General features: G+C 52.9%; 47 protein-coding genes (2 of these 47 only partly in view). 32 read left to right on the top strand and 15 right to left on the bottom strand.

The genetic code is table 11. The features are described 5' to 3' along the window. The 3 genes in view from ACN0YD_RS08245 to ACN0YD_RS08235 are tightly spaced (at most 16 nt apart) and all read right to left on the bottom strand, a layout consistent with a single transcriptional unit that may run on beyond the window. Positions 1 to 823: the 5' portion of a histone deacetylase family protein gene (locus ACN0YD_RS08245; protein ID WP_417318625.1), read on the bottom strand. It extends 209 nt beyond the left edge of the window; 823 of the gene's 1,032 nt are visible here — the first part of the coding sequence; it begins with the start codon at positions 821 to 823; its stop codon lies beyond the left edge, outside the window. 16 nt (positions 824 to 839) lie between these two features. Next, positions 840 to 2,168 carry an aspartate aminotransferase family protein gene (locus ACN0YD_RS08240; protein ID WP_417318623.1) on the bottom strand — a complete coding sequence of 443 codons (1,329 nt, stop codon included), beginning with the start codon at positions 2,166 to 2,168 and terminating at the stop codon, positions 840 to 842. 11 nt (positions 2,169 to 2,179) lie between these two features. Continuing rightward, a complete protein-coding gene (locus ACN0YD_RS08235; protein WP_417318621.1) occupies positions 2,180 to 3,202 on the bottom strand; it encodes a LysR family transcriptional regulator in 1,023 nt (340 codons plus the stop codon). 134 nt (positions 3,203 to 3,336) lie between these two features. Between ACN0YD_RS08235 and ACN0YD_RS08230 the strand changes: the two genes are divergently transcribed. The 7 genes from ACN0YD_RS08230 to ACN0YD_RS08200 are packed head-to-tail and all read left to right on the top strand — an operon-like array spanning position 3,337 to position 12,404. Next, the gene (locus tag ACN0YD_RS08230; protein ID WP_417318619.1) at positions 3,337 to 4,275 is read left to right on the top strand and encodes a 3-keto-5-aminohexanoate cleavage protein; all 939 of its coding nucleotides are present in this window, start codon (positions 3,337 to 3,339) and stop codon (positions 4,273 to 4,275) included. Then, positions 4,272 to 4,739, top strand: a complete 468-nt coding sequence (locus ACN0YD_RS08225; RefSeq protein ID WP_417318617.1) for a GNAT family N-acetyltransferase — start codon at positions 4,272 to 4,274, stop codon at positions 4,737 to 4,739. The genes ACN0YD_RS08230 and ACN0YD_RS08225 overlap by 4 nt, the downstream gene beginning before the upstream one ends. A 22-nt stretch (positions 4,740 to 4,761) precedes the next feature. Continuing rightward, complete coding sequence (locus ACN0YD_RS08220; protein ID WP_417318615.1) at positions 4,762 to 7,305, top strand: CehA/McbA family metallohydrolase; 2,544 nt, start codon at positions 4,762 to 4,764, stop codon at positions 7,303 to 7,305. Next, positions 7,292 to 9,286, top strand: a complete 1,995-nt coding sequence (locus ACN0YD_RS08215) for a S9 family peptidase (protein ID WP_417318613.1) — start codon at positions 7,292 to 7,294, stop codon at positions 9,284 to 9,286. The genes ACN0YD_RS08220 and ACN0YD_RS08215 overlap by 14 nt, the downstream gene beginning before the upstream one ends. 1 nt (position 9,287) lies before the next feature. Then, positions 9,288 to 10,583, top strand: coding sequence for an APC family permease (locus tag ACN0YD_RS08210; RefSeq protein WP_417318611.1), 1,296 nt, complete (start codon positions 9,288 to 9,290; stop codon positions 10,581 to 10,583). Continuing rightward, entirely contained in the window at positions 10,580 to 10,987 is a 408-nt protein-coding gene (locus ACN0YD_RS08205; protein ID WP_417318609.1) for an acyl-CoA thioesterase, read from the top strand. The genes ACN0YD_RS08210 and ACN0YD_RS08205 overlap by 4 nt, the downstream gene beginning before the upstream one ends. A gap of 10 nt (positions 10,988 to 10,997) precedes the next feature. After that, entirely contained in the window at positions 10,998 to 12,404 is a 1,407-nt protein-coding gene (locus ACN0YD_RS08200; protein ID WP_417318607.1) for a M20/M25/M40 family metallo-hydrolase, read from the top strand. Between the two features lie 44 nt (positions 12,405 to 12,448). Here ACN0YD_RS08200 and ACN0YD_RS08195 read toward each other — a convergent pair whose 3' ends face one another. Next, complete coding sequence (locus ACN0YD_RS08195; RefSeq protein WP_417318605.1) at positions 12,449 to 14,461, bottom strand: tetratricopeptide repeat-containing sulfotransferase family protein; 2,013 nt, start codon at positions 14,459 to 14,461, stop codon at positions 12,449 to 12,451. A 393-nt stretch (positions 14,462 to 14,854) separates the two neighbouring features. Between ACN0YD_RS08195 and ACN0YD_RS08190 the strand changes: the two genes are divergently transcribed. From ACN0YD_RS08190 to ACN0YD_RS08140, 11 genes are all read left to right on the top strand, one after another. Next, positions 14,855 to 17,218, top strand: a complete 2,364-nt coding sequence (locus ACN0YD_RS08190; RefSeq protein ID WP_417318603.1) for a TonB-dependent receptor — start codon at positions 14,855 to 14,857, stop codon at positions 17,216 to 17,218. Between the two features lie 572 nt (positions 17,219 to 17,790). Next, the gene (locus ACN0YD_RS08185; RefSeq protein ID WP_417318601.1) at positions 17,791 to 18,627 is read left to right on the top strand and encodes a formate/nitrite transporter family protein; all 837 of its coding nucleotides are present in this window, start codon (positions 17,791 to 17,793) and stop codon (positions 18,625 to 18,627) included. 61 nt (positions 18,628 to 18,688) lie between these two features. Beyond that, on the top strand, positions 18,689 to 20,419 hold the full coding sequence (locus ACN0YD_RS08180; protein ID WP_417318599.1) for a protein kinase domain-containing protein: 1,731 nt from the start codon (positions 18,689 to 18,691) through the stop codon (positions 20,417 to 20,419). A 186-nt stretch (positions 20,420 to 20,605) separates the two neighbouring features. After that, positions 20,606 to 21,187 (top strand): ANTAR domain-containing response regulator, encoded by a 582-nt coding sequence (locus tag ACN0YD_RS08175; protein WP_417318597.1) that lies wholly within the window; start codon positions 20,606 to 20,608, stop codon positions 21,185 to 21,187. Positions 21,188 to 21,358: 171 nt separating this feature from the next. Continuing rightward, the gene (locus ACN0YD_RS08170; RefSeq protein WP_417318595.1) at positions 21,359 to 22,783 is read left to right on the top strand and encodes a CmpA/NrtA family ABC transporter substrate-binding protein; all 1,425 of its coding nucleotides are present in this window, start codon (positions 21,359 to 21,361) and stop codon (positions 22,781 to 22,783) included. A gap of 70 nt (positions 22,784 to 22,853) precedes the next feature. After that, on the top strand, positions 22,854 to 23,768 hold the full coding sequence (gene ntrB, locus ACN0YD_RS08165; RefSeq protein ID WP_417318593.1) for a nitrate ABC transporter permease: 915 nt from the start codon (positions 22,854 to 22,856) through the stop codon (positions 23,766 to 23,768). A gap of 22 nt (positions 23,769 to 23,790) precedes the next feature. Continuing rightward, the gene (locus tag ACN0YD_RS08160) at positions 23,791 to 24,585 is read left to right on the top strand and encodes an ABC transporter ATP-binding protein (protein ID WP_417318591.1); all 795 of its coding nucleotides are present in this window, start codon (positions 23,791 to 23,793) and stop codon (positions 24,583 to 24,585) included. Between the two features lie 30 nt (positions 24,586 to 24,615). Beyond that, positions 24,616 to 25,842 (top strand): alginate export family protein, encoded by a 1,227-nt coding sequence (locus ACN0YD_RS08155; protein ID WP_417318589.1) that lies wholly within the window; start codon positions 24,616 to 24,618, stop codon positions 25,840 to 25,842. Positions 25,843 to 25,875: 33 nt separating this feature from the next. After that, complete coding sequence (nirB, locus tag ACN0YD_RS08150) at positions 25,876 to 28,311, top strand: nitrite reductase large subunit NirB (RefSeq protein WP_417318587.1); 2,436 nt, start codon at positions 25,876 to 25,878, stop codon at positions 28,309 to 28,311. A gap of 4 nt (positions 28,312 to 28,315) precedes the next feature. After that, positions 28,316 to 28,654, top strand: a complete 339-nt coding sequence (gene nirD, locus ACN0YD_RS08145; RefSeq protein ID WP_417318585.1) for a nitrite reductase small subunit NirD — start codon at positions 28,316 to 28,318, stop codon at positions 28,652 to 28,654. Next, the gene (locus tag ACN0YD_RS08140) at positions 28,654 to 31,290 is read left to right on the top strand and encodes a molybdopterin-dependent oxidoreductase (protein ID WP_417318583.1); all 2,637 of its coding nucleotides are present in this window, start codon (positions 28,654 to 28,656) and stop codon (positions 31,288 to 31,290) included. Before nirD ends, ACN0YD_RS08140 begins: the two co-directional genes overlap by 1 nt. A gap of 75 nt (positions 31,291 to 31,365) precedes the next feature. Here ACN0YD_RS08140 and ACN0YD_RS08135 read toward each other — a convergent pair whose 3' ends face one another. The 3 genes from ACN0YD_RS08135 to ACN0YD_RS08125 form a co-directional block, all read right to left on the bottom strand. Beyond that, entirely contained in the window at positions 31,366 to 32,187 is an 822-nt protein-coding gene (locus tag ACN0YD_RS08135) for an alpha/beta fold hydrolase (RefSeq protein WP_417318581.1), read from the bottom strand. Between the two features lie 30 nt (positions 32,188 to 32,217). Then, complete coding sequence (locus tag ACN0YD_RS08130) at positions 32,218 to 32,769, bottom strand: VOC family protein (protein ID WP_417318579.1); 552 nt, start codon at positions 32,767 to 32,769, stop codon at positions 32,218 to 32,220. Positions 32,770 to 32,996: 227 nt separating this feature from the next. Further along, positions 32,997 to 33,782 carry a citryl-CoA lyase gene (locus tag ACN0YD_RS08125; protein WP_417318577.1) on the bottom strand — a complete coding sequence of 262 codons (786 nt, stop codon included), beginning with the start codon at positions 33,780 to 33,782 and terminating at the stop codon, positions 32,997 to 32,999. A 322-nt stretch (positions 33,783 to 34,104) separates the two neighbouring features. Here ACN0YD_RS08125 and ACN0YD_RS08120 point away from each other — a divergent pair, with 322 nt between their 5' ends. The 14 genes from ACN0YD_RS08120 to ACN0YD_RS08055 all read left to right on the top strand — a co-directional run bounded on the left by ACN0YD_RS08120 (position 34,105) and on the right by ACN0YD_RS08055 (position 49,921). Then, positions 34,105 to 35,226 carry a CaiB/BaiF CoA transferase family protein gene (locus ACN0YD_RS08120; protein ID WP_417318575.1) on the top strand — a complete coding sequence of 374 codons (1,122 nt, stop codon included), beginning with the start codon at positions 34,105 to 34,107 and terminating at the stop codon, positions 35,224 to 35,226. 131 nt (positions 35,227 to 35,357) lie between these two features. Then, entirely contained in the window at positions 35,358 to 36,170 is an 813-nt protein-coding gene (locus tag ACN0YD_RS08115) for an IclR family transcriptional regulator domain-containing protein (protein WP_417318573.1), read from the top strand. Positions 36,171 to 36,584: 414 nt separating this feature from the next. Beyond that, on the top strand, positions 36,585 to 38,750 hold the full coding sequence (locus tag ACN0YD_RS08110; protein WP_417318571.1) for a TonB-dependent receptor: 2,166 nt from the start codon (positions 36,585 to 36,587) through the stop codon (positions 38,748 to 38,750). An 89-nt stretch (positions 38,751 to 38,839) separates the two neighbouring features. Next, positions 38,840 to 39,442, top strand: coding sequence for an NAD(P)H:quinone oxidoreductase (gene wrbA, locus ACN0YD_RS08105; protein WP_417318569.1), 603 nt, complete (start codon positions 38,840 to 38,842; stop codon positions 39,440 to 39,442). Between the two features lie 193 nt (positions 39,443 to 39,635). Beyond that, positions 39,636 to 41,444, top strand: coding sequence for a methanol/ethanol family PQQ-dependent dehydrogenase (locus ACN0YD_RS08100; RefSeq protein ID WP_417318567.1), 1,809 nt, complete (start codon positions 39,636 to 39,638; stop codon positions 41,442 to 41,444). A 164-nt stretch (positions 41,445 to 41,608) separates the two neighbouring features. Beyond that, a complete protein-coding gene (locus ACN0YD_RS08095) occupies positions 41,609 to 41,989 on the top strand; it encodes a hypothetical protein (RefSeq protein WP_417318565.1) in 381 nt (126 codons plus the stop codon). A 4-nt stretch (positions 41,990 to 41,993) separates the two neighbouring features. Continuing rightward, the gene (locus tag ACN0YD_RS08090) at positions 41,994 to 42,443 is read left to right on the top strand and encodes a c-type cytochrome (protein ID WP_417318563.1); all 450 of its coding nucleotides are present in this window, start codon (positions 41,994 to 41,996) and stop codon (positions 42,441 to 42,443) included. Between the two features lie 38 nt (positions 42,444 to 42,481). Further along, a complete protein-coding gene (locus ACN0YD_RS08085) occupies positions 42,482 to 43,345 on the top strand; it encodes a quinoprotein dehydrogenase-associated putative ABC transporter substrate-binding protein (protein ID WP_417318561.1) in 864 nt (287 codons plus the stop codon). Between the two features lie 55 nt (positions 43,346 to 43,400). Then, positions 43,401 to 43,970, top strand: coding sequence for a PQQ-dependent catabolism-associated CXXCW motif protein (locus tag ACN0YD_RS08080; RefSeq protein WP_417318559.1), 570 nt, complete (start codon positions 43,401 to 43,403; stop codon positions 43,968 to 43,970). Beyond that, positions 43,967 to 44,866 carry a quinoprotein relay system zinc metallohydrolase 2 gene (locus tag ACN0YD_RS08075; RefSeq protein ID WP_417318557.1) on the top strand — a complete coding sequence of 300 codons (900 nt, stop codon included), beginning with the start codon at positions 43,967 to 43,969 and terminating at the stop codon, positions 44,864 to 44,866. The genes ACN0YD_RS08080 and ACN0YD_RS08075 overlap by 4 nt, the downstream gene beginning before the upstream one ends. A gap of 70 nt (positions 44,867 to 44,936) precedes the next feature. Continuing rightward, positions 44,937 to 45,686, top strand: coding sequence for a quinoprotein dehydrogenase-associated SoxYZ-like carrier (locus ACN0YD_RS08070; protein WP_417318555.1), 750 nt, complete (start codon positions 44,937 to 44,939; stop codon positions 45,684 to 45,686). Positions 45,687 to 45,719: 33 nt separating this feature from the next. After that, positions 45,720 to 46,673 carry a cytochrome D1 domain-containing protein gene (locus tag ACN0YD_RS08065; RefSeq protein ID WP_417318553.1) on the top strand — a complete coding sequence of 318 codons (954 nt, stop codon included), beginning with the start codon at positions 45,720 to 45,722 and terminating at the stop codon, positions 46,671 to 46,673. 161 nt (positions 46,674 to 46,834) lie between these two features. Beyond that, a complete protein-coding gene (locus ACN0YD_RS08060; RefSeq protein ID WP_417318551.1) occupies positions 46,835 to 48,781 on the top strand; it encodes a TonB-dependent receptor in 1,947 nt (648 codons plus the stop codon). Positions 48,782 to 48,799: 18 nt separating this feature from the next. After that, positions 48,800 to 49,921: a hypothetical protein gene (locus tag ACN0YD_RS08055; protein ID WP_417318549.1), complete on the top strand. Its 1,122-nt coding sequence runs from the start codon at positions 48,800 to 48,802 to the stop codon at positions 49,919 to 49,921. Between the two features lie 80 nt (positions 49,922 to 50,001). On the opposite strand, the gene ACN0YD_RS08050 is transcribed toward ACN0YD_RS08055, so the two are convergent. From ACN0YD_RS08050 to ACN0YD_RS08015, 8 genes are all read right to left on the bottom strand, one after another. Next, complete coding sequence (locus ACN0YD_RS08050) at positions 50,002 to 51,555, bottom strand: DHA2 family efflux MFS transporter permease subunit (protein WP_417318547.1); 1,554 nt, start codon at positions 51,553 to 51,555, stop codon at positions 50,002 to 50,004. Next, positions 51,552 to 52,685 (bottom strand): HlyD family secretion protein, encoded by a 1,134-nt coding sequence (locus ACN0YD_RS08045; protein ID WP_417318545.1) that lies wholly within the window; start codon positions 52,683 to 52,685, stop codon positions 51,552 to 51,554. Before ACN0YD_RS08045 ends, ACN0YD_RS08050 begins: the two co-directional genes overlap by 4 nt. Beyond that, positions 52,678 to 53,157: a MarR family winged helix-turn-helix transcriptional regulator gene (locus ACN0YD_RS08040; protein WP_417318543.1), complete on the bottom strand. Its 480-nt coding sequence runs from the start codon at positions 53,155 to 53,157 to the stop codon at positions 52,678 to 52,680. Before ACN0YD_RS08040 ends, ACN0YD_RS08045 begins: the two co-directional genes overlap by 8 nt. A gap of 196 nt (positions 53,158 to 53,353) precedes the next feature. After that, on the bottom strand, positions 53,354 to 54,247 hold the full coding sequence (locus tag ACN0YD_RS08035; RefSeq protein ID WP_417318542.1) for a LysR family transcriptional regulator: 894 nt from the start codon (positions 54,245 to 54,247) through the stop codon (positions 53,354 to 53,356). Positions 54,248 to 54,276: 29 nt separating this feature from the next. Further along, the gene (locus ACN0YD_RS08030) at positions 54,277 to 55,380 is read right to left on the bottom strand and encodes a CaiB/BaiF CoA transferase family protein (protein WP_417318541.1); all 1,104 of its coding nucleotides are present in this window, start codon (positions 55,378 to 55,380) and stop codon (positions 54,277 to 54,279) included. Positions 55,381 to 55,394: 14 nt separating this feature from the next. Then, on the bottom strand, positions 55,395 to 56,543 hold the full coding sequence (locus tag ACN0YD_RS08025; protein WP_417318539.1) for an acyl-CoA dehydrogenase family protein: 1,149 nt from the start codon (positions 56,541 to 56,543) through the stop codon (positions 55,395 to 55,397). A gap of 37 nt (positions 56,544 to 56,580) precedes the next feature. Then, positions 56,581 to 57,405, bottom strand: coding sequence for an SDR family NAD(P)-dependent oxidoreductase (locus tag ACN0YD_RS08020; RefSeq protein WP_417318537.1), 825 nt, complete (start codon positions 57,403 to 57,405; stop codon positions 56,581 to 56,583). Between the two features lie 25 nt (positions 57,406 to 57,430). After that, positions 57,431 to 57,671, bottom strand: partial view of a MaoC/PaaZ C-terminal domain-containing protein gene (locus ACN0YD_RS08015; protein ID WP_417318535.1) — the 3' portion only. The gene runs 179 nt beyond the window's last position; the window shows 241 of its 420 coding nt (coding positions 180-420); its start codon lies beyond the right edge, outside the window — the gene reads right to left on this strand; it ends in the stop codon at positions 57,431 to 57,433.

The following is a 57,671-nucleotide window of genomic DNA, read 5'->3' as shown; positions in this document are numbered from 1 at the left end:
GGGCCTGCGGTGCAAAGGCGTAAATCCGGTTCAGGGCCTTGTCGAGGGCTACCAGGTAGTCGTCGTCCCTTGTACCGCGGGGCAGGGGGAAGTTGAGGTTATAGCCGAGGCCTGGCCCTTCGCCGCGTTCGGCGGCATGACCCCAGAAGAAAGGATAAAAACGAACCGGGTCCGCATGCAGGGATACGGTCAGGACATCGTCGCGGCGATAGAAAATATCCTGGGTGCCGTTGCCATGGTGCAGGTCCACATCAAGGATGGCTACAGAATCATATTTGCGGCGCAGGTTCTGGGCGGCGATGGCAGTATTGTTTAAATAGCAGAAACCACCCGCGAGATCGCTACCGGCATGATGTCCCGGCGGACGGCAGAGGGCATAAGCGGATTTTTCCCCGTCGAGCACCAGTTCGCTGGCATGGATTGCCGACCAGGCGCTGTTCAGCGCGCTTTCCCAGGTCTCTCCCGTGATTGGGGCGCCGGCATCCGCCATATGATATCCCGCCTGGGCAACAACAGATGCCGGATATACGCCGTCCCGGTTGGTGGGATGAATGTTGGGGGTTATCTCTGCGGCCGCCCCGGGAATGCGCTTCCAGCGTTTATAGGCATGTTGCAGGAATTCCAGATATTCCGGAGTGTGGACACGGGCGATAGGGCCAAGTCCATAATCCTTTGGGGTGACTATATCCAGGCCCAGGTCTCCGGCGCCTTCAAGCAGTTTGTCAATTCGGCCCGGCATTTCCGGGTTCTGTTCCCGAACCCCGTTAACCAGGAAACTCTCGGGGTAATGTTTGTGTTGCGGGGCGGAAAAGACGCATTTCATGGTGTAATCTCTTTTCTTATCGGGGCAGGTTCAGGGTTGTTGCAAGTTCGGTAAGACTTTCATCAAGGATACCCAGGATATCGCCGATTTGTTCCGGGGTGGTGATCATGGGCGGGCAGACCAGGAAATGATCGCCTTCCAGACCGCCGCGTGACCGGCGTGAATAGATGATCAAGCCGCGTCTGTAGGCGATTTCCACAAGCTCCCTGAAGGCATTGAGCGAGGTTGGCAGCGGGGCCATGGTGTCCCGGTCACCGACCAGTTCGAAGGCGGTCAGCAGACCCTTGCCACGTACGTCGCCGATGAAGGGAAATTTGTCCATCAGCCGACCGAGGCCGGTGAGAAGATCGTTGCCCACCCTGGTTGTGTTTTCCATCATGTTCTGACGATAGATTTCCTCGATCACTGCAAGGCCGGCGGCGCAGGCGATGGGGTTTCCGGCATAGGTATAGCCGTGCTGGAAGCCGCCAGCGTCAAGAATGACATCGACAATATGCTGCCGGGCCGTCATGGCGCCGAGCGGGATATAACCCGCGCCAAAGCCCTTTGCGGTGGCGATGATATCCGGATTGATGTCCCAGTGTTCACAGGCGAGGAATTTGCCGGTTCGGCCGACGCCGGTCATCACTTCGTCATAGATCAGGAGGACGCCGAATTCGTCACAGATTTCCCGGATTCGGCCGTAATAACTATCGGGGGCTACTAGTGCGCCGGTGGAGGCGCCGCCGATCGGTTCCATTATAAAGGCGAGCACACTTTCCGGACCTTCCTCAAGGATCTTGTCCCTGAGCATGTCAGCATATTTCAGGCCACGCTCCTCTTCGCTCAGATTATCCCGGTCGAGATAACAACGCGGCGCAGGCACTTTGGGCATGTCCGTGACGATCGGTTTGAACGGGGCGGTCAGCGGCTCGTAAGAGGTCAGCGCCAACGCCCCGAGGGTTGCCCCGTGATAGGAGGGGGAACGTGAAATGACTTTCCAGCGGCTGTCCTGGCCTTTGACGTAGGCATATTGCCGGGCCAGTTTGACGGCGCTTTCCACGGATTCGGAACCGCCTGACACAAAAAAGACCTTGTCGTGCCCTTTGGGGCTCAGTTCGGCCACTTTGGCGGCCAGGTTTTCCGCCGGGGCATTTTCGAAATGCAGGCGATAGCCGAAGGTGGATTTATCCATCTGGTCCCGCATGGCTTCCAGCACCCGGGGGTTGCTGTGGCCGATATTGGACACCATGGCGCCGCTGGATCCATCAATGTAGCGTTTGCCATTGACGTCCCAGATATAAATGCCTTCCGCATGCTCAAGCAGCGGACGGCGGTCACGGGTTTGATAGAACAGGTGTGACATTCTTGCGAACTCTAGAGAGGTTGAGGATAAGGGTTGTTGCCATAGGTCCGCCCGGTGAGCGGAACGTCCCTGATCTTCTGTTCAAGAAGTTTGAGGAATTCTTTTTCCGCCAGATTCAGGATCGCCTTTGGATTCTGCAGGGTATAGACATCGACAGCCGGGGCATCGTCCACCGGCAGGAGCGGCCAGAGCCGCCCCATCAGGATGTCGCGCTCCACCACATGGATGGGCAGGGGGCCGATGCCCAGACCAGCCATGATCATGCGGCGGACTTCTTCCAGGTTGTTGGAAACACCGGTGACATAATCGCTGAGCTGGGCCTGTCCCCTGAGCACGGCAATGGGATGCAACACATCACCCAGCCGGTCCGTATAAAAGGTTACGCGCTGTTCGCCGCGCAAGTCCTCGAGACTGATGTCCTGTTTACCGAACAGAGGATGGTCGCGGCCGCAGAAAAAACCGAAATGCTCCCGATAGAAAAGCTGGGTATTGAGCCCTTCCAGCTGTTCCCGGATCAGGCAGATGCCAAGTGTGCCTTCCTTGGCCTGTATAGCTTCGATGACTTCCTGGCTGCCCTTTACGGAAATGGAAAATGTCGCCTTCGGATTTTTTTCGTGGAAGACACGCAGGGTCTCGTCCAGCAGTGGCGTCATGACATGGCTGGTCAGCAGGATTTTGACATGCCCCTGCACATTGTCATGGACGTCCTGGATGATATTCGGCAGGCGGCCGACCGTGCCGAACAGTTCCTTGCATTCCTGAAACAGTGTTTCGCCATGGTGGGTAAGCCGGAAACTGCGCGGCCCGCGTTCCGCCAGCTGGCAGCCGAGGCTCTCTTCGAGGCGCCTCAGGGCATTGCTGATCGATGGCTGTTTCTGGTTCAGTTGCTGTGCTGCCCGGGTGATGTTCTGTTCCTGGGCGATCACCATGAAGGTGCGCAGCAGATTCCAGTCCAGATCCCAGGCAATATTGCTTATGCCGGGCTGGTCCGATACGGGGGCGTCTTCGGCCTCTATGTCATTTCCTTCAGACATATTATCATTCATTAAATCTATAATTGATTTTCTATGTATTGTTTATAAGAATGTAATAGTGAAAAAAATATTCGGCAAGATTAAAAATGGTGAAAGCCAAATATTGTTCGATCTGCTGCATGAAAGAGACCGATATGGGAAGAAAAGTTATCATTACCTGCGCCGTGACCGGGTCCATTTATACGCCGACCATGAGTCCTCATCTGCCGGTGACCGGATCAGAGATAGCTAAAGCGTCCATTGATGCGGCGGAAGCCGGTGCGGCGATCATCCATCTTCATGCCCGCAATCCCGAAAATGGCAAGCCGAGCGCAGAGCCGGCCCATTTTCACGGCTTTGTCCCGCAGATCCATCAGGCCTGTGATGCGGTCTTGAATATCTCCACCGGTGGCAGCTCGGTGATGTCGCTTGATGAACGGCTTGCGCCGGCGCGGACAATCAAGCCGGAAATGTGTTCTCTTAATATGGGGTCCATGAATTTCGGCATTTTCACACTGAAAAACCGCTACAAAGACTGGAAGCACGACTGGGAGCCGGCCCTGCTGGACGCGACCAAGCATACCACCTTCCGCAATACCTATGAGGATATCGAGACGATTCTTACGGAACTGGGGCAGGGGGGCGGGGCCCGTTTCGAATTTGAATGTTATGACCTCGGGCATATCGAGACCCTGGCCTATTACCTTCGGCAGGGATTGGTCAAGGCGCCACTGTATGTGCAGTTTGTCCTTGGCGTAATGGGGGGCGTTGGTGCTTCGCCGGAGAACCTGATGGCCATGAAGGCCGCGGCGGACCGGCTGCTGGGCGATCAGTATGAGTTTTCCGTCCTGGCAGCCGGCGCCCACCAGATACCTCTTGCAACCATGGGAGTCATCCTGGGGGGCAATGTCCGGGTAGGTCTTGAGGACAGCCTGACCATAGCGCCGGGTAGACTGGCCGAAAGTAACGCAGAGCAGGTGCGGGCGATTCGCACCGTGATTGAGGCTCTGGGGCACGAAGTGGCGACACCTGAAGATGTGCGCAATGGTCTTTGTCTCAAGGGGCGGGACCAGATAATGGCGCATGCCTCATGACGGCAATTATCCTCAAACGAGCGGAGAAAAAGGACGCGGGCGTCCTGATCGAAATGCTGAGCCAGCTCTCCCGGGACCTGAACAAGGAATATAAGTTCTCCGGATCTGTCGAGGCGCTGGAAAAATTCGGTTTTTCGGATGCTCCCGCTTTTGAGGCGATTATTGCCTGGCGTGACGGAGAGGCCCTCGGTTTCATCCTGTATTTTTACGAGTTTTCCACCTGGCGGGGTGCGCCGGGTATATATGTCCAGGACCTGTTTGTAAAAGCGGAAGCCCGGGGACTGGGCCTCGGTGAAAGCCTGACCACTGCCGCAATTAAGCGCGGTAAGGAAAAAGAAGCTGTTTACATGCGCCTGATGGTTCATGGAAGTAATGAAGCGGGTTTCGGCTTTTACAACGCCACGGGGTTCAAGGCGGTTGAAGGGGAAACCACCATGTTGATGGAATTTGAGGATATTGGCTAACAGGTATCAGAGGTGGCGTAATATGAAGTTTTTCAATGGGGTTGTTTGTGCGTTCCTGTTGTTTTCAAATCTTGCCGTAGCGGACGGGGCAACCGAACGGGTGCCGGTTCTGTCCCATGTTGCCCATCCTCATACCTATTACTGGCGCGAGCTTTATATGCCGCAACTGACCAGCGGTCCTTCATCCGCAGCCTGGTATCCCGAAGGTAATGCCGTAGTCTACAGTATGCAGGGGTCGCTGTGGCTGCAGCGGCTTGGTGAAGAGACGGCCTATCAGTTAACCGCAGGGCCCGGCTATGACTACCAGCCGGACTGGTCCCCGGATGGCCGCTATATTATTTTTACACGTCAGCATAACGATGCCCTGAATCTGCATCTGTTTGACGTTCAGGAGAACAAGGTCATTCAGCTGACCGATGAGAAGGCGGTTTATGCCGAGCCTCGATGGAGCCCGGACGGCAAACGCATCGTCTTCGCATCTACTCGTGACAGTGGGTATCTGGGACTTTATGTGGCCAAACTAGATGAGGGCAAGCTGGGGAAAGCCCGTGCCCTTGTTGCCGGCAATGTCAGCAAACGGGACAGGTATTATTATTCACAGGAAGATCACGCCGTTAACCCGTCCTGGTCTCCCGATGGTAAAGAAATCTATTATCTTTCCAATCCGGAGGTTGCCTGGGGCACCGGCGATATCTGGGCGGTGAATGTCGACAAGCCGAAGAAGAAACGTCGGGTTCTGGTTGAAGAGACAAGCTGGTCCGCCCATCCGGAGCTTGCCCATGACGGCAAGCGGCTTTTATACAGCAGTTATGATCGCAGGCAGTGGCACCAGTTGTGGCTGACCACACCGGAAGGGCTTTCCCCTCTGCCCCTGACATTCGGGGATTTTGATCTGCAGAATGCGCGCTGGTCGCCGGATGACAAGGAACTTCTTTTTGTAAGCAATGAAACCGGAAATTTGACTCTCTGGCGGTATCAGGTTGTTGGTGGTGCTAAAGAGCAGGTCAAGGCGAAGAAAAAAATCTACCGGAACCAGATGAGGGACATTTCCCTGTCCCTGCAGGATGAAAACGGAAAATCGCTTTATGGCCGGGTGATGGTCCTGGGCGCTGACGGTCGGCATTACGGGCCGAATGATGCCCGGATGCATGCGGATGATTATATCGACATCAAGCGGGCAGATCATGAAAGCCACTATTTTCATTGCTATGGAACATGTACGCTGACCGTTCCCGCAGGTGAACTATCCATCATGGCGGCCAACGGATTCGATCGCAAAATGGCAGACCTTAAAGTTGAGCCTTGCGAAAATAACATCGTTCTGACCCTGCCGTCATCATCGCTGCCGGAAAAATATGGAAAATTTGTCTCTGCCGACATGCATGTGCATATCAATTATGGTGGCAAATATAAACAGACCCTGGAAACCTTTGCCAGGGAAGCAAAGGCCGAGGATGTGGATGTGATCTATAATCTGCTGGTGAACAAGGAACAGAGAATTCCTGACATCAGCATGTTCAAGACCGGCTCTGATACTATTGAAGGAGTGACCATCTATCAGGCTCAGGAATATCACACCAGTTACTGGGGGCACCTGAGCTTCCTGCATCTGGACGATCATCTGGTGACACCGGATTTTTCCAGCTACCGCCATACCGCTTTGGCGTCGCCATATCCCAGTAATGCTGTGGTTGCCGGTCTGGCGCACGAGCAGGGGGCAGTGACCGGTTATGTGCATCCGTTTGACAACATACCGGATCCTTCGGCGGAGGGACGTCTCAGCCATAGCCTGCCGGTTGATGTGGTGAACGGCAAAACGGATTTCCTTGAAATTGTATCCTTTGCCAATCATCAGGAAACGGCTGCGGTCTGGTATAAGTTTCTTAATCTGGGCTATCGCCTGACAGCCGGGGCAGGAACAGATGCCATGACAAACTATGCCTCGCTTCGCGGCCCAGTTGGCCTGAACCGGGCTTACCTGCAGGCGGATGCCACTGACCCTGTATCCCTAAAAGAGTCCATCCGCAAGGGGCACGGTTTTGTCACCAACGGGCCGCTTGTAGGTCTTCTTGCCAAGGCTGACAGCAAAACCACCCCAGTCGGTCCAGGGCATGAGTTTAGCTTTTCTGAACAGGGAGGCAGCCTTGCTGTTGAGGTTTCCCTGCGGTCCCCTGTGCCAGTGGAAAGGCTCGAGCTTGTCCAGAACGGCAAGGTGATTCATCGTGTTGATCTTGGGGGCGACCCTTACAAAGCTGATATGACCCTGGATGTAGCGGTTACAGAAAGCGGATGGTTGCTGCTCAGGGCAGTGAATGAAAAATCCCATCCGATGATCCAGGACTTATATACTTATGCCACAACCAATCCGATTTGGTTGACGGTGGAGAATAAACCCCAGTCCGCGCCCGATGATGCCCGCTATCTTCTGGCCTGGATTGGAAAAATAAAAGAGCATCTTGCCACCCGGGGTGAAGACTTTAATGCCGACTGGGAGAAAGACGTCATTCTGAAAGATATCAAATCCGCCAAAAAGGCGCTTGAGGAGAAAATGAATGCTGCACCATAAAAGACTCTTTCTTGCCGTCGCCCTGCTCGCCGGGTCAATCCAGGCGGCAGTTGCAGGGGACAAGTTGTTCAAGATAGAGGATTTTCACAAATTACAGGATGTCAGTGCGCCGGCCCTGTCTCCCGACGGCAGCAAGGTTGTTTACTCGGTTAGCAGCAATAATTTGAAAATTGACGCGTCAACAAGCGACGTTTGGATGGTGCCTTATGCGGGGGGAAAGCCGAAAAACATCACCAAAACAAATGACAAGAGCGAATGGGATCCCCGGTTCAGCCCGGATGGCCGGTATATTGTTTTCCTGGGGGAAGACAAGGAAGACGGCAGCACCCAGCTGTTCCTGATGAAGGCAAAAGGGGGATCGCCCAAACAAATCAGCCATGTGGACGGCGGAATTGTTGAATATGACTGGGCACCGGACAGCAAGCGTATCATCTTTACCGCCTTTGTTGGCGGTGGCAAGGAAAACAAGGCGGGAACCCCGGCACCGGTCGTGGTTGACCGGTTCCAGTTCAAGGAGGACTGGGTCGGCTACCTCGCTGGTGCCCGCCGTCATCTCCATGTTCTTGATGTCCTTAGCAAAAAAGCTACCCAAATCACTTCCGGTGACCAGGACCACTGGCTTCCCGCATGGTCGCCAGACGGCAAATGGATTGCTTATGTGTCCAAGGACCGGGGGGATGCGGACCGGAATATGGATTCCGACGTCTTTATTATGAAACCTGAAAAGGGTGGGGGGCAAAAACGTATCAGTACCTTCAAGGGCACCGATGTGGACCCCTATTGGATGTCACCACCGGAATGGTCCCCGGACAGCAAAAAACTGGTCTGGCTGGCCAGCGGGGAGAGCAAATGGATCTATTACGCCCCGTGGCAGATGATGGTTGGTGACCTTGAGACCGGTGAAGTTCGTGCCCTTGCGCATATCGATCGCTGTTTTTATGTGCCCAAATGGTCCAATGACGGCAAATCCATCTATGCCCTTCTGGAACTGGACAGGAAAACCCTGGTGGCGAAGGTTGACGCGACAAGCGGCGAGATCAGTTATATGACCGAAGGCGCCAAGTTTGCCTTGGGCTATGATGTGGCCGGCGATGACCACATTGTGGTCCAGCAGGGCGACGACAATACACCTTTCGAGATATTTGCCGTGGACGGGGAAGACCGGGCACTGACAAGTCACAATGCCTGGCTGAGGGACTATACCCTTGCGAAAACCGAGGAGTTTAATTTCACCAGCGATGGTCATGACATTGGCGGACTGATCGTCTATCCGGCGGACTATGACAGCAGCAAGACGTATCCGGCCATCTTCCGCCTTCATGGCGGCCCGGTCTATCAATATTCTCACGAGTTCATGTATGACTGGCAGATTTATGCGGCTCAGGGATATATTGTGGTCGGCATCAATCCGCGCGGTTCATCCGGCAAGGGTTTCGACTTCTCCAGGGCCATTTACGCAGACTGGGGCAATGTGGATTCCCGGGACATCCTGGCCGGTGCCCGCTATCTGGCAGATAAAGGTATTGTGGATATTGACCGGCTCGGAACCGGCGGCTGGAGCTACGGCGGGATGCTGACCAACTATGTGATCGCCACCGATACCCTGTTCAAGGCCGCGGTCAGCGGGGCGGGGACAGCCAACATGCTGGGTACTTATGGCCACGATCAATATAGCCGGGAGTACGAACTGGAAATCGGTACGCCCTGGGAAAATTTCGAGGCCTATAAAAGGGTCAGCTTTCCGTTCCTGAATGCCAAACGCATCAAAACGGCAACCCTCTATCAGTGTGCAGAGCTGGACTATAATGTGCCGTGCCTCGGTTCGGAACAAATGTACCAGGCCTTGCGATCCACCGGAGTGGATACCCGCCTGGTTCTCTATCCGGGGCAGCATCACGGCATTGTCGTTCCCAGTTATCTTGAGGACAGAATGCGCCGGAACCTGGGTTGGTACAACCGTTACCTGATGGAAGGAAAATAGTGTGAAACGGGAGCTGGGGCTTACAGGAGTTGTCGTTACCGTTGTTGGCTATGTGATCGGGGCGTCCATATTCGTTCTCCCCGGCCAGCTTGCCGGCGCCACCGGTCCAGCTGTGGTCCTTGCATATGCTCTGGCGGCAGTGATTGCCGTTTTTTCCTGCATTGTTGCCGCACAGTTGGGCAGTGTTTTTCCGAAAACAGGCGCCGGCTATGTGGCCATTGCCAGACTGGTATCGCCAATGGGCGGCTTTGTTACCATCTGGCTCATGCTTGCCGTCTATATCCTGGCCATCGCCCTGATCGCCAGTGGTTTTGCTGATTATTTCACCCGGCTTTTTCCTGCCGTAAACCATACGGCCGCAGCCTATGGCGTGGTCCTGTTTTTCGGGATCATCAATCTGGGCGGCGCCCGCAGCCTGATCAACCTGCAGACCCTTCTGGTGCTGCTTTTCATGCTAGCGTTGGTGGCGGTGTGCGTTGGGGGAATGGCGGCGGTCAAATCTGAAAATATTACCCCCTTTATTCCGCTCGGCATGAAACCGGTGATGCAGGCAGTCGTCCCGGCCTTTTTCTCCTATGGCGGATTTATGGTGGTGATGGAGCTTGCCGGTGAAATCCGCAGGCCTGCCCGCACCATTCCGCTGGGCCTGGCGCTAAGTTTTGTGGTAGTGCTTGCCACCTATATCTGTCTGTCGCTGGCGCTGGTGGGGTCTATTCCCTGGCAGACCCTGGGCACACTCAAGGCGCCGGTCAGTCATTTGGCGGAAATCCTGTTCGGGGAATGGGGCGGAACCTTTGTGGCGGTTGCTGCCGTGGGGGCTGCTGCCACCTCCGTCAATGCCCTGATCCTGGTGGCCTCTCGCGATATTATCGCCCTGGCCGAGGCCGGTGTTTTCTCCGGGAAACTCCGGGATGGTGATGGCGGGGAAAGCCGGTCCCGAAACAGCGTGATCCTGGTTGTCTTCTTTTCCGTTGTTGCCCTTATGCTTGGCCAGACTGTCATGGAATATGCGGTCTGGGTGTCCGGTGTCACTCTGCTGTATCAGGTCATCATCGGGGTGGCGATGCTCAGGATTTTGTCCAAGGAGCCTGAGGCCTATGCCGCGGCCGGGTTCAAACTGGGCAGGTTCGGGCTTCTGGCCGGCGGGATCGGCATGATCCTCATCTCCAGCCTGTTCCTCTATTTCGTGCTTGAAGGCAGTGAGCTGAGAATTTTCGCTGCTCTGGGCTATCTGATGATCGGGATTTCCTATTACCTGGTGCGCAAACGAAAAGTGGGTGTTGAGGGATGGGTATGATCGAGACGCAAAAGGGCATTGTCCATCCCGTTTTATGTGACGTGATGGGACATATGACGACACGCCATTATGCCGCGGCCTTTGATGATGCGAGTTATCATCTTGCCCATGCCTGCAACTTGCCGATCGATGAGAAAACCGGGTTTGTGGATTTGGAACTGAATATGAAATTCCTGGCCGAATTACGCACCGGGGATCTGTTTATTATCCGCAGCGCCATAACAAGGATCGGCAAATCTTCCTTCGGGGCCCGGCATGAACTGGTAAACTGTGGGAATAATAATGTTGCCGCCATCCAGGAGGCGACATATGCTTTTTTTGACCTTGGGGAACGAAAGTCTGTTGTTCTACCCGACGAATTCCGGGAAAAGGCGAAGAAGTTGTTGATTTCAGACTCAGATTAGGAAGTAAGTAATGAAAAAAATTCTGACAGGCGTATTGGGGATGATCCTTGTCGCGGGACAGGTTGCTACACCTGCGAATGCAAGCAAAGAGGAGAAGCAACCCTTCCAGGACAAGGCCCTGGAAATGCTGAAGAAAACAGTGTCCATTCGTTCGGTGGAAGGCACAGGGAGCGTGCCGGAAGTGGCTCAATATCTGGCTGCTGAATTCAAAAAGGCCGGTTTCCCGGATGAGGATATTCATTTGCTGTCGATGGAAGGTACGGCTGCCCTTGTTGTGAGATTTAAAGGGGACGGCCGGTTGGGTAAAAAACCTATTCTGCTCTCAGCCCATATGGATGTGGTCGATGCCCTTCCGGAAGACTGGGAACGGGATCCTTTCACCCTGATAGAGGAGGGCGGTTATTATTTCGGACGTGGCTCAAGCGATAATAAGTTCGGTGTTTCCGTCCTGTCTGCCACTCTGATGCGTCTCAAGGCAGAAGGTTATGTGCCGGGCAGAGATATTGTCCTGGCCCTTTCCGGGGATGAAGAAAGCCTGATGGCCACCACACGAGCCCTTGCCACAACTTACCGTAACCTTACTGATGCAGAGTTTGCCCTGGTGGCTGACGGTGGCGGTGGGCAGCTGAACGAAGAGGGGGTGGCTGTGTCCTATACTGTGGACAGTGCGGAAAAAACCTACGCTACCTTTGAGATGAAGGCGACCAATCCGGGCGGGCATAGCTCCCTGCCGCGTAAGGATAATGCCATCAAGGATCTGTCCGAGGCCCTGAATAAAATTTTCTCGTACGAGTTTCCGGTCATGTCCAGTGAACTGACGCGCGCTTATTTTTCCAAGACGGCCCCATTGATTGGGGGTGAAATCGGAGAAGCCATGAGCCGCTTTGCCAAAAATCCCGACGACAAGAAGGCTGTCGTCCTGCTGCGTAGCCGCCCTGAATATACAGGGTCCACCGGCACCACCTGTATTCCAACCATGCTCCGTGGAGGTCATGCGGAAAATGCGCTTCCCCAGTCTGCAGTTGCAACTGTCAACTGTCGTATCTTTCCCGGTGTTGGTGTCCAAAAGACATTGGATACGCTGAAAAAGGTTGTCGGCAACGATGCCCTGGAGTGGACTGTGCTGGACGAGCCTCTGGAAAGTGATGCATCCCCGATCCGGGATGATGTCTTTACGGCGATTGCCAACGGGGTGCATGCCTCTTACCCCGGCCTGCCGATTATCCCGCATATGGCGTCCGGGGCTTCCGATGCCCTCCATTTCCGGGCCGTCGGTATTCCAAGCTATACTTTTTCGGGCATTTTCATGAAGGTGTCAGACGAATATGCCCATGGATTGAATGAACGGGTTCCGGTGGCGACACTGCCGGTGGCCCTGAAAATGTGGCATTCCATACTGACGGAACTCACAAAATAAGTTCAGCGAGACAGATATGAAAAAGGGGCCTTTTGGCCCCTTTTTTAGTCAATTGGATATCTGTCGAGAACGGGTCCCAGCGCTTCCTTTAGCGGATCGAGCCAGGGTTCGAAATTGCGCCACTGGTCAAGGCCGCCCTTATAGATGGGTTGGCGCACCTGCTCGGCACTCGGTGTGCGAATGGCCCTGTCGGTTTCATAGAATTTGAGGCAGGCCTCTTCGAACTCCAGCCCGCAATAATCCAGAAGCTTCCTGATCTGGTTTTCCGTATCGGTCACCATTTCCTCATACTGGACCCGGTGGACCCGGCCGGGCAGGACTTCATCCCAGTGGTCCATCAGTTTCACATAGTCCCGGTAATAATGGCCGATATCCTCCAGCCCATAGGTGAACGTCTGGCCGCGGGCAAAAAGCTGTTTGAAACCGGCAAAACAACCGCCCATGGGGTGACGTCGCGCGTCGATGATCTTGGCGTTGGGCAGGATCGAATGGATCAGTCCGATGTGTTGGAAATTATTGGGCATCTTGTCGATAAAGAAGGGCGCGTCAGTGTTGCGCTGGATCCGGGTTGTTTCCAGATAACCTTCACCCATTTCCCTGAATTTTTCTTCCGGAAGATCCCTAAGGACTTCCGGATAAAGCGTAGCGGCGTTATCTCTTTTTTTCCCGCCCAGCTTTCTTGAAAGGGCGATGATATCGATCAGCTCCGCCGTGCCCTCAACCTGTGAGTGACTGGCGAGGATCTGCTCAAGCAGCGTTGACCCGGCACGGGGCAGGCCGACAATAAAAATGGGATCCGGGGCAGGGCAACCCCATCCCTGCCGGGTGGTGAAATATTCCCGATCAAAGCATTTGATCTGGCGTACACTCTCATAGACATTGATTTTGGCATCATAGGGGTGGCCCAGGCGTCGAATGGCGTTTCCCCGCTTGTAATATTTGAAGGCATTTTCGTAATCTTTCCGGTCCTCGTAAGCCTTGCCTATAGCAAAGGCCAGATGGGATTGATCTTCCGGATCGCCGCCTTCAGTTGTGACCAGGGACAGCATATGTTCGATATCCTCGTTGCTGAACTTGTAGGTTTTCAGGTTAGCCAGCGACCAGTATGCCTCACCGGCCTCATCACTGAGTTCAATGGACTTGTGATAGGCGGTAATGGCTTCTTCCAGACGGCCGACAGTTTTTAGTGTGTGGCCGTAGTTCAGTTGCGATTTGGGTTGGTTGGGGTAATTTTTGAGGAGTTTTTCGTAGATCGCCAGCGCCTCGGCGTGATCCCCTTTGCGTACCAGAACCGTGCCTTTTAGGGTCAGGTAATTGGGATTGTTTGGCTCGATTGTTAGAAGCTTGTCAATTTCATCCAGCGCCTCGATCAGCTTCTGTCCCCGGTACAGGGCAATCACATAGCTATGCCGGGCGAGATGGAAATTGGGGGCGAGTTCAAGAGCTCTTTCAAGCAGGTTTCTCGCATCATCCAGCTGATTGAGCTTGATACCGATATCGGCCAGCAGCCGCATGGCGACCACGTCTGTCGGATGTTTTTTCAGGATATCGCGGGCGAGGTGTTCTGCTTCCGGGACTTTACCCTGGTGAAGGAATTCTGTCGCCTGATGAAGTTCGGGGTGCTGTGTCAGGCAGGAAATATATTTCTCTATGGCCTTTTCACCGGCAGTTTCATCTCCTGAAAGTGTTAATTGATCTCCCAATGCCCGCCAGGCCTCTGCCTGTTGCGGGTTTAGGGAGACCGCCTGCCTGAGGGCGCTGATGGCATCGTCGCCATTTCCCGCGGCAGCAAGGGCAAGCCCATATTCATGCCAGATGGGAGCGGAAAAGGGGAGCTTTTCTGTCAGGGGTTTTAAAATCTGCAGAGCCTCGGGAAGTCTGGCCTGAAACCTGAGTGACGCTCCCAGAATATGTTTGGCAGGGTCCAGGTCCGGTACGACTTTCAGTATCTCCAGCGCCTGCTGTTCAGCCAGAACAGGATTATGCTGCAAAAGGCTGGCGGCATGGTTCAGGGCTGTTTTCAGATCTCCCTGCGGGTCTTTATTTGTCGATGACATAATAGATAATTTTATCCGTTTTCTTGATCTTGCCGAACGAAAATCCAGCATCGCTTACTAACGTATTCTGTCAAATTAAAGGAGAAAAGAAAAGGGGAAGTCAAGGCGGTTTGGCGTTAATGATATCATTCGTCAAAACTATGACTGGAATGCATTAAATAAAAATCATAACCAACTGTATTAAAAAACGTATTTATATTGTTCATTTGTACAAAAATGTTGCTTTCCGGGGTTGTCAAGCTCTGCCAAAGATGTGAAAATGTTTGTCTGGAGGCCGCAATCGTCAGGGGGCGCATACAAAACATCAACCTGGTTCTCGAATACGTCAGATAACTACAAATAGAAATCGTATCCGAGGGCATTCAGCAATTTAAGTAAAAGGGAGTGAAATAAATGAAAGTTAAATACTCGGTCTCGAAGTCGGCTCTTATGGCTTCGACGGTATTGTTGTCAGGGGCCTTGTCGTTGCAACAGTCAGTCCATGCCGCAGAAGAAGGAGAGATTGTTCTAGAGGAGATCATTGTGACCTCCCAGAAACGAGAATCTAGTCTGCAGGATGTATCTTTGTCTGTGCAGGTTCTCGGTAACCAGCAGTTGGAAGACCTGAACGTCAACGCTTTTGATGACTATATCCAGTTCCTGCCGACGGTATCGTTCCAGACTGCGCGACCCGGCCAGTCCCAGATTTACATGCGCGGGATTTCCAGTGGCGGCGACGGCGTGCATTCAGGATCCATGCCCAGTGTTGGCGTTTATCTTGATGAACAGCCAATTACTACCATTAACCAGATTCTTGACATGCACGCCTATGACATCGCGAGGATCGAAACCCTGTCCGGCCCGCAGGGCACCTTGTTCGGTGCCAGCAGTCAGGCCGGTACTATGCGGATCATCACCAACAAACCTGTGATGGGTGAATTTGAAGCCGGTTATGATGTGGCGGCGAATGTAGTGAAAAGCGGCGAACCGGGATATACTCTGGAAGGTTTCGTCAATGTCCCGATATCAGATAGGGTAGCGATCCGTCTTGTCGGCTGGCATGAGGATGATGGTGGGTATATCGATAATGTTCCGGCTACACTTGAGTTCCCGCTCACCGGTATTACAAAAAATAACGCTGCTGTGGTTGAAAAGAACTTCAACGACAACACAGTCACCGGCGGTCGTGCATTGTTAAAAATTGACCTGGATGATACTTGGACCATTACACCTGGCCTGACTTATCAGCAGCAGAAATCAACGGGATCTTTCACCCATGATCCGGAAGATCTTGGTGATCTTCAGTCTCAGGACTTCTTCCCCACAGAATATGACGAGAACTGGTATCAGGCGACCCTGACGGTTGAAGGAAAAGTCGGGGATCTGGATGTGGTCTATGCCGGTGCCTATCTGAACCGCAATGTGGATAGTAGTTATGACTACATTGGATATGCTGAGTATCTGGACACCTTGTTCGCCTATCTGAATACCCTGCCTGATTATGATTACTCATGTGTGTATTACACTGCCGGCGGCGATTGTGCCGATCCGTCGCAATATGTGACTGGAGATGAGAAATTTACCCGTCAGAGCCACGAACTGCGTGTCCAGTCGCCTGAAGAAAATCGCCTGCGCTTTATTGCGGGCCTGTTCTATCAGCGTCAGGTGCATAATTTTGATCTGCAGTGGGTTGTGCCTGATATGAATCCCGCAGACTCCGTTGTCGAAGGCGGTCGTACAACCTGGCAGACAAACCAGGTGCGTATCGACAGAGAATATGCGGCCTTTGGTGAGGTGAGTTACGACCTTACAGACCGGCTTACCCTGCTTGCTGGTATGCGCTACTATAAATATAAAAACACTTTGCATGGCTTTAATGGCTTCATCGGGCATTGTACTGGATCCTATGTGGATGGCGTGTTCGTCCAAAATGATGCCGGCACACCTCAGTTTCCCTGTATCGATACCCGGATACTGGATGGCAAGGAGGACAATACCGGTCAGACCTACAAGGTCAATCTCAGCTATGATATCGATGATGACAAAATGGTTTACGCCACTTTCTCTCAAGGATATCGTCCTGGTGGGGTGAACCGTGCGAGGGTGCCGGGAATTCCAGGCTATAAGGAAGACTTTGTCGACAACTTCGAAATTGGCTGGAAATCAAGCTGGATGGATAACCGTTTGAGGTTTAACGGTGCTGTTTACTATGTGAAATGGGATGATGTGCAGTTCAGTTTCCTCGATTTCTCGGTGTCCAACCTGACCATCATCCAGAACGTTGGGGGATCACGGACCTATGGTGCAGAATTTGACCTGATGTTTGCCGCGTCTGAAAACCTGACCTTGTCACTCTCTGCATCCTATAATGATGCTAAATTGACGACAGATTACAGGAGAGCTACGGATGGACCGGTACTTGCTCCCAAGGGTACTGAAATGCCATTTGTGCCTAAGTTGCAGTTTACGGCAATCGCCCGTTATGAAGAGGAGATTGCAAATATGCCATCCTTCTTCCAGGCAGCATTCTCCTATACCGATGACAGTTGGAACAATCTGGAGCTAGATCTCAGGGAACAACAGCATGCCTATGGTCTTCTGAATCTTTCTGCAGGCGTCAGTGGCGATGACTGGACGTTCAGTCTCTTTGCCGACAACGTCACTGACACTAGGGCTGAGATTGCAAAATATTATCCGGGTTATGCCAGTGCGATTGACACCACAACGGCGACAAACCGTCCCCGCAGTTTCGGGGCGCGTTTCGGTCAGCACTTCTAGGCCGGAACTGATCTAACTTATCAACAGCAGCGGGCAGGAAACTGCCCGCTTTTTTTTGACTTCCGTTTTCTGTATTGGGTGAAGCTATAGGGAAAGCTCCTGTTCTAATTACCTTCGCAGTGCGTCGCAGGGGTATTATGGGCGCGCGTTACTCTATTGTCCCACGTGCGGCCGTTGCATTCTTTGCTTTTGGCGAAGCGCAGGAATTTTTAATGTTCCCACAATATGATTATATTATAGGCAGGATTAAATCTTGTGCAGATGCGAGATATAATGTAAAAAAGAAATCAGGGGTAACCCAGTGCTTTTCAATATGGCGGGGAATCTCTGACTGAAAATTCCGCAACGGTGCGGTAACCAAATAGCCCGCAAGGGCAGGCAGCAATGACGCTGTGTGATTCAATTATGCTTCCAATGCAGGGGCAAAATTGAGTGACACGGCGTTTTTTTTGTCCTGAGAAAAAAAGAAACACAGGAGGTTTGGTGTCTGGGAGCGGGAAAGTGGTTCACGGCCGGTGCGGAAGAGTTGGCCAAATGCGGTAATAAAAGTGATTTAAAAAGAGGAGAATACGATGGCATATCTTGCTCCATCAGAATTTGTAACCAAGATGATTGATGCCGGGGAATCAAAGATATTTATGTCCACCCGGGACACGGTTATCCGGGCCTATATGGCCGGCGCCATTCTGGCCCTGGCAGCGGCGTTTGCGGTAACAATCACGGTCCAGACCGGAGAGCCGCTGGCGGGTGCGGTTTTATTCCCGGTCGGATTCTGCCTTCTTTACCTGTTGGGTTTTGATCTTCTGACGGGTGTTTTTACCCTCTGTCCCCTTGCTGTAATCGACAAGCGCCCGGGGTGTACCTGGGGCGGTGTCCTCCGCAACTGGAGCCTGGTCTTTGTCGGCAACTTTGCCGGCGCCTTCACGGTGGCTGTGATGATGTCGGTAATCTTCACGTTCGGTTTCTCGACGGAGCCCAATATTGTGGGGCAGAAGATCGGCACCATCGGCGAAGGGCGTACTGTCGGTTACGCGGCCTACGGTGCCGCCGGTATGCTGACCCTGTTTATCCGCGGTGTGCTGTGTAACTGGATGGTCTCTACCGGTGTGGTGGGCGCCATGGTTTCCACTTCCGTGTCCGGCAAGGTCATTGCGATGTGGATGCCGATCATGCTCTTCTTCTACATGGGGTTCGAGCACTCCATCGTGAACATGTACCTGTTCCCTTCAGGCATCATGCTCGGCGGTAATTTTTCCATTATGGACTATCTGCTGTGGAACGAGATACCGACGGTTATCGGCAATCTGGTGGGCGGTCTCGCCTTTGTTGGTCTTACCCTTTACTCTACGCATGTTCGCACGGGAGCAAAGCGTAAGGCTCCGGCCGGTGACTTCAGCCCCGCTGAATAACGGGTGGTGGTTTTATGAGGTCCCGCCCTGAGGGCGGGGCTTTCGCCATGGAGGATATGTGATGCCGGATAGTCTATCCATCTCTCTTGGTCAATATTCGCACAAGGGTCGCAAGGAAGTTAACCAGGATTTTCACGGCGCCCTTGTGCCAGAAGCGGGTGCGCTGGCGCTCAAGGGGATCAGTATCGCCCTTGCGGATGGTATCTCTTCCAGTGAGGTTGGCGCCCTTGCGGCTGAGACGGCCGTCAAGACATTTTTGACAGATTACTATTGTACGTCCGATTCTTGGACGGTGAAAACCTCTGCCGGACGGGTAATTTCCGCTGCAAATTCCTGGCTCTACAGCCAGGGCAGGCGAAGCCAGTATGCATTTGACCAGGACAAGGGTTATGCCTGCACGCTGAGTGTGCTGGTTCTTAAATCCCGCACGGCCCATTTGTTCCATGTGGGGGATTCCAGAATTTACCGGCTTTCCGGTGGTGGGCTGGAGCAACTGACCACTGATCACAGGGTGGTTCTTTCTTCGGAGGAGGTTTATCTCGGCCGGGCGCTTGGCGTCGGTGCCGAGGTAGAAGTTGACTATCAGGCACTGCCGGTAATGGAGGGGGATGTTTTCCTGCTCGCCACAGATGGTGTCTATGAATTTGCTGACCCGGGCTTCGTCGTTGGCGCGATCAGGGAAAATGCGGAAGACCTGGGCGCCGCCGCCAGGCGGATTGGCGAGGAAGCCATGCGCCGGGGCAGCCAGGACAACCTGACCCTCCAGATTGTCTGTATAGATGGCCTGCCGAGCGGGGAGGTCGGTGAGGTTATGGGGGAATCTGCCGGTCTGCCGCTGCCGCCCCTGTTGGAAGCACGGACGGAATTTGACGGTTATCGTATCGTGCGACAATTGCATGCATCCAATCGCAGTCATATTTATCTGGCGGAGGATATGGAGGACGGTGCCCGAGTGGTGATCAAGATACCCTCGGTGGATCTGCGCGGTGATGCGGCCTACCTCAGGCGATTTCTGATGGAGGAATGGATCGGCCGGCGGCTGAACAGTGCTCATATATTGAAAAATCATATCACGAGGCGCCGGAAAAATTATCTTTATCTGGTTACGGAATATGTGGAAGGGCAAACCCTTGCCCAGTGGATGACCGACCATCCTCGTCCCGATTTGGAAGTGGTGCGCAGTATTGTGGAGCAGGTTGCAAGGGGGCTTCGGGCCTTTCATCGCCTGGAGATGGTGCATCAGGACCTTCGGCCTGAAAATATCATGATCGACGGGGATGGTACGGTGAAGATCATTGATTTCGGCTCCACCAGGGTTGCCGGGGTGATCGAGGCGCAGCCGGATGTACATGATCGGGATATTTTAGGCACCATACAATATGCTGCACCGGAATATTTCCTGGGGGAAACGGGAACGCCAGGGTCGGACATATTTTCTCTCGGGGTGATTGCCTACCAGATGTTGACGGGCAGGTTGCCGTATGGGGCTCGAATGGCTCGGGCCCGAACCAGGTCTCGCCAGAGAAAGCTGCCTTACATGTCTGCAGCGGAGTATAATACCGACTTGCCGGAGTGGGTTGACGGCGCGCTCGCAAAAGCCGTGCACGCGGACCCCTTTAAGCGATATAACGTGCTTTCGGAATTTGAGCATGATCTGCGCAGGCCCAATCCGGAATTCATGCAGATGGCGCCTGTGCCTTTTGCTGAAAGAGACCCGGTTTTCTTTTGGAAAAGTGTGGCGTTGTTTTTTGCTCTTGTATCTATCGGGTTTGTACTTGCTCGGCTAATGTAATTGCATAAAAAATGAACAAATATCTACAATGATTAAAATATGTGCATTTTTAGGAGGGTTCATGACGGGGAGGTTGGAAAAAAATGGCAGAATACTTTGGTTCCGGAGAATGGCATGGATGTTGCAATGCAATAAATTAACAGGAGGATTTCCGGTTCCAGAAGGGTAAAAGAGTGGCAACAGAGTATGAAAAGACTAAAAATCGTTGTTGCGGATATGAACCGGGCGCGTGCAAATATGGTAACCCAGGCTCTCAGAGGTGCGGGCTATGAGGTTATTGGAGAGACGGCGGAAGGAGAAGAGCTGCTACTGTTGATGACGCATGAAAACCCCGATGTGGTGATCATAGATATTGACTCACCGGATAGGGATACCCTGGAACAGGTCAGCGAAATCAGCGAACACAATAAATGCCCGATTGTTATGTTTACCCATGATAACCGGCCCGAACAGATCGAAGCGGCGGTGGACGCCGGAGTAAGTGCCTATGTGGTGGACGGTTTGTCGGCGGAACGGGTTAAGCCGGTGGTGGATGTGGCGGTGGCCAGGTTCAAAAAATACCGGAGCCTGCAGGAAAAACTGGATCATGCCAACCAGGCGCTGAGTGACAGGAAATATATCGACAGGGCAAAAGGCATTCTGATGAAGCAGCAGGGTCTCGATGAGGAGGCCGCTTATCAGAAGATGAGAAAAATGGCGATGGACCAGCATATAAAGGTCGCCAGGCTGGCCAGAAAAATTATCGAGGCCGCTGAATTGCTGGGATAGAATTTTTGAATTGAAGGCCTTGCTGCAATGGCGCAGCGTTTGGGTCCCTTGATTTGATCAGGCAAAGATGCCGAAACAGTTGGGCAAAGGCGCCCGCACAATCACGAAGACGTTATGTCTCTGTGTGTGCGGGCGCTTTTTTAATTAATGCAGAAAAAAGGAGTGTGATCAGTGAATGAGGAAAGTAAATCCGGCAAGACACCCGTTGCGGGGGACTGGAACCGACGGTCTGTTTTGCAGACGACTGCAGCAGCGGGAACCCTGGCTGTGTTAGGGGGCATCACTCCCGGTCTCAGAAGCGCTGCCTGGGCGGCCGGTACGGAGGGACTGGAAAAAACCAAACTGACCTTCGGCATCATACCGCTGACCGACTGCGCACCGGTGGTGATTGCCAGCGAGAAGGGCTTTTTCAAAAAGCACGGGCTCGATGTCACGGTATCCAAGGAGGCCAGCTGGGCCAACATTCGTGACAAGGTGAATATCGGCGCGCTTGACGGGGCTCATATGCTGGCCGGTATGCCCATCGCCGCCACTCTTGGTGTTGGCGCCCTGAAGAAGCCGACCATCACCGCCTTTAGCATGGACCTGAACGGCAACGGCATTACCGTTTCAAATGAACTTTATGACCGCATGATGGAAGCGGACCCGGAAGCCATGAAGGAAAGTCCGGTCTCGGCCCGCGCCCTGAAAAAAGTGATCGATGCAGACAAGGCCGCCGGCAAACCGGCCATGACCTTTGCCCAGGTGTTCCCGGTTTCCACTCATAACTATGAAATCCGTTATTGGATGGCCTCGGCCGGGATTGATCCGGACAAGGATGTGCGCCTGATTGTGATCCCGCCGCCGCAGATGGTTGCCAACCTGCGGGCCAAAAATATTGTCGGCTACTGTGTGGGTGAGCCCTGGAATGAGCGGGCGGTAATTCTTGGTATCGGCCGGACCCTGATTACCAATTATGAAATCTGGAACAACAATCCGGAGAAGGTGTTCGGCGTCAACCAGGAATGGGCGGATAAATACCCCAATACCCATCTGGCTGTTGTCCGGGCGCTGATCGAGGCCGGTCAATGGGCCGACAAACCGGAAAATCGTCTTGAAGTCGTCAAGATCATCTCCCGCCGCTCCTATGTGAATGCGCCGGTGGATGTGGTGAAAATGTCCATGACTGGTACTTACAAGTACCTCAAGGATGCAGAACCGACACCGCTGCCGGACTTCAATGTCTTTTACCGTTATGCGGCGACCTTCCCCTGGAAGTCCCATGCAGCCTGGTTCATCACCCAGATGTTGCGCTGGGGCCAGATCGAGCAGCCGCTGGATATTATGAAGGCAGCCGGCGAGGTCTATCGCGCCGATATTTACCGCGAAGCCGCCAAGAGTGTCGGCGTGCCGGCACCAACCATTGATCTGAAGACGGAAGGCACCCACGCCGAGCCCTGGACCTTGTCCGAGGCCACAAGCCCGATCCCCATGGGGGTGGATAAATTCTTTGACGGCAAGACTTTCGATCCGGCGAAGCTGATGGACTACATGTCCGGCTTCAAGGTGAAGAATATGAAAGTGCCGCTTGAAGAACTGGCCAGGCTGAACAGCTAGGTTTGAAACGATTGGCCTTCCGGCCTGCGGGCCGGAAGGTACCCAACAGGGCAACACCGAGGACTGAACAATGACCGTAGTAGAAATGAAAACCTATACACCTGAACCGGAAACAGAGCAGGCGGAAGTATCTTCTGCTGAGGAAGTAGTGACGACATCCACTCTGGAGGGAGAGCCCTATGAGGACCGGATGAAGCCGATCGAGGATCTGATGCGTTCCCTTGTTCACAGGTTTTTTCTGCCCGGTTTGACATTTCTTCTCTGTATCGGGATTTGGGTTGCTATTCAGACGTCCGTCGCCCCGGATTTGCCCGGACCGGTGGAAACCTGGGAGAAGGCGAAAGAGATCTTTGCCGAACCCTTCTACGTTTATGGTCCCAACGATATGGGTATCGGCTGGCAGGTGCTCTATTCCATTGGCCGGGTTCTGGCAGGTTTTGCCCTGGCAACAATTGTCGGTGTGCCAGTCGGTTTTATGATCGGTCTCAGCGATACTTTTTCCAAGGCCTGGACGCCATTGATCAAGATATTGCGTCCGGTCAGTCCGCTGGCCTGGTTGCCGATCGGGTTGCTGATCTTCAAGGCCGTCAATCCCTCAGCGATCTTTGTAATTTTTATTACCAGTATCTGGCCGGTGATCATCAACACCGCCGCTGGCGTCCGTACCATTCCCGAGGACTATATGAATGTGGCCTCGGTTCTCAAGCTGGGGCGCCTTGACGTGGCCCGGAAAATTCTTCTGCCGGCAACTCTGCCCCACATTCTCACCGGTATGCAGCTGTCTCTCTCCACGGCCTGGATGGTGATCGTGGCAGCAGAGATGCTGACCGGCGGCATCGGTATCGGCTTCTATATCTGGGATGAATGGAACAACCTGAGCGTCACCAGCATCATCGTAGCCATCCTTGTGATCGGATGCGTCGGCATCCTTCTTGAGGCTTGTATGGGCCTTGTGCAGCGTCGTTTCAGCTACGGCAACAAATAAGAGACAGGTAAGGAGAAATATAATGAGCGTGCATCTCGATATTACCGGCGTCGGCATCCAGTTTGAAACCAAAGCGGAGCCTTTCGTGGCACTCCGTGATGTGGACCTGCGCATTGATAAAGGTGAATTTATCTCCATCATCGGCCATTCCGGTTGCGGCAAGTCCACCCTGATGAACATTGTCGGCGGCCTTCTTCAGGCGACAACCGGGGGTGTAATCCTGGACGGCAAGGAAGTGACCCAGCCGGGACCGGACCGGGCCATCGTGTTCCAGAATCACAGCCTGCTTCCCTGGCTCACTGTTTATGAGAATGTCGCGCTTGCCGTGGACAAGGTTTTCGGCAAGACCAAATCGAAACGGGAGCGGGCCGACTGGGTCAATCATAACCTTTCCCTGGTGCGTATGACCGAGGCAAAAGACAAATATCCGGCCGAGATTTCCGGCGGCATGAAGCAGCGTGTGGGTATTGCCCGGGCGCTCAGCATGGAGCCCAAGGTGCTGTTGATGGACGAGCCCTTTGGTGCCCTGGATGCCCTGACCCGGGCCCATCTGCAGGACAGCCTGATGGAGATTCATGCCGATCTGGGCAACACTGTGATGATGATCACCCACGATGTGGATGAATCAGTACTTCTTTCCGACCGTATTGTGATGATGACGAATGGTCCCGCAGCCACGATCGGTGAAATGCTAGAAATTGACCTGGAACGTCCCCGTAAACGCCTCGAGCTGGCGGACGATCCCCGATACAACCATTTCCGTGCCGAAGTTCTGCGCTTTTTGCATGAACGACATGCTCTTCCCCATGTTGCCTGACAATAAAACAACTGGAACTGAGGAAACACTATGAACATAAATAAGTACAATGCAGGCCTTACCTTTCTCCTGACTGCAACCAGTCTGGCTTTTGCCGCGCCGACAATGGCGGAGGAAACCTTTCTGGACGCCTTGACAAAGGGAAAGCCTATCCTGGATGCCAATTATCGGTTTGAGAGCGCTGATGATGGCCTGAGGGCGGAAACGGGGGTCGCTTCCACCATTCGGATCCGGGCCGGTTATGCGACCGGGGAATATGAGGACTTCTCCGGTGTCATCGAACTTGAAAGCACCAATAATTTTGGTTCCGATGAATATGATGCCTTTCCAGGCGGCAATCCCAACGGGGATGGTCCGGACCTGGCCACTCACGGGGTTATTGCCGATCCCATGGTATCGGAACTGAACCAGGCTTACCTGCAATATACCGGACTGGAGAAGACAACCATCAAGGCGGGCCGTCAGCGGCTGATCCTGCCGACGGCGCGTTTTGTCGGTAATGTGGGCTGGCGCCAGAATGAACAGACCTTTGATGCGGTCTCCATACAGACAAAGGCTTTAGCCGACACGACCGTAACCTATGCCTATCTTTTTGAGCGCCATAATATCCTCGGCATTTCTTCAGATATGGATACCCATCTGTTTGATGCGGCCTATAGCGGGCTCAATTTCGGAACCTTTACCGCCTACGCTTATCTGCTTGATCTGGCAGGAACTGCGGACAGCGCCACATACGGTTTGAGATTTGCCGGCAAGACCAAGCTTGAGGATGTCACAATCCATTACAAAGCGGAATATGCCAGCCAGTCCGACTATGCGGATGCGGGTGACTTTTCGGCTGATTATCTGGCCGGGGAACTGGGGGCTACCTTCTCCGGCGTGACCGCAAAGGTGGGCTATGAGCTTTTGGGTAGTGACGACGGGGTTGCGGCCTTTAGTACCCCGCTGGCCACATTGCACAAATTCAATGGCTGGGCCGACCGCTTCCTGACGACACCTGCGAATGGTCTTGAGGATATCTACGGTACCGTCAGCGGCGCCATCAAGGGGGTGAAGCTGGTGGCGACCTACCATGATTTCTCTTCCGACGTTGGCGGTATCGGCTACGGCAGCGAGATTGACCTGCAAGCGGTCAGGAAATTCGACAAGTTCACTGTCGGTGTGAAGTTCGCCGATTACAGCGCCGACAATGCCGGTGCGGGACCCGTGAACAATGATGTAACCAAAGTCTGGCTCTGGGTGAACTTCAAACTCTGAGCGGACGGAATTTCAACGATATGAGGGTATGAGATGAAAAAGAAACTTGTCATTATCGGAAATGGCATGGCCGGCATGCGGGCGCTTGAAGAACTGCTCAAACTGGCCCCCGAAGACTATGACGTCACCGTGTTCGGTGCCGAACCCCATGTGAACTATAACCGGATTATGCTGTCACCGGTCCTGGCCGGCGAGCAGAAGTTCGAAGATATCGTCATTAACGATAAAGCATGGTATGAAGAAAATGATATAAGTCTTTATTCTGGTGAAAAAATTGTTGAAATCCATCGTTCCAACAAAACCGTTGTCAGCGACCGGGACAGGATAACGCCCTATGATGTCCTGTGGCTGGCAACGGGTTCTGATCCTTTCATCATCCCGGTGCCGGGAAAGGACCTGAACGGCGTTATTACTTTCCGCGACATGAAAGATGTCGAGGATATGCTGGAAGCCTCAGGCAAATATAAAAATGCCGTTGTGATCGGCGGCGGTCTGCTTGGCCTCGAGGCGGCTTACGGTCTGAAACGCAATGGTATGGATGTGACGGTGGTCCATCTTGCCGAAACCCTGATGGAACGGCAGCTCGATGAAGCGTCCGGCTTCCTCCTGAAAAACGAGCTGGAATCCCGGGACATCAGGATACTGACCGGGGCGAATACCCAGGAACTGGTTGGGGAAGACCGGGTCCGGGCCGTAAGACTGGCGGATGGCACGGAAATCCCCGCCGATCTTGTTGTTATGGCCGTGGGTATTCGTCCCAACTTTTCACTGGCAGAAAAGGCGGGCCTGGATTGTAAGCGCGGGGTTGTGGTCAATGATCATCTGCAGACATCCGACCCGGACATTTATGCGGTGGGCGAATGTGTTGAACATCGCGGGCAGACTTACGGCCTTGTGGCGCCGCTCTATGAAATGGGCCGGGCGATGGCGGGTTTTATGGCCGGGCAGGGCAAGAGCTATAAGGGCTCTGTGACCAGCACCAAGCTGAAAGTCACCGGCGTGGATCTGTTTTCAGCCGGTGATTTCAACGGCGGACCTGAGTGCGAGGACATTGTTTTCCGGGATGCCTATCGAGGCATCTACAAGCGGCTGGTATTGAAAGACGATCGTATTATCGGGGTTGTCATGTATGGCGACACGGCAGACGGCCCCTGGTATTTCCAGCTTATGAAAGACAAGGATAAAGTCGACGATATCAGGGATTATCTGATCTTCGGTCAGGCGCTGGCCATGGGGGGTAACACCGCGGACCCTTTGGCGGCCGTTACAGCATTGCCGGATGAGGCGGAAATATGCGGCTGTAACGGCGTCTGTAAAGGTTCAATCGTTTCAGCTATCACAGAAAAAGGACTGGCCTCACTGGATGAGGTGAGGGCCCATACCAAGGCTTCGGCCAGTTGCGGATCGTGTACCCATCTGGTGGAGCAGGTGATGGAACTGACCCTTGGTGACAGTTACGAGGCGCCAACGGCGACCCCCATGTGCGGCTGCACCGATCATACTCATGATGACGTGCGTCAGTTGATCCTGCTGCACGAGCTCAAGGAAATTCCGGCTGTCATGCAGGCCCTTCAATGGACCACACCCAACGGCTGCTCAAAATGCCGTCCGGCACTCAATTATTATCTGCTGTGCGCCTGGCCCGGGGAATACCGGGACGATAATCAGTCCCGGTATATTAACGAGAGGGCTCATGCCAATATTCAGAAAGACGGCACCTACAGTGTGGTGCCGCGCATGTGGGGCGGCCTGACCAATCCAAAGGAACTTCGGGCCATTGCCGATGTGACCGAGAAATACGATATTCCCACGGTCAAGGTCACAGGCGGGCAGCGAATTGATTTGCTGGGTGTGAAAAAGGAAGACCTGCCCGGTGTCTGGGCTGATCTCAATGCGGCAGGCATGGTATCCGGCCATGCTTATGGCAAGTCGCTTCGGACCGTGAAGACCTGTGTTGGTCAGGAATGGTGCCGGTTCGGGACCCAGAAAAGCATGTCCATGGGGGTGGATCTGGAGAAAATGACCTGGGGCAGCTGGACCCCGCACAAGTTCAAGATGGCGGTCAGCGGCTGTCCGCGGAACTGTGCCGAGGCCACCATCAAGGATTTTGGTGTTGTTGCTGTGGACAGTGGCTGGGAACTTCATGTTGGCGGTAACGGCGGTATGCATGTGCGGACCTGTGACCTGTTGTGCAAGGTGGAAACCGAGGAGGAGGTCAAGGAATATTGTGCTGCCTTCATGCAGCTATACCGGGAAGAGGGGCATTATCTGGAACGGACCGCCCCCTGGGTAGAACGCGTCGGGCTGGACAGTATCAAGAAGCGGATAGTGGAAGATGCCGCAGGGCGCAAAAAATATGCCGAGAAATTCTGGTATTCCCAGCGGTTCTTCCAGGATGATCCCTGGGCGGCACGCGCGGCAAAAGGCGTCGATGCCCATGAATTCACCCCAATGGCAAAGGTAGGATAAGACGATGACGGAAAACTGGATCGAAGTCGGACATGTCGAGGACATCCCCTTTCTCGGTTCCCGGGTTATCAAGACCGGTGGAACAGATATTGCCGTTTTTAAAACATCCACGGGGGAGGTTTTCGCCCTCGAAGATAAATGTCCGCACAAAGGCGGTCCATTGTCCCAGGGGATTGTCCACGGCAAAAGTGTTTCCTGTCCACTACATAACTGGAACATCTCGCTGGAGAATGGAGAGGCCCTGGGGGCCGACAGCGGTTGCAGCCATGTAATTCCGGTGCAGATAGAAGGTGACCGGGTTCTTTTGTTGCTGCCGGAACGGAAACTTGTTGCAGGGGCTTGATGAAGAAGAACTTCAAAACCACCTGTCCTTATTGCGGTGTCGGTTGCGGCGTAATTGCCGAAGTAAATGACAACGGTGCAGTAAACGTCCGGGGAGACAAAGCTCATCCCGCAAATTTGGGAAAGCTTTGTTCCAAGGGAATGGCCCTGGGGGACACCCTTGCGCTGGACGACAGATTGTTGAAACCTGTGGTAAATGGATGCGAAGCAGACTGGGAGACTGCCATTGACGCCGTGGCATCAGGGCTCAAGACTGTACGGGATGAGTATGGTCCTGATGCCATCGGCTTTTATGTCTCTGGTCAGCTGTTGACGGAAGACTATTATGTGGCCAACAAGCTGATGAAGGGCTTCATCGGTTCGGCCAATATCGATACCAATAGCCGACTGTGTATGTCCTCCAGTGTGGCCGGGCACAAGCGCGCCTTTGGCAGTGATACGGTTCCAGGCAATTATGAAGACTGGGAACAGGCGGATCTGGTGGTCCTGGTGGGTTCCAATGCGGCCTGGTGTCACCCAATTCTCTATCAGCGCCTTTTGAAGGCCCGTAAAAAACGGGGAACAAAAATCGTCGTGATCGATCCCCGGCGTACGGCCACCTGCGATCAGGCGGACCTGCATCTGCCAATCCGGCCGGGGATGGATGTGAAACTGTTCAACGGTCTGCTGGCCTATCTTGCGGACAGGGGGCTTGAGGATACTGACTTCACGAGACATCATACCAACGGTCTGAAGGAAGCTGTGGACAGTGCGCTTCAGGATGCATCGGACCAGATGGAAACAGCCCGGCAATGTGACCTTGATCTGCCGGACATGCTGCAATTTTATGAGCTCTTTGCCGGTACAGAAAAGGTGCTGACAGTCTATAGCCAGGGTGTCAATCAGTCACGCCAGGGTACTGACAAGGTCAATGCCATTATCAACTGCCACCTGTTTACCGGGCGGATCGGCATGCCGGGCATGGGACCTTTTTCCGTTACCGGCCAGCCAAATGCCATGGGGGGCAGGGAAGTGGGTGGTCTCGCCAATATGCTTGCGGCGCATATGGATTTTGACGAATCTTCCCGCGATCGGGTCGGCCGTTTCTGGGGCAGCGATGTTATAGCCGGGAAGCCCGGCCTCAAGGCGGTGGATATGTTCCGGGCCGTGCATGAAGGAAAGATCAAGGCGCTCTGGATCATGGCGACCAATCCGGTGGTCACTTTGCCGGATGCTGATTACGTGCGCGCCGCACTGGAAAAATGCGAACTGGTAATTGTCTCGGAGATGATGGCCAATACGGATACAATGACCTATGCGGATATCGCCCTGCCGGCTTTGGGCTGGGGCGAAAAAGGCGGCACAGTTACCAATAGTGAACGTCGAATTTCCCGCCAGCGGCAGTTCCTGGCAGCGCCAGGGGAGGCGAAGGCCGACTGGTGGATCATGTCCGAAGTGGCAAAGAAGATGGGATTTAATCGGGCTTTTTCTTATCAAAACCAGCATGAAATCTTCCTTGAGCATACGGCCTTGTCTGCCTTTGAGAATGAAGGGGGGCGGGATTTCGATCTGTCTGGGCTTACCGAATTGGACAGGACAGCCTATGACAATTTGTCTCCGGTCCAGTGGCCGGTGACATCAAACGACAAAGCGGGCCGGGCGCGTTTTTTTGCAGATGGCCGTTTCTATACGGCTAACGGCAGGGCGAATTTTATTGCTGTCACCAACCGTGCGCCTGCAAATTTGCCGGACGATAACTATCCCCTGATCCTCAATACTGGCCGGCTGCGGGACCAGTGGCATACCATGACCCGTACCGGAAAGGCGCCGCGCCTGAATGGTCACCGGGAAGAACCCATGCTGGCTGTCCATCCCGATGATGCGGAAAAATACGGCCTTGAAGATCTGGGTTTCGTGAGGCTGAAAAGCAGATGGAGCGACGCGCTGGCCCGTGTGGAAATTACCGGGGATCAGCAACCGGGGCAGGTTTTCCTGCCCATGCACTGGAATGACGCCTATGCTTCCAATGCGGTGGTGGGGCGGCTGGTTAACCCGGTCACCGATCCGGTCTCGGGCCAGCCGGAATCCAAACACACCCCGGTCAAAATTGAAAAATGGCAACCGGACTGGCACGCTTTCCTGCTCAGCCGGGAAAAGCAGCGGCCGGAGGATGTCGATTACTGGGCCTATAGCTATCAGGACAATTGTCACATTCTGGAACTGGCGGGTTCGGGCGGAACGGATCAGTGCGCTTTTCTCGCACCCTGGCTTTGTCAGAGGGGGCAGGATAATGTGCTCTCCTTCACCCAGGAGACCAAAGGGGAGATCAGGCTCGCCCGTATCAATAACGGTCGGCTGGATTTCTGCCTGATGGTGACCTGCAAAGGGGCCCTGCCGTCTCGCCAATGGTTGCAGGGGCTTTTCTCGGAAGAACAGCTTGATGACGATACTCTATCGTCTCTGCTTTCCGGCCGTCCGCCGGGGCTGGTCGGTGATTTGGGGCCGCTTGTTTGTTCCTGTTTCGGGGTTCACCGTGGTGATATTCTTGAGGCGGTGAAGAATGGCGCCGACACAGTGGATGAGGTGGGAGCCTGTTTGCAGGCCGGTACCAATTGCGGGTCCTGCCGTCCCGAGATTGGAAAGTTGCTTTCCGGCTAATCGGCAGGCACAAATCGGTAAGATGAGTTCGAGAGGAAATGAGAGAACGGTTCAGCTTCTGTTCGTCAGGTTCTTTCAGGATTTCTCCTTTTGGCAACTCCTGAGGAAGGAGAGGACGGCCTCATTGAATTCACCGGGATGGCTCAGGTTGGAGAAATGTCCCGCACCGGAAATGACCAGATATTCGGAATTGGGAAGGCCATGATCCAGCGCATTGGCCACCTGCAGAAGCCAGTCGGTATCCCGCTCGCCGTTGATGATCAGTGTCGGTACTTTAATGGTGTCCAGAACCGGGGCCAGGGAAGGGGACGGTGATCCTGAATTTTCTTTCTGGGCCAGAAGATCCCGGGCTTCATACTCATCCAGAATTTTTTCTATCAGGCTCTGAGAAGAAGGGTCCTCGCACTGCATAAGGGGATGCTCGCGCCACAGCTTTTTCATTTGCACCGTTTCGCCGGTGCTGACAAGGGAGCTATAGAGGGATATGGGGATGAGCTCTTTGTCGTTGTCCGGAGGAGGGAAGCCATCAAGCGGCGCCCCCTGGAGAACAAGACCCCATAGTTTTTCCGGATATTTATGGGCAAATCGAAGGGCAATCCGGCCCCCCTGGGACATGCCGACCAGAGCGCAGTCGTCACAATCCAGAAAGTCCAGCAGGGCATTGATGTCCTCCGGTTCCTTGTCAAGATCGGGCGGGGCGGATGATTTGCCGAAACCCCGGCGATCGACGGCGACAACACGATACGTCTTTGACAAAGCGGCGATCTGTGGACGCCACATTCTTCGGTCCATGCTCCAGCCATGCAGCAAAAGCACCGTCGGTCCCGTTCCCGTTATTTCAATCTGGACCGTCTCGCCGTTTATGGAAACATCACAGATGGTTTCGATTGCTTCCATTGCCTGACTGACCCCGGATAAATGTTTGCCTTAAGAAGTCTTCATCAGATCGCGCACATCATTGTTGGGATGATGATCCCCGCCCAGCCAGCGTTTCAGTTCGCTATGGGCGTCAGCCAGTCTTACCCTGTTAATTTCATCCACCTCGGCCGCGTCAACGGTGAACTCCAGGATCATGCCGTCAGGATCCTTGATATAGACGGAGCGGCAATAGCCATGTTCAAGGATATAGGTATCAGGCGCTGTGTATCCCGCTTTTTCGATCCGTTCTTCAATTTCCTTCTGGGTTTCCTTGTCAACATTCAGGGCAATGTGAATGAATGGAGAAGAGGGAATCTCCGGTCCAAACTGTTTCTGGTCCTCGTCTTCGGCAAACTGGAAAAAAGCCAGGGCGCTGCCGTCACCGAGACCGAAGAAACAATGGCAATAGGTTCTTTCCTTACCGAAAAGCTCTTCCTGTTCACACCAGGTGGCTACCAGGGGAAGTCCGATGACATTCTCATAAAATTCACGCGTAGCCTCAAGGTCTTTTGCGACATAGGCTGTATGGTGAAGGCGACTCGGAAGTTTGGATGTTGCCATGTTTCTGCTCCATATTTGATCATGAAGGGGATAATTTCCCCCTTCTCCCTACATATTTTCTGCCTGCGCAGCATCTCATTCGATCATGTTTCCCGGCCGAATGCGGCAGGAAGGATGGTCAATGAGTGTACCGGCTTATGATAGTCTTTTTATTTCGATAATTCAATAATCGAACAATAATTCGATAATCGAATTTATTCATTATCTCACTTAGGAAATATACTCTTTTACTCCGGACCATCATAGCTGATGGCTTCAGCTGCATGGTTGGACAGAATGAAACCAATGGGCCGTTCTGCTTCTTCCTGCAGGTGCCCGATAAGGCTTGCCGTACGGGCCAGAAGCGAAATTCCTTTCAGGGCGTCCAGCGGAAAACCTACATCCAGCATAACGGTGGGAATTGCCCCGTTTACGTTGATGGGAAGGTCGCGGCCGATGATTTCCGGAATGACCTTGCGAACTGCGTAAAGCATCCGGATATGTGACCCGGCAACCTCTTTTTCCTCTGCAAGTTTCAAAAGCAGATTTCCCCTGGGGTCGCCGTCGGCATGCAGGGGGTGACCAAAACCCGGGATGGCTTTCTTTTCAGCGCGCAATGCCTGAACACCTCTTCTGGCCGCTTCCTCAAATTCAAGGTTCTCTGACCTTGCCTGATCAACAAGTTCACTGATGAAGCGCCCGCAAACTTCGGCACTTCCCAGGACGACGGAACCGCACCCCAGTAAACCTGAGGCTACAGCTCCCTGGAAAGCCTCCGGGGCAGCGGCATAGGTCATGCGGGCGGCAACTACACTTGGGACCAGGCCATGTTCGGCGATGGAGACCAGAACCGCGTCGGCAAAGAAGCGTTGCGTCGGGGTGGGTTCTGTTCCCGTGACGAGTAGCCAGAAATATTCTGTGAAATCAATTTTTCCAATGAGATCCTTGCACAGGTCTTTCCCGCGTACAGTAATGGTTTCCGGGGTGGAAGTGGAAATTGCGCTAAAGGGCTGGTTCTGCTTTCCTATACGCATAATAATGCCTCGTTTCGGAAAAATGGGTTGGAAAAAGTTGCGATTAAAATTCCTGCCTGCGGGAAGTTTGTCAAGAAAATAAGGCAAAAAAATTCGAATAACGAACTTGTATTCGGTATACGAAAAGATTATATCCTTGAATCAGGATATTGTCCCGGGCTGAATATTTATGCGCTGAATATTTGTGCCGGGCCGGATCAGATGAAATGACGGTCAATCAGGAAAATAACCTGCGGGACATTTTTATGCCACGGAAATTATACTGCGGGATTTTTGTATATGTAGCAGTCTCCGGGCTGTGTCTGGAATTAAAGGTGAGCCGATGGTGAAAGTTCTAAAAAATCTTAAAGTTCTTGATATGGGTACTTTTATCACAGGGCCGGCTGCGGGAATGCTGCTTGCTGACCTGGGGGCGGATGTGACCAAAATCGAGAACCCAAAAGGCGGTGATCCTTTTCGTGCTTTCAAGGGAGGTTTCTACAGCCCCCATTTCCAGACTTATAACAGGAACAAGAAAAGTATAACCCTGAATACAAAGGACGAGGCCGATCTGGCCACTCTTGACCGCCTTGTTGCCGAGGCGGATGTTTTTATCCAGAACTTCCGTCCGGGAGTGGCCGAACGCCTCGGGATTGATGTTGAACGGCTGCAGGCGATCAACCCGCGGCTGGTCTATTGTTCCATATCAGGGTTTGGCTCTTCGGGCCCGGATCGGGATCGTCCCGCTTTTGATACGGTTGCCCAGGCGGCCAGCGGGTTTCTCCGCCTTCTCCTTAACCCGGAAAATCCGCGGGTGGTCGGGCCGGCTCTGGCAGACTCTGTGACCGGTTTTTATGCTGCTTACGGCATCCTTGGCGCGTTATTCGAACGAAACCAGACGGGCAAGGGCAGGCATGTAGAAGTCTCCATGCTGGAAGCCATGTGTCATTTTAATCTGGATGACTTTACCCATTTCTTGTCGGCAGATCAGGTTATGACACCCTACAGCCGACCACATGTCTCCCAATCCTATGTTTTTGAATGCCAGGATGGTCTCTGGCTTGCCCTTCATATGTCTTCCCCGACAAAATTCTGGGAAGGGCTTGCTGCAGCCGTGGAAAAGCCGGATATGTTCTCGGATCCCCGTTTTGCAGACCGGGACGCCAGGATTGCAAATTACGAAGAGGTGGTGAAATTCCTGGCACCTATTTTCAAATCCCGTCCGCTGGATGACTGGCGACAGGTTCTTGACCAGAATGAAGTTCCTCATTCTCCGGTGTATACCTCCAGGGAGGTTCTGGAAACCGACCAGGTTAAGCATCTTGAACTTCAGGTGGAGGCAGAGCATGCGGAGATGGGAAAATTCAGGTCTATACGCTCACCTGTGTCTTTCGACGGGAAGCGGTCCCTTGATATTGTGCCCCCGCCCGTCCTGGGCGAACATAATGATGAAATCAAGGACTAGCCTGATAAAAGGAAACCGACGCCCGAGGGTGGTTCCACCGGGGAAGAGGCCTCTGGCTTGATAAAGCGCTGGCGTGATCAAATGGTTTTAAGCTATATGTTACTCTTAAAATATAAAAAGGTGAGAGAGTAATGGCAAAAACACCTCGCAAGGAGCAGGACCCCGAGTATCTTTCCACGCTGGAAAGAGGGCTGTCGGTTCTTCGCGCATTTGATCAGAACCGCCCCGAGATGAAACTCAGTGAAGTAGCCGAGGTAACGGGCCTGAGCCCTGCTGTGGCCAGAAGGTGCCTGAATACATTGGAGAAGCTTGGATACGTCGGGCGTCATGGGCGAAGTTTTCTCCTGCGGCCGGAAGTGCTGATGTTTGGTTCTGCCTTTCTGGCGTCCATGAACCTGGAAGAGGCGGCTGCTCCCCATCTACAGGCAGTAAGGGATAAAACAGGGGATAGTTCTTCCCTGGCGGTTCTGTCAGGGCATGAAATTCTCTATCTGGTCCATGTTTCCACAAACAGACAAATAAGGCTTGGCGCAGGAGTAGGAACCCGTTTTCCCATTTATCCTACGTCCCTGGGGAGAGTGTTGCTGGCCTACCAGCCGGATGAGGTGATTGAGGACTATCTCGAAACTGCAAATCTGGAAAAACTGACAGAACACACCGTAACAAGCAAAAGCAAGCTTCGGAAAAGTCTCAAGCAAATTCGTAGCTGCGGATATGATTCCGCACAGGATGAACTGGATTACGGAATTGTCTCTGTGGCGGTTCCCGTATTTGACAATGAAGGCCAGATAGCTGCCGCCATTAACTGCTCTACTTCGACCACCAGGGTCTCGAGGGAAGAGCTTATTGAAACCCGGGTGCCCCTGCTCAGGCAGGCAGCCGGCGAGATCGAGGTTGCTCTCCGGAGATGGCCCTTCCTGGTCCACTCCATAAAAGGGTCCTGACCCAAAAGCGCCCCTCTCCCGACGCCGTAAATTTTCATCTGTATAAAGAACACCCCTGAGGAAAAATCTTCAGGGATAGGCATGCTTGTAAAATATTCCCTTTGCTTCTGACAGCTCTTCCCATGCGTACCCAAGGTCGTTTCGGGGAGGGGGGCTGTTTTTGCATGGGCTTTGCCAAAATTTCGTAAATCGAACTTGACTTCGATATACGAAATTCTTACTCTTTTAAAAGGCCGGTCTCCGTCTTGGGAACATCGTTATTTTGAGAAGCACAATAGAGCAGATAAATGCTCAGTCTTCATGGAGCCGCGCTGCAAATAAACATATAGAGAGGTGAACATGGGAAAGGGAAATACTCATTTGGGGACCATTGCCGGCCCTGATCGGCAATGGAAACTATTCACAGGCACATCTTTGATCGCAGTTTTGCTGGCAACGTCTCCTGTTTTCGTTGAGACGGCATCAGCTTCCGAAGCGGAAGATGATGAAGCTATTGTTCTTGAGGAAATAACGGTTATTTCACGTCGCCGCGCGGAATCCCTTCAGGATGTTCCTGCTGCGGTCAACGCCTTTTCCTCACAGGTTATCGAAGATGCCGGGATCGAAAGGCCAAGTGATTTCATCGGACTGACACCAAATGTCACCCTGGTGGAGACGCAGAACGCTGGTAATGCTTTCATTGTGATCCGCGGAATTAGCCAGGCCAGGAACAGCGAACCTTCCGTCGCGGTGTGGATTGACGGGGTTCAGCAGGTCAATCCGGCCCAGTTCAATCAGGAACTTTTTGACATCGAACAAATTGAGGTCCTGAAAGGTCCTCAGGGGGGGCTGTATGGCCGGAACGCAATTGGCGGAGCCGTTGTGATTTCCACAAAGCAGCCGACCGATGAATTCGAGGGCAGTGTGAAAGCCGGTGTTGAAAAGGGATTCGGGTACCGGGTCCAGGGGAGCATCAGTGGTCCTCTCGGCTCATCGGATGATCTGAAATACCGCCTTTCAGCGTCCTACTATGATACGGAAGGATTGATTGATAATCCTTATCTCGGAGAGAAAGCGGACCCGTATCAAGACTTCTCTGCCCGGGCAAGGCTTCTTTGGGAGGGAGGTGACAACTGGTCTGTGGACTTCAGGGGCTCCATGTCCCAGCTCCGGACGCAGGCTCTCTATTTCAATATTGTCAATGACGTCAACGATGTCAGCCTGCCGGTAAGGGTAAATAACGCGGGTCAGAATGACCGGGATATGTATACCCTCTCCATGAAGGTGACCTATGATTCCGAGGCGGGAACATTTACCTCGATTTCCTCCTATGATTCCCTTGAGGAAATCCTGACCGGGGACGCCTTTGACTTCCTGCCCATTGAAGAATCCCTCTTCTATAACCTTTTTGGTGTCGATTTTAACCAGAGCCAGTTTCTGGACGTGGACGCCTGGAGCCAGGAATTCCGCTTCACTTCGCCATCGGATCAGCGTCTCCGGTACATTGTCGGGGGGTATATGATTGGAACAGACCGGTATATTTCTACCGGCAACATGCTGGATTTCGGAAACGGGGTTTTTCCGGTGTACCGTACTCCAAGCACTAATCCGTTAAACCCGCAGTCAACATTTCTGGCGGATGAGCAGAGCAATTTCGCCTGGTCTCTGTTTGGCAATCTCTCCTATGACATTGTCGACAATCTGGAAGTTGATATGTCCCTTCGATATGACGAGGACAAAAGGGAACAGACAACTTTGACACCGACGGAATACCTGCCCAATGTTCCCGGTTTCCCGCAAGGGGTAACAGGGGAAGTAAGGGAAAGAACCTGGGACAAATTGCAGCCCAAGGTAACTTTGCGCTATTCTCTGAATGACAATGTCAGCATGTATGCGGGCTACAGCACGGGTTTCCGCAGTGGCGGATTTAACCAGACAGGTGTCGGGGGCGTAGCCTTCGCCAACGGTATAGTCGGAGTTCAGGATATCTTTGAGGCGGAAGTGGCGGAAACCTTTGAGGTCGGCGTGAAAACCGAGCTCCTGGATCGCAGGTTGAAACTGAATCTCAGCGCCTATACGACCAAATCGGAAAATTCCTATTTCTTCGTCTTTCTGGCGGCCAACTCCACCCAGAATCTGGGGAATGTTCCTGAAGTTCGCCTGAAGGGCTTTGAAGTTGAAATGCAGGCTCGGCCGATGGATGGTCTGGATCTGAATTTTGGCCTGGGATACACGGACAGTGAAATCAAGGACTTTCCGGATGCCAGCGTGATTGGCAATGAAGCGCCTTTGATTTCACGGTATACCTTGAACCTTGGCGCCCAATATACCTACGAGTTTGAGGACAGTGGCATTGTGGCGGTGTTTCGTGCCGATTATCAGCGGATTGGAAAAACCTGGTGGGATGTCCCCAATTCAACGGTCCGCAATCCGGTCGATCTTCTGGATGCGCGGGTCACGGTTGAATGGGATGACTGGGCCCTTTCGGCCTGGGGAAAAAATCTGGGTAATGAAATCTATAATGCCGAATTTTCACCCGGCGGGTTTGTATTCAAGGCCAAACCGCGTCGCTTTGGCGTTGAATTGAAAAAGAGATTTTAATCGTTGCGTGTTTTGGGTCAGGCCTGTACGGGCCTGACCCATTTATCTTGACCATAAAAAAATTGAACTCAAAAGGAATGGAAACGGGAATGGTAAAAATTCTGGTGCTTTATTATTCAAGCTATGGCCATACGGAAACCATGGCCAATGCTGTGGCGGAAGGAGCGCGGTCCTTTAAGGGCGCCGAGGTCGCTGTCAAGCGAGTGCCTGAACTGGTGCCGGAGGAGGTGGCTGCGGGGGCGGGGATTAAACTTGAACAAGACGCCCCGTTTGCGGATCCCGATGAACTGGCGGACTATGACGGAATCATTTTCGGAACCCCGACCCGGTTTGGCAATATGGCGGCGCAAATGCGCAATTTCCTGGACCAGACGGGGGGGCTTTGGGCGAAAGGCGCGCTGATCGGCAAACCGGGAAGCGTCTTCACTTCGACAGCCAGTCAGCATGGTGGTCAGGAAACCACAATCACCTCTTTCCATACCACACTGTTGCACCATGGCATGGTTGTGGTGGGCCTGCCGTATTCTTTTCAGGGCAATGCGACCATGGAGGAAATTAGCGGCGGGACGCCTTACGGGGCCAGCACCATCGCCGGGTCTGACGGGAGCAGGATGCCAAGTGAAAACGAACTTGAAGGGGCCCGCTATCAGGGGCGTCATATGGCGGAAATAGCCGCGAAATTGGCCGGTTAAAGAGCCTGCAGATTGGATCCAGAAAGTGGATCATATTCGTCAATGGGAAATCAACTTATGGTTTTATCATAATGTAAAATTCTGCTATTATTATAGCTGCAGTCGAGTGTGGCAGTATGAATAGCTGTTAGTTGCGTATTTCAAAATTATTTAATTCAGAAATATAGGGAAAGCAATTCATAGGAGAGACCGCATGAGGAAAATGAAAAATGTGTCCATAATTTTATCAGCTTTACTCGCGTCATCATTCATTGCCACGGTGTCCTGGGGGAATAACGAGCTGATGAAAATGCAGAAGGACCCCAAACAATGGGTGATGTGGGGCGGGAATTATTCGGGAACCCGGTATAGTGATCTGGACCAGATCAATAAAAAGAATGCCTCCGAACTACAGGTAGCCTGGACCATGTCAACAGGCGTACTGCGGGGTCATGAAGGGGGCCCTCTCATTATTGGCGACACGATGTATGTCCATACGCCTTTTCCAAACAAAGTATTTTCCATAAATCTGGCGGATCAGACGACAAACTGGATGTATGAGCCCCAGCAGGATCCCTCGGTTATCCCGATCATGTGCTGTGACACGGTAAATCGGGGCCTGGCTTATGGTGACGGCAAGATTTTCCTGCAACAGGCGGATACGACCCTGGTCGCACTGGATGCCAAAACGGGCAAAAAGGTGTGGTCAGTCAAAAATGGCGCCTCACAAAAAGGGGAAATGGGTGAAAGTGCGACAAATGCCCCGCTGGTAGTTAAAAATATGGTGATCACCGGCATCAGTGGCGGTGAATTCGGCGTACGCGGTCATGTGACGGCCTATGATATTAAAACCGGTAAGAAAATCTGGCGCGGCTACAGCACCGGCCCGGATGAGGAAATGCTGATTGATCCGGAAAAAACCACTCACATGCTGAAGCCGGTGGGCAAAAATTCAAGCCTTAATAGCTGGAAGGGTGACCAGTGGAAGATTGGCGGCGGCACCACATGGGGATGGTATACCTATGATCCCGATCTTAACCTGATCTATTATGGTTCTGGAAATCCAAGCACCTGGAATCCGAAACAACGCCCCGGGGACAACCGCTGGTCCATGGCCATCTGGGCGCGTGATGCCGATACGGGTGTTGTCAAATGGGTCTACCAGATGACGCCTCATGACGAGTGGGATTATGACGGGGTCAACGAAATGATCCTGGTGGATATGAAAATCAAGGGCAAAATGCGTAAGGCTCTTGTTCATTTTGACCGGAATGGTTTTGCCTACACAATGGATCGTGTCACCGGCGAGCTTCTGGTTGCCGAGAAATTTGACCCCCAGGTGAACTGGGCTACCCATGTGGACATGAAAACCGGACGCCCCCAGGTTGTTGCAAAGTACAGCACTGACCAGAACGGTGAGGATGTCGATACGCAGGGGGTCTGTCCTGCGGCACTTGGCAGTAAAGACCAGCAGCCGGCAACCTATTCACCGCGTACGGGTTTGTTTTATGTGCCGACAAACCATGTCTGCATGAACTATGAGCCGTTTGAAGTCGCCTATGCTGCGGGCCAGCCTTATATCGGGGCCACATTAAGCATGTTCCCTGCGCCGGATAGCCATGGCGGCCTCGGCAACTTTATTGCCTGGGATGCGGATAAAGGCGAGATTGTCTGGTCTCTGCCGGAACGGTTCTCTGTCTGGAGCGGTGCTTTGGCCACGGCCGGCGATGTGGTTTTCTACGGCACCTTGGAGGGATACCTCAAGGCGGTCGATGCCAAAACCGGCAAGGAACTATACCGGTTTAAAACCCCATCAGGCATTATCGGCAATATCAACACCTATATGCACAACGGGAAACAGTATCTGGCTGTACTTTCCGGCGTGGGAGGCTGGGCCGGTATTGGTATGGCTGCGGGCCTTGAAGGCGATACCGAAGGGCTTGGTGCAGTTGGCGCCTACCGCAAGTTGACCGACTATACCCAGCTTGGGGGAACCCTGACTGTTTTCACTATACCTAACTAGGGAGAAAACCGGGGGGCTGTAATCATGTAAAGTACCGGGGAATAATGTTTATTCCCCGGATTTGCCGCTTTCCCCGTACATGAGATATGCCGACATATTTTGATAGATTGATGACATTTCGTCTCCTTTTCCGGCACATATGTGCGGCCTTGTATCTTTGCACGATGGCCCTGTTCGCCTCTGAAGCACAGGCAAATGATTTTCCCACAGTAGACCGGGTTCTCTTTATTGAGGAATGTATGGCTTTGAAAAACAGCCGGAAATACGAAACCCTGTATTCCTGTGCCTGCACAATCGACAAAATCGCAGCACACTTAAGTTATGACGAGTTTGTCGAAGCAGACAGTTATGTGCGCATGCGTAATGCACGAGGGGAGCGTGGAGGACTTTTTCGAAGCAGCGACAAGGCCCGTGAAATACGAAAACGATATTTCAACATAAAAGACCAGGCGGAAACGGCCTGTTTTCCGATGGGGAACAAACCTATCGTGGCATCAACGGACAACGGGGCAGAAAAAGGCGCCGAAGATAAGACGGGGGAGTAACTGTATGCATAATGTTTTTAAGTTCGGACGAAGGCAATTTCGCGCGGCAGCGGTTCTGATCCTTTTTCCTGTAGTCAGTGGTGTGTCCGTGGCTTCTGCCGACGGGCAGGGAGAAACTCCCTATAAAGTGGTGTGTGAAGGTGAGAAACCGGTCTGCAAGGTAGATAAGGGGACCTATAAGGGGTGGAGAACATATCATGCCGTATGCCATGTCTGCCATGCCCAGGACGCCGTCGGCAGCACTTTTGCTCCCAGCCTTGTTGACCGTCTTAAGGGAATGGACAAGGAAAAATTTATGGATGTCGTTCTTAATGGTTTTACCGGCGAGGTGGGCGTTATGCCGGGCTGGAAGGAAGACCCAAATGTATTGCCGCGCATGGAGGACCTTTGGGGGTATCTGAAGGCGCGATCTGATGGTGTGCTTTCCCCGGGGAAACCCAGGAAACTGCCATAAGCATATTCAACATTCTTTGCTGGAGGTGAAACCCTGCCATGTCTTTTCGACATCTGATTTTGTTGCTGTCATTCAGTGCACTTCTTGTACCGGTGGTCCGGGCACAGGATCTGTCCCCTGACAAATTGCGGGTTTGCGCCGATCCCAATAACCTTCCCTATTCAAATCGTAAGAAAATGGGGTTTGAAAACAGAATTGCCGAACTTATTGCCGCGGCTCTTGGTCTTGAACTGGAATATACCTGGTTTCCCCAGCGTATGGGCTTTATCCGCAATACCCTGAAATCCTGGGATGATGAGAAGGGGCGCTTTCGCTGTGACCTGGTGATCGGTGTGCCGGCAGGCTTTGACATATCCGATACCACGTCGACTTATTATCGTTCCACCTATGTCATTGTGGTCAGGGAAAAAGGTCCGCTGGGCAACATCAAAACTGCAGCGGATATTACCGGATTGTCAGTGGACCAGAAGCAGAGCCTGCGGATCGGGGCTTTTGCCCCTTCGCCTTCGGTGGATTGGCTGAATACAAACGGTCTTTTTGAACAGACCAGGTTTCACCGGGTTATGACCGGGGATCCCGACTATTATCCGGGAAAAATAATCGAGGATGAACTTGTCCCGGGCGAGCTGGATGCTGTGGTCATCTGGGGCCCGATTGCCGGATATTTCGCCAGCCAGAATCCTGATGCGGGCCTTCGGATCATTCCACTGTTGAGCGAGCCGGGCATGCGTTTTGATTTCGCCATGGCCATGGGGGTGCGTCGTCGTGAGAATGACTGGAAAGCCCGTATAGAGAAGAGCCTGTCCGACAACCGGGAAAAAATCCTGACTATCCTTCACGAGTATCAGGTACCACTGGTGGAGAATAAACAAACAGTTGAGCTCAGCGATGATGATGACTGATCACTGACAGGCGGGAAACAGCTTCAATGACAGAGTTTGGGACAGCGTATAGCTTATGTTGAGATTACACAAAATAGCTCTGATGTTTGTTTCTGCGGCACTCATATTTGTGTGTCCTGCCTTCGCCGGTCAGGACCAGGACGTCGAAGAGCCTTCCGGGTATCGCCTGAGTGACTACGGCGGGCAGGTGCCTCTGACAGTAAAAGGGGCCCAAGTGATCGAGGAGGCCTCGGAATTGCAGGAGTTCCTGGAAAATAACGATGCAGTCGTTTTACTGGACGTTTATCCGGCACCCCGAAAACCTGATAATCTCCCGTCAACCGAGTTGTGGATCGAGCCTAAACGGGAGACATTGCCGGAGGCGATCTGGCTTGCCAATACAGGCATGGGGGTTCTGCCTTCCGCTCTTGAGGATTTATTCAAACATCGGCTGGATCAGCTGACCAGGGGTGATAAGGGCCAAGCGGTGGTTATATTTTGCGAACCGGAATGCTGGCATTCCTGGAATGCGGCAAAGCGGGCGGCGTCTTTGGGCTATAGTCATGTTTACTGGTACCGGCAAGGGGTTGACGGGTGGCGCAAGGCCGGCCTTCCCTTGAAGGAAAAAGAGCCGGTGCGCCCATGAGGATTATCGCCCTTTTTTTCATTGCTTTTTATTCTTGCAGCGCGAGTGCAGAAGACGGACTGGAATTTATCGAAGTTGCCGACGGCATTTTCATGTTCGAGGGGGAGACCGACGAGATATTTGCCTCCGAGAAAGGCATGGTGTCCAATGTCACCTTTGTCATTGGCGGAGACGCGGTGGCTGTTATTGACAGCGGCTCAAGTTTCAATCAGGGCAGGCTGATCTATCAGTCCATACGGTCCCGGACATCCTTGCCAATAAAATTTGTGATCAATACCCATGTTCATATCGACCATATATTCGGCAACCGGGCTTTCGTCGCCGAGAAGCCTCAATTCATCGCCCATGCAAAATATCCCGCTGCTCTTGCCACCCGGGGCAAATATTATCAGGACCGTCTTCAGGCGCCCTGGTATGCGGGGTCTGAAGTGGTCCCGGCCACCCGCTTGATCCGGCAGACAGAGACCATTGACCTTGGTGACAGGCTTTTGCTTCTGACCGCATCCGGGCCCGCGCATACCAATCACGATTTAAGGGTATTTGACCAGCAGACCGCAACATTAATCGCTGGTGATCTTGTTTTTGTGGAACATTGCCCGGTTCTGGATGGCAGCGTTACGGGCTGGATCAGGGCATTGACGGAGCTGGAACAGATCAGATTTTCCACCCTCATTCCCGGGCATGGTCCCGTACAGCATGACAAATCTGCCCTGGCGAAAATGAAAACTTATCTGGAAAAGCTGGAGGGAGCGGTACGAACGGCGATCGAAAATCAGATGGATCTTGAATTGGCCAGCAATACCTTGCTTGCCGACGAAGCCGGCGATTGGGCATTATTTGAGGAATTTCACAAGCGCAACGTGATTGCGGCTTACACTGAACTGGAATGGGAATAGGACCAAGGAAATGAAAACACCCCGGCCGATCATCAACTTTCTGTTCTGCTTAGTCATTTGTTTTTCGGGATTGCAGACGAGTTTTGCGGTTGCTGAAGAACCTGAGAGCCCCGCATGGGACTTTATCAGGGACCGCCTGTTTACGGAGGAGCGGGAGATACTCCGCGACGAAACCCTGACCTTATTTACCCCGAAACGGGCAGAAAACGCGGCTGTGGTGCCGGTTAGGATCCAGGCGAATCTTGAGCAGAGCGAGAAGCTGTTTATCAAAAAAATATATCTGATCGTCGACAATAATCCTTCTCCGGTGGCCGGGGTTTTCACCATGTCAAAACTGAACGGCCTGGCCAGCCTGTCCACCCGAATAAGGGTGAACGCCTATAGCCATGTCAGGGCCATAGCCGAGACCTCGGACGGAAAACTTCATATGGCGGTGAATTATGTGAAAGCTTCAGGCGGTTGTTCGGCGCCTGCGGCGGGTGGCGATGAAGAAGCCCTGAAAAGGCGCGGGAAAATGAAGCTGCGCGAGAAACGGCAGGCAAACCTCACCGAGATGCAGTTGATGATCAGCCACCCTAACAATAGTGGCTTGCAAATTGATCAGTTGAGCCGGAACTGGATACCGGCTGATTATGTTTCTGACATAAAAATATCGCTCGGCGGTCAAGAGGTTCTTTTATTCACCGGGGGCATATCCATGAGTGAAAATCCGTCTTTCGGGTTTTTCCTGAAGTCCGGGGAAGCCGGTGATTTACAAGCGGAGGTCAAGGATTCACAGGGGAGACATTTCAGCCAAAGCTGGTCTGTCCCTCTTAAATAACACGTTAACAAAAATCTTCTGGAGACTAGGGAAATGCCGACATCAAAAATCTTTTGCAGAATTTTATTCACCATCCTGTTTTATTTTCCGGTATCGGCACTGGCGGCCCCTTTTGCCTATGTTCCCAATGAGGGAGACGGGACGATCAGCGTCATTGATATCGCAAGTGACAAGGTGGTGGGTACCATCAAGACCGGACCGAAACCCCGCGGAATAACCGTGTCTCCTACCGAGGACCGGGTTTATCTGACAGACGGAAAAACAAATGAATTTCTGGTTATTGATACCCGGGAAAGAAAAGTCATATCCAGAATGGTGATCGGAGACTCACCGGAAGGGGCTTATGTTTCTGCGGATGGCAAACTTATTGCCGTGGCTCTGGAAGAAGAAAACAAGGTTGCCCTGATGGATGCGGCATCGCTGGAACGTCTGGCGACAATTCCGGTGGCAGGTGATAATCCGGAACATTCAGTTTTCAGTCCTGATGGAAAATGGCTCTATGTCAGTGCAGAAGATGCCAACATGTTGGATGTGATCGATGTGGCCAGGCGGAAGCAGGTTGCCTCTATAGAGGTCGGGGACCGGCCTCGGGGGATTGGATTCCTGTCGGACTCAAGCCGGGCCTATGTGGCCTGTGAAATATCCAGCATGGTCTATGTGATTGATGTGGCAAGCCACAGAGTGGTGAAAGAAATCAAGGGAGGAGAATTTTCAAATGGCGTTGTCGTCAGGCCCGATGGCAAACGTGTATTTATTTCCAACGGCAGGGATGCCACGGTGTCCGCGATTGATACGAAAACCAATGAGATTATCGCCACCATTCCTGTCGGTAAACGTCCCTGGAATATGGCCATTTCTCCGTCCGGGCATAAACTTTATGTGGCCAACGGTCGTTCAGACAGTGTATCTGTGATCGATACAAATACATTTAAACATATTAAAGATATTAAGGTAGGAATTCGCCCATGGGGTGTCGTTATAAAATGATCAAAAAGTATCCTTTGCAGTTAAATAAAGTTCAAAACCAGTCACTTGTTTTTCCAATTACAGCTTTTCTTTTAGGGGGCATTCTTGCGGGACCGGTTGCGTATGCAGAAGGAACCGAAATTGAAGAAGTTGTTTCGACACAGAGCAGAAGCGAGAAGCCCTTGTCCGAACAAAGCGGCAATCTTTCGTTGATGCCGGGCAAGGAGCTCGATTTTGTCGGGTCAGCTCATATCAGCGAGTTGGCTGTTCGGGTGCCGGGCGTGAATATTTCCCGTAACGACGGGCAGGAATATCTGGCTTCGATCCGTTCTCCCGTTCTGACCGGCGCAGGGGCATGTGGGGCTTTCCTGATGGCCCAGGACGGTATTGCCCTGCGTTCGGCCGGGTTCTGCAATGTCAATGAACTGTTCGAGGCCTTTACCGAACAGGCACAGCGTGTAGAAGTGGTCAAGGGGCCGGGATCTGCCCTTTACGGTTCAAACGCCCTGCATGGGATCATCAATGTCATAACACTTCCGGCGGACACGGATGAGGGCCGGGCGAGCCTCGAAGGAGGCAGTTATGAGTTTATTCGTGTGAATGCCTCAAAGGGAATAAAGGGAGAAAAACACGGATTCAGGGTCATGGCCTCCGCGACCCATGATGGCGGATATCGGGATGACTCCGGATACGATTTGCAGAAAGCCAATCTCCGTCATGATTATGCGGGCGAAGACTGGACGATTGCCTCCAGCCTTTCACTGACCAATCTAGATCAGGATACTGCCGGTTATATTACTGGCCTCGATGCCTACAAGGATCGGGAAGTTTCCAAAACAAACCCGAATCCCGAAGCTTTCCGCAAGGCCAAGTCATTGCGCTATTGGTCCCGTTTTTCCACAGAGATCAACGAGAATGTGCGCTGGCAGTTTACGCCTTATGCACGGGTTACGGATATGGAGTTCCTGATGCATTTCCTGCCGGGACAACCCCTGGAAGAAAACAGTCAGACGAGCATTGGTCTTCAGAATGGATTTTATATCAATGAAGATAGTGACCTGGAGGTCATTGCAGGTGCTGATTTTGAATATACCCGTGGTTCCCTGAAACAGACACAGGAAAATCCGACGGAAGGGTCTGCCTTTCTGCAGGCGACGATTCCGGCCGGCAAGCAATATGACTATGATGTGGACAGCATTATGGCGGCGGCATTCCTGCAGGGAGACTGGTCAATAACTGAGAAACTGCATCTTCTGGCAGGGGCGCGTCTTGAATATATTCAGTATGACTATACCAACAATATGGTAGCCGGGCGTACTGATGAAGATGGAAATCCGTGCGGATTTGGGGGCTGCCGCTACAGTCGGCCGGAAAGCGGAAAAGACGACTTTACGGCATTTTCCCCAAAACTCGGATTGCTGTATCAATATCACGAGAACCATAATGTCTACCTCAATGTGAGTCATGGTTTTCGCGCTCCCCAGGCGACAGAGCTTTACCGCCTCCAGCGGGCGCAGACGGTTGCGGATCTGGACAATGTCAGCCTGAAAAGCATTGAGCTGGGACTTAGCGGGAAACGCAGCCGATTGAGCTATACGTTCTCCTTTTATGCCATGAAAAAGGACAATTATATCTTCCGGGATTCGTCTTTCTTTAATGTGGATAACGGCAAGTCGGACCACATTGGCGCAGACATAATGCTGCAGCTTGACCTGACAGATCGCCTGAGTGTTCGCGGCAATGCAAGTTTTGCCCGTCATCGCTATACATTTGATTTGATCAGCGGGGATATAAACCTGAACGGTAATGATATTGATACGGCACCGCGGCATTTTGGCAGCTTGCAGGTGAACTGGCGTCCAACGGACAAGTTTACGGCGGAACTGGAGTGGGTGCATATGGGTTCCTATTATCTGGATCCGGAAAACCTTCATAAATATGACGGCCACAACTACTTAAATCTCCGGGCGCATATTGCCGTGAAGGAGAGCCTAACCTGGTTCCTGCGGGTGATGAATTTGACCGACGTGAAATATGCCGAACGGGCCGACTATACCACTTTCACTGATGAGCGGTATTTTCCGGGCAAACCCAGATCAGTCTACGCCGGCCTGAAGGTGAAATTCTAAGATGATGTAAGGGGGGCAATGAAAAGAAATACAGCCATATCCAGTCTTTTTCTCTGTCTTTTCTTTCCCGTTATTGGGGAGGCAAAGGCAGAGGAGGATGACGATGAATGTGAAGCATCCGTATTTGAACTGGAGATCGAAAGCGAACTTGAATTTCAGGCGGTTGTTACGGCAAATGATGAGAAAACATCTCTCGCAACAGGAGAGCTTGAACTGGACGGCGAACTTATTCTGTTCCCCGGCTTGACCCTGGGTGTGGGCATCGGGTTTGAAGAAGTGAACGAGGAAGAGGGGGAATTTTACGACGAAAACCAGTATTTTGAGAAACTCGGCCTTTTCGCGGAAGAAATATTCATTGCCTATGAGACGGGGAATATTCGGTTTGTTGCCGGCAAGTTCAATCCGACTTTCGGGGTGGGAAGGGAGCTTGCCCCCGGGCCCTTCGGACACCAGTTGCCCGAGGACTTTTACGAGCAACTTGAACGCATAGGCGGAGGGGCCAGCTATAGTTTTGGTTCCAAGACTGTCGGACAACATACACTGACCGCCCAAAGTTATTTTGCAGACACAACATTTCTGTCAGGTTCCCTTGTCACCTCCCGGGAGCGGCATCACAAAAGCGACGGCGGCCTTGCCAATACCGGGGATTTTTCCTCTTATTCGATTACACTTGCCGGAAGTTTGCCAGTCTCCGGCCTCGATCTGCAGTATTCAACCAGCTACATGAAGAACACCCCTGGCGGGGATGAAACCGGCAGTGAAACCGGATATGCCGTTGCCCTGTACGGTGATATTGATCTCAACGATGCAGTTCGGTTAAAGCCAATCGTTGAATATGTAAAATTCTCAAATGCCGAAGGGGAGGAGCAAGACCGCAGCATTTTTCTTGTGGGAAATACCGTGGTCTTTGATCGCTGGAACATGGCGGCGTCCTATTCGAGGGTAGCGAGCACTCCGGACGACGAGGATATAGAGGATATAGACGCCGAAGAATTTCAGCTTTCCATCGGGTATGTCCTTCAGGAGAACCTGAGCATAGATATTGCCTATATCTATCACCACAGCAAATTTGATGACGAGGCCGCCAGAAATCATATTCTGGGTGTAATGCTTCGTCATGAGTTTGAAACCGGTTTTTGATCGTAATATTTTCCAGAGCTTTACAGCGCCGGGCAGGTCAAAATGTGGGGAAGACAAGGCCCGGTGCGCTATAGGCGCAGTTAATCGACAATCATGTCGGCGGCTTCATCGACTTCAACTGTTTTTGGGTCTTTTCCTTTATCCAGTAGAAAAACCAGAGGAGACGCCACTATTGTGACGATCATCAGAAGATAGAAATCGTTAAGGTAGGCAATGGTGGCGGCCTGCCGGGTGACTTCTGCATTCAGCGCAATGATGCCGCTCTCAAAATGCCATTCCCAGTGCAGAGGCAGCGAAGGTTGAAAGAATGCGGCCCGGAAAGGGGTGATATTTTCGGCAAGTATGGCATGGTTTGCCTGGGTGCCTCTGGCAAGCATGGTAATCAGGACAGAAATGCCGATACTACTGCCGATATTCCTTATCAAATTGGCAATTGATGTGCCTTCTGTCCGCAGTTTGGGATCAAGTGTGGCAAAAGCCGCCAAATTGAGGGGAACAATGATAAAGCCTATTCCAACACCTTGTATAAGGCCAGTCCAGATGATGGCACCGCTGGAGACCTCGGTTGTGAAAGTGCTCATTTCCCACAATGATATGATAATCAGGAACTGGCCGAACAGAATTAGCAGGCGGAGGTCCAGTTTCGAGACAAGCCGCCCGGTCAGGATCAGGCCAATCATGGTTCCGACCCCCCGTGGTGCCAGAAGATATCCCACCATCAGGACGGGATATCCCATCAGGTTCTGCAGAAACGGTGGCATCAGGGCCATGGTAGCCAGCAAAAGTATGCCGACATAAAAAAGGAACACAAGACCAATGACGAAATTCCTGTCTTTAAAGAGGCCGGGTTCCAGGAAGGGATGATCAACCGTATACATCTGAACAAGGAACATATAGAGGAATATCACGGCCAGGGTTGCCTCAATAACGATTTCCGGTGAGGAAAACCAATTCTGGGATTCGCCCCTGTCCAACATGAGCTGCAAGGCAGCAATAGCCAGGCTAAGCAGGATAAATCCCAGGAAATCAAACTTCCTGGGCTGTTCCTTCTCGCTTTCCTGCATGAAAATGATCATTCCCGCCAGTGCAAGAAGGCCAATGGGAAGATTTATGAAAAACACCCATCGCCAGCTGTAATATTCCGTAAGATACCCGCCAAGGGTTGGTCCCAGAATGGGCCCCAGCATGATGCCGACACCCCATATTGTCATCGCGCTGCCGTGCTTTTCCTTTGGATACATATTCAACATCATGGTCTGGCTAAGCGGGACCAGAGCGGCGCCGAAGGCGCCCTGCAACAGTCTGAAAAATATGATCTGTGACAGTGATGTCGCCAGTCCGCATAGCATGGAAGCGATGGTAAAACCGGTAACGGAAATAATGAACAGGCGCCTGTGGCCAATTCGGGAGGCAATCGCCGCGGTAGGGGGGATCATAATGGCTGCGGTAACAATATAGGAGGTCAGGACCCAGGACATCTGGTCCTGTGTTGCAGACATGCTGCCCTGCATATGGGGCAGGGCCACATTGGCGATGGTCGTGTCCAGCGCCTGTATAATCGTGGCCAGCATGATGGAGACCACGACCAGACCACGCCGGAGCGGCGTTTCACTGTCTTTTACAGCGGTATTCATGACCCATTCTTTGCCTGTGCGGTCATAAAGCTTGTTTCCTTCGATCCGCCGAACATAGCAGAAATAATCCGTCCAAGGCTGCGCTTGCGACCCGTATCTATTTTCACAGTGGTGCTCATGCCGGATCGCAGGACGGCATTTTTGTCGCCGGGCTCCAGGTCAATACGGACGGGAATGCGCTGTACCACCTTGACCCAGTTGCCAGTGGCATTCTGAGCCGGAATGACGGAGAATTCGGCGCCGGTTGCCTGGGCCAGACTTTCCACATTGCCGTGCCAGACCAGGTCCGGATAGGTATCTACATGGATTCTCACGTCCTGGCCCGGCCGTACATTGGTCAGGTCTGTTTCCTTGAAATTGGCAACGATCCAGAAGTCCCGATTGTTGACCAGGGTCATGACCGGACTACTGAGGGCGCCGTTGCCGATAACCTGCTGGCCTACCTGAGGGGTGCTGCTGGCAATACCGTCAAAGGGGGCGCGAACGACTGTACGTTCCAGGTCCAGCCGGGCCCGGTCAAGGGCTGCCTTTGCTGCAAGAAAACGGGGATGTTGTTCCGGTGCGATGGCCGGATTTCCCGCCAGGTCTGCAAGCACCTCTGCTTTTTCACTCTCGATAACCTTGAGGCTCACCACTGCGGCATCATAGGCATGCTTTGCGGTGTCATAGCTGGTTTGTGAAACGTTTCGCGAGGCGACAAGCTCACCCTGTCTGTCCAGTACCGTTTTGGCATAGGCGAGATTTGTTCTGGCCAGTTCAAGTTCATCCTGCTTTTGCCGGTAGCTGGCTTTCAGACCCGCAATGTTATCGCGCACCCGCCTGAGCTCGGCGTCCTGTTCCGCCAGGGCAATGCGGTAAGGGCGGTCATCAATGCGAAACAGAATGTCTCCTTTACTGACCTGTTGGTTTTCCCGTATCGGGACTTCGGTGATGGGGCCGGAGACTTCGGCGGCGATCATCAGCTTGTCGGATTTGACATAGGCATTTTCAGTTTCTACATAACGTCCGCCGTTCAAATAGGCTGCGCCACCGATCACGGCGGCTACTAAAGGACCAATAACAAGGAGGATAAAGCGGATCCTCCCCTTTCGCTTTTTCTCGTGATCGGGTGTGGGCTTGCTTTTAGTCATCTGCGTCGTCTTTCCTATCGTTCGCCTCTTCAAGGGAAGGGCACTCAGCATCCAGAAGATTCTGTTTGATTTGACAAATTTTCTGTAACAGTTCGGATTTCTCCTGCTCTGAAAATCCTGCCATTGCCGCGTCCCTGGTTTGTGCAAGAAGGGGTTCAACTTTTTTGAGAAAGGGCTGAGCTTTATCCGTCAAATAAATTCTGAAGGCCCGGCGGTCATCGGGGTCCCGGCGGCGATCAACGAGGCCGGCTTCCTGAAGGCTGTCAATTAGCCGAGCAAGAGTGATCGGCTGAATTTCCATACTTTCTGCCAGGGTGATCTGTTTCACACCTTCCTGCCGGTAGATCCGAAACAGGGTCATCCACTGGGCTTGCGAAAGTCCAAGTTCCTGGGCGCGACGCATGAAGTTCCGCCTCATCAGGCGGGAAACGTCGGTCATCAGAAAGCCAATGCTTTTATCAGGATCTGTCATAAGTTCGATCTGTACTCCTTCGGACATTAATATAAGCTCTAAGTATAATAAGTAAAGTATATAAAATAGGCTGTTTGTAGCCGCAGCAGATTTGCTGAGGCACTTCCCGTTGGCAAATAGGAGATGTGGTGTTTATGGGGATCAAAAGTGTTTATGCGATGTGGACACCGCTGTGGAGACGCCTGTCGTCTGTCCTCTACTGGGGCGGGAACGCTAAAATTGAGGATATAAAGGACCGGACGGACTCTTTCGGCAACCATTTTGCGCGATTGATACAGACAAGCTGCACGGTTTCATCAAAGTCGGTCTGCAACTTGGAAAACTGCCTTTTCATCGCCTGGGAAGAGGCATAGCCCTGACTGAAAATACCTATGCAGTGTGTTTCGAGAAGAATGTTCTGGATGATTTGGACGTTATCCAGAATGTGGAATACCTTTTCCGGCGTTTTACCGCTCTCCCGGATGACCCGCAGTAGGGAATTCACATACATTTCACCGCCGCGCGGCAGTATGATCGGATATTCCACAAGGTCAGCAACCTTCAGCCCGGATTTTTTGAGGAGAGGGTGCTCCTTGTTTACACAAAAGGAGACATTCAGCTCTGTCAGCGGTTCAACCCGGAAATCAGGGTCTTTCTCAAACCGCTGGTTTGGAGCGACAAGGATATCTATATCACCGCGCCTCAAACGCTCGATACCCTCGTGCAGGGAGACGGCATGACTATGCAGGCGTATCAGGGGGGAGTTTTTTATCAGTCTCAATATGGCCCGGTTCAGAAGCCCCTCAAGGGACGGCGGGCAGACCCCGATTCTCAGGATCTCCGCCTGTTCTTGTGTGGAAAGGCTGCTGTCTTCGATCAGGGCGTCGATATCGGTGAATATGCGTGAGGCCCTGTCAATAAAGTCCCGCCCTTCCTCGGTTTCCACCATGCCGCGGGAATGACGATAGAACAGGGCATATCCGAGGTCCTTTTCAATATCAGCCAGGGCTCGCGTCACAACGGACTGGGTCAGCCCAAGGGATTTCGCGGCTGCTGTCACAGAGCCTTGCCGGGCAACTTCCACCACATACTTCAACTTCTGTAAGTTCATCTCAATTCTCTTGCAGGGTAGCCTCTGACCTATTCCCGCTTCAACTCTTTCATTATTTCTGTTGTATGGGCGCCTTTTTCAGGTATTTCCTGTGGAGTTAATGGCGCATCAGTTGCAAAACGCGGCGCCGTGCGGGCTTCAATATATCCATTGGCCTCGGAAAAAGTACCCCGTTCGACATTATGCGGGTGAACCGTTGCTTCCCGGGGCGTCAGAACCGGCGCAAAGCAGGCATCGGTTCCCTCCAGCAACCGGCACCATTCATCCCGTGTTTTTTGATTGAAAATTTTCGCCAGTTTCTCCGACTGGGCAGGCCACAGGCGGACGTCATACTGACTGGCAAAGTCCGGATCGTCGGCCACGCCCAGAATATCCAGAAGCTGGCGATAGAACCTGCTTTCCAGACTTCCGATGCTGACAAAATTGCCATCGGCACATTCATAAACCGCATACCAGTGCGCGCCATCCAGAACGCCGACACCGCGCTTGTCGGCAGACATCAGGCCGCCGGGAACCACATCAAAAATCAGGTTCATCATATGTGAGGTGCCGTCGACAATGGCGGCATCTATCACATCGCCTTTTCCGGTCGTCCGGGACTTGAGCATGGCGGCCAGCATGCCAATCATCAGGTAGTGGGCGCCACCGGCAATATCCCCGACCAGTGTCGGGGGAGGGACCGGCCGGCCGTCCTCGGCGGCGCCGCTGTACCAGGCCGCCCCCGTCAGACTGGTGTAATTCAGGTCGTGTCCTGCGCTTTGTGCCAGGGGCCCTGACTGGCCCCAGCCGGTCAATCTGCCGTAGACCAGCTTCGGATTTCTTTTCAGACAGTCTTCCGGGCCGAGTCCCAGGCGTTCCATAACACCGGGCCGCATGCCCTCGATCAAGCCGTCGGCTGTGTCAATCAGGTCGTGAGCGGTCTGGAGGTCCTTTTCCGACTTGAGGTCCAGAACTATGGACCGTTTACCCCTGTTCGCAATGCCGCGAACCTTGGTGGTGACAGGGTCGGCCGCTTCGGCGCGTTCAATCAGAATCACGTCGGCGCCGAGATCGGCAAAATGCATGCCGCAGAAAGGGCCGGGGCCAATGCCCTGTATTTCTATGATTCTTATTCCGGCAAGTGGCCCTGTCATAGGTGGAAAGCCCTTTATATCAAACTGCGAGAGATCAGTTCTTTCATAATCTCGCTGGTGCCGCCGTAAATGCGCTGCACCCGGGCATCAGCATACATGCGGGCGACGAGATATTCACGCATATATCCATACCCGCCATGCAATTGTACGCACTGGTCAATAATTTCACCCTGGATTTCAGATCCCGTCAGTTTGGCGATTGACGCTTCATCAGCCGTAAGCTCGTTTCGGATTATTTTGCCAATGCATTTTTCGACATAGGCCTGCAGAAGTTCCAGCTTGGCCTTGCATTCCGCCAGCTTGTAGCGGGAATTCTGGAATTCGATTATCGACTTCCCGAATGCCTTTCGTTCCCTGACATAGGTGACCGTTTCCTCAATGGCCTTATGTGAGACGCCGACACCGACAATAGCCAGCATCAGGCGCTCCCACGCCAGCTGGTTCATAAGCTGGCCGAAACCCTGGCCCTCGATGTCACCCAGCAGATTGGCGGCCGGCACACGCATATCGTCAAAAAAAAGTTCGGAAGTGTCCTGGCCGGTCATGCCGACCTTATCCAGGTTTTTACCGCGCCTGAAACCTTCCAGTCCGTCTGTTTCAACACCAAGCAGGGAAATGCCTTTTGCTCCCTGGGAGGCATCGGTTTTGACCACAAGGATAAAAAAGTTCCCGATCTGGCCGTTGGAGATGAAGATTTTGGAGCCGTTGATCACATAGTCCTCACCGTCCAGCACGGCAGTCGTACGCACCGCCTGAAGGTCCGATCCCGTTCCCGGTTCCGTCATGGCGATGCCGGCAATCAGTTCCCCTGAGGCTAGTTTTGGAAGCCAGCGCTGTTTCTGTTCTTCGGTGCCATAGGCGAGCACATAGTGAATGGCGATATTATGGACAAACAGGCCGAAACTCATATCACCGGTATAGCCGAGTTCGGCAAAGATCACGGATTCATGGCCGAGGTCGCCGCCAGCGCCGCCAAATTCTTCAGGGATCGAGGCGGCCAGAATTCCATACTCGCCTGCCTTCTCCCACAGTGCCCGGTCCACCTGCTTTTCGGCATGATACCGTTCCACATGGGGCACAAGTTCCGCCTGGAAAAATTTCCGGGTTGCATCGCCGAGGATGGATAATTCTTCGGTCATCCAGGGGGCGTCTTTGAAAATCATTTTTTGCTCTCCTGTAGTGTGTGGCAGAACCTGTCCATCAAAAGGACAGACCACCACCACAGATTATCATTTGTCCGGAAATATAATCGGATTCAGGTGTCGTGAGAAGATAAACGGCGCCGGCGGCTTCGTCTGCTGTGCCGGCCCGTCCCATGGGGATCATCGACTTGAAGATGTTGGCTGTCGCTTTGGGGATGCCAACGCCGATCCTGTTGCCCTGGACTTCGATTTCCTTTTTCTCGTCCGTTGCTTCGGTGAGGCGGGTTTCAATATAACCGAAGGCCACGCAGTTGACATTGACATTGAGCCGGCCCCATTCCTTGGCCAGGGTCTTTGTCATGCCGACAATTCCGGACTTGGCGGAAGAATAATTGACCTGGCCGGGATTGCCCCCGGTTCCGGCGACAGAAGAGATGTTGACTACCTTGCGATTGACCGGTTGTCCGTTCTCTGCTTCAGCTTTTGCGGCCGCTTTCCAGTGCGGCTGGACGGCCCGCAGGATCCTGAACGGGGCTTTCAGGTGCACATCCATCATGGCGTCAAACTGTTCGTCGGTCATCTTCTGGATCATGCTGTCCCAGGTATAACCGGCATTATTGACGATGATATCCGGCACGCCGAAGCTTTCCAGCGCCGTGGTGATGAAACGTTCGCCGAAGTCTGCTTCCGTGACTGACCCGTTACAGGCAACAGCCTCGCCACCCATGTCCCTGATTTCGGCAGCGACGGCATCACCGACTTCCGGATCCAGGTCATTGATTACAACCTTTGCCCCTTCGCGGGCGAATTTCAGGGCAACCGCACGGCCAATGCCGCGACCGGATCCTGTGACAAGCGCAATTTTTCCTTCAAGGTTTCCCATGGTTTTTCACTTTCACTTAAAGTTACTATTCAACAGCAAGGGTGGCATGTCCCTGCAATTTCACATCGTTATTCTCATCTGTAACAGTCAGGGAAAGCTTTATCAGCCGCCCATTTTCTGTTTCCTCGATTTCCTCGACCTGTCCGGCGCAGGTAAGACGAGCATGGATTTGCGTAATATTGGCGAACCTTGTGCCAAAGCTTTTAATCTTTTCCAGGGGCGCAATATTGGTCAGCAAGCGGGACATATAGGCCATGCCGAGCATT

It is taken from the genome of Emcibacter sp., from assembly GCF_048269205.1.
In the GTDB taxonomy this organism is placed as follows: domain Bacteria; phylum Pseudomonadota; class Alphaproteobacteria; order Sphingomonadales; family Emcibacteraceae; genus Emcibacter.
Note: the sequence above shows the minus strand (reverse complement) of the source record. Positions and strands in the feature narration are given on the sequence as shown.

Excerpts from the sequence above, each read along its gene's own strand:
- ACN0YD_RS08240 (WP_417318623.1), bottom strand. The coding sequence starts at position 2,168 with ATGTCACACCTGTTCTATCAAACCCGTGACCGCCGTCCGCTGCTTGAG.
- ACN0YD_RS08235 (WP_417318621.1), bottom strand. The coding sequence starts at position 3,202 with ATGTCTGAAGGAAATGACATAGAGGCCGAAGACGCCCCCGTATCGGAC.
- ACN0YD_RS08230 (WP_417318619.1), top strand. The coding sequence starts at position 3,337 with ATGGGAAGAAAAGTTATCATTACCTGCGCCGTGACCGGGTCCATTTAT.
- ACN0YD_RS08225 (WP_417318617.1), top strand. The coding sequence starts at position 4,272 with ATGACGGCAATTATCCTCAAACGAGCGGAGAAAAAGGACGCGGGCGTC.
- ACN0YD_RS08220 (WP_417318615.1), top strand. The coding sequence starts at position 4,762 with ATGAAGTTTTTCAATGGGGTTGTTTGTGCGTTCCTGTTGTTTTCAAAT.
- ACN0YD_RS08215 (WP_417318613.1), top strand. The coding sequence starts at position 7,292 with ATGCTGCACCATAAAAGACTCTTTCTTGCCGTCGCCCTGCTCGCCGGG.
- ACN0YD_RS08205 (WP_417318609.1), top strand. The coding sequence starts at position 10,580 with ATGATCGAGACGCAAAAGGGCATTGTCCATCCCGTTTTATGTGACGTG.
- ACN0YD_RS08200 (WP_417318607.1), top strand. The coding sequence starts at position 10,998 with ATGAAAAAAATTCTGACAGGCGTATTGGGGATGATCCTTGTCGCGGGA.
- ACN0YD_RS08195 (WP_417318605.1), bottom strand. The coding sequence starts at position 14,461 with ATGTCATCGACAAATAAAGACCCGCAGGGAGATCTGAAAACAGCCCTG.
- ACN0YD_RS08190 (WP_417318603.1), top strand. The coding sequence starts at position 14,855 with ATGAAAGTTAAATACTCGGTCTCGAAGTCGGCTCTTATGGCTTCGACG.
- ACN0YD_RS08185 (WP_417318601.1), top strand. The coding sequence starts at position 17,791 with ATGGCATATCTTGCTCCATCAGAATTTGTAACCAAGATGATTGATGCC.
- ACN0YD_RS08180 (WP_417318599.1), top strand. The coding sequence starts at position 18,689 with ATGCCGGATAGTCTATCCATCTCTCTTGGTCAATATTCGCACAAGGGT.
- ACN0YD_RS08175 (WP_417318597.1), top strand. The coding sequence starts at position 20,606 with ATGAAAAGACTAAAAATCGTTGTTGCGGATATGAACCGGGCGCGTGCA.
- ntrB (WP_417318593.1), top strand. The coding sequence starts at position 22,854 with ATGACCGTAGTAGAAATGAAAACCTATACACCTGAACCGGAAACAGAG.
- ACN0YD_RS08160 (WP_417318591.1), top strand. The coding sequence starts at position 23,791 with ATGAGCGTGCATCTCGATATTACCGGCGTCGGCATCCAGTTTGAAACC.
- ACN0YD_RS08155 (WP_417318589.1), top strand. The coding sequence starts at position 24,616 with ATGAACATAAATAAGTACAATGCAGGCCTTACCTTTCTCCTGACTGCA.
- nirB (WP_417318587.1), top strand. The coding sequence starts at position 25,876 with ATGAAAAAGAAACTTGTCATTATCGGAAATGGCATGGCCGGCATGCGG.
- nirD (WP_417318585.1), top strand. The coding sequence starts at position 28,316 with ATGACGGAAAACTGGATCGAAGTCGGACATGTCGAGGACATCCCCTTT.
- ACN0YD_RS08140 (WP_417318583.1), top strand. The coding sequence starts at position 28,654 with ATGAAGAAGAACTTCAAAACCACCTGTCCTTATTGCGGTGTCGGTTGC.
- ACN0YD_RS08135 (WP_417318581.1), bottom strand. The coding sequence starts at position 32,187 with ATGGAAGCAATCGAAACCATCTGTGATGTTTCCATAAACGGCGAGACG.
- ACN0YD_RS08130 (WP_417318579.1), bottom strand. The coding sequence starts at position 32,769 with ATGGCAACATCCAAACTTCCGAGTCGCCTTCACCATACAGCCTATGTC.
- ACN0YD_RS08125 (WP_417318577.1), bottom strand. The coding sequence starts at position 33,782 with ATGCGTATAGGAAAGCAGAACCAGCCCTTTAGCGCAATTTCCACTTCC.
- ACN0YD_RS08120 (WP_417318575.1), top strand. The coding sequence starts at position 34,105 with ATGGTGAAAGTTCTAAAAAATCTTAAAGTTCTTGATATGGGTACTTTT.
- ACN0YD_RS08115 (WP_417318573.1), top strand. The coding sequence starts at position 35,358 with ATGGCAAAAACACCTCGCAAGGAGCAGGACCCCGAGTATCTTTCCACG.
- wrbA (WP_417318569.1), top strand. The coding sequence starts at position 38,840 with ATGGTAAAAATTCTGGTGCTTTATTATTCAAGCTATGGCCATACGGAA.
- ACN0YD_RS08100 (WP_417318567.1), top strand. The coding sequence starts at position 39,636 with ATGAGGAAAATGAAAAATGTGTCCATAATTTTATCAGCTTTACTCGCG.
- ACN0YD_RS08095 (WP_417318565.1), top strand. The coding sequence starts at position 41,609 with ATGGCCCTGTTCGCCTCTGAAGCACAGGCAAATGATTTTCCCACAGTA.
- ACN0YD_RS08090 (WP_417318563.1), top strand. The coding sequence starts at position 41,994 with ATGCATAATGTTTTTAAGTTCGGACGAAGGCAATTTCGCGCGGCAGCG.
- ACN0YD_RS08085 (WP_417318561.1), top strand. The coding sequence starts at position 42,482 with ATGTCTTTTCGACATCTGATTTTGTTGCTGTCATTCAGTGCACTTCTT.
- ACN0YD_RS08080 (WP_417318559.1), top strand. The coding sequence starts at position 43,401 with ATGTTGAGATTACACAAAATAGCTCTGATGTTTGTTTCTGCGGCACTC.
- ACN0YD_RS08075 (WP_417318557.1), top strand. The coding sequence starts at position 43,967 with ATGAGGATTATCGCCCTTTTTTTCATTGCTTTTTATTCTTGCAGCGCG.
- ACN0YD_RS08065 (WP_417318553.1), top strand. The coding sequence starts at position 45,720 with ATGCCGACATCAAAAATCTTTTGCAGAATTTTATTCACCATCCTGTTT.
- ACN0YD_RS08055 (WP_417318549.1), top strand. The coding sequence starts at position 48,800 with ATGAAAAGAAATACAGCCATATCCAGTCTTTTTCTCTGTCTTTTCTTT.
- ACN0YD_RS08050 (WP_417318547.1), bottom strand. The coding sequence starts at position 51,555 with ATGAATACCGCTGTAAAAGACAGTGAAACGCCGCTCCGGCGTGGTCTG.
- ACN0YD_RS08045 (WP_417318545.1), bottom strand. The coding sequence starts at position 52,685 with ATGACTAAAAGCAAGCCCACACCCGATCACGAGAAAAAGCGAAAGGGG.
- ACN0YD_RS08040 (WP_417318543.1), bottom strand. The coding sequence starts at position 53,157 with ATGACAGATCCTGATAAAAGCATTGGCTTTCTGATGACCGACGTTTCC.
- ACN0YD_RS08035 (WP_417318542.1), bottom strand. The coding sequence starts at position 54,247 with ATGAACTTACAGAAGTTGAAGTATGTGGTGGAAGTTGCCCGGCAAGGC.
- ACN0YD_RS08030 (WP_417318541.1), bottom strand. The coding sequence starts at position 55,380 with ATGACAGGGCCACTTGCCGGAATAAGAATCATAGAAATACAGGGCATT.
- ACN0YD_RS08025 (WP_417318539.1), bottom strand. The coding sequence starts at position 56,543 with ATGATTTTCAAAGACGCCCCCTGGATGACCGAAGAATTATCCATCCTC.
- ACN0YD_RS08020 (WP_417318537.1), bottom strand. The coding sequence starts at position 57,405 with ATGGGAAACCTTGAAGGAAAAATTGCGCTTGTCACAGGATCCGGTCGC.